Source organism: Microcoleus pseudofavosus SVA1_A4, from assembly GCF_036700565.1.
Taxonomy (GTDB): domain Bacteria; phylum Cyanobacteriota; class Cyanobacteriia; order Cyanobacteriales; family Microcoleaceae; genus Microcoleus.
This window is the reverse complement of record NZ_JAUBPE010000023.1, coordinates 1-57,671: the sequence shown is the minus strand read 5'-3', so window position 1 is coordinate 57,671 and position 57,671 is coordinate 1. Positions and strand designations below refer to the sequence as shown.

Genomic DNA, 57,671 nt, shown 5'->3' with positions numbered 1-57,671 from the left:
TCGCGATATTTACTATTTGCCACGTCCTTTAAAGTTTCCCGCTAACTACCCTGCTGGTGACGGAGACTTAGAATTTTTCAAGGCTTACAAAAAGATTAATTATTTGCCTTTAGAAGTGTGGCATAAATGGTATCAGGGAGAAGGATTTACCAGTGAGGACAGACAAGAACTAATTAAGGAGACTAACAAGAAAAAATCTGATGGCTTTTTGCACGAACAGGGAACTTTTAGCTATAAAGAAGCCTTTAAAATTGGTCAAGAACCAAAAATAGCAGTAGACCGCGTTACCAGAGCAACCAACTTTTATCATACAGGTTTTGTGCAATTCCAATGGGAGCAAAACGGTAACAATATCAAAAGTATATCGGGTTTGTACTTCCTGCTCAACTTTTCTCAGAAAGACGAAACCTTAGAAAAGCAACTCCAGGCTGCTTTACAACTGCTTGGTGAAGAAGGAATAGGGGGCGAACGCAGCAGCGGTGCGGGACACTTTGAAGTTGAATGGTTGCCATTACCTGAAATGTGGCAAAAAGTAGTGAATTTCAAGGCAAGTCATTACAGTCTAATGAGTTTATTCTGGGATGATGATTTGTCAGCGCTAAAGCATTTGATAACCGAAGATAAAGATGCTTGCTATGAAATTATAGAGCGAGGAGGTTGGATTTCAGGGCAACAGTTGCGCCGCCAAATGCTGCGAATGTTTGTGGAAGGTTCGGTTTTTTCGTCGCCGCCATTAGGAAAAATTGCTGACGTTACACCTCATCAATTAATAGATAAACAAACTAAGAAACCTAAAAATCATCCGATCTACCGCAGCGGCATTAGTTTAAGTCTTCCTATCAAAGTCAATAGTGAATAAATATCATGACTGCTACTTCTCACCTTGCCATCAAAAAACCTGAAGCTTCCGAATCAAAGCGGATTCAGCTAACAAGTCCTATTTTACATATCGGCTCAGAAGTCTCGCGCTTGAATCCTTTTGAATATGTCCAAACATCTAAAAGGGTTTATCTCCCCGATCGAGAATCTTTAGCAAAAGTGCTGTATCAGCGGGGTCGATTGAACGATTATATTCGTGCCATTGAAGAGCAGAAAAGTATTACTAAATTGCTTGAAGATGTCTTGGGCGAACAATGGTGGAATGCTACAGGCGAAAATGGCGATCGCATTTTTCCTGAAATTGCCGTCAGTCATAAATGGACTGAAAATTCGGTGACAGATTTGCGTCCGATGATTCGCAACGGCATGGGACAATTGTACATTCCCGGTTCGTCGATTAAAGGGGCAATTAGAACTGCGATCGCCTACCACCTCCTCAAAAATGAAAACAAATATCAACTACCAAAATCTGCCAGCCTTAGTGTCATAGAAATCCAATTACGAGAAAAACTTGGTAGAGGGGAAGTCGCAAATAAACACAAACAAAAATTTTTAGATGATGAACTATTCATGGATAGTTTATTCACTGATTTTGCTCTATCATATCAAGGGCGATCGGTCAAAAGCAAAATTGGGCCTAACACGGACTTCATGCGAGCCATTAAAGTCACCGATTCTCAGCCTTTGCTAGAATTCAAAAAAGTCAGTAAGCAAGGAACAAATGTATTTTTTAACTTACCTATAGTTGCTGAAGTCATTGTCTCCAGCCGCTTCCCAGATTATAAAGCTAAATATCGCGCTTCCATTTATGCGGAAATGGTTCGCAACGTGCAGACTGAATTCACCCTGAGTCTGGATACGGAAATGCTGCAATGGTTCACTCATAGCGAAGGGATGAAAATACCGTTTAAAAATCTGGATGAGTTGCTGAAAATTTGTCGAGATTTCGCTCAAGAGCAATGGGATGCTGAACACGATTATTGGGAGGATATCAAAAATAATCTCTCTCAAGGTAAAGACTTAAATTTCAGCTATATTCAGGAACTATACGAACCGACTGAGTGCCCTTATAGCTTAAGGGTTGGTTGGGCAAGCGGAATGTTGGGAACTACGGTTAGTTTATGTCTTGATGAGAAATTGGTAGCCGAAATCCGCGATACTTGCGGAATCAAAGCACCGGGTTTTGAAGCACCCAAATCGCGGCGGACTGTTGTAGATCATAAGGGCGATATCAAATATGTACCTGGATGGGTAAAGTTTAAGCCATGCTAATTCGTTCTACCTGGACATTAACTGTATCCGAACCCGCTGTTTTACCGCGCGCTTACCATTTAGAATTGGTGAAGGAGTTGCATCGCCGATTAGGATTAGAAGTCGGGAGTGAGGCTGTACCTTCTGTAAGTTTTTCAGGAATTCAGGGTTTCTACCAAGTTTCAAAAGATTTTCAGACGTTTACACCAGATGAGCTTTATACCTTTTCTTTGTCTGGCTTGCAGGAAAATGCTGCAAAAGCGATCGCCTCCCTGAATCTCTCACCATCTCTCGAATTTCTCGGTGCTAAATTTGAGATAATTAATCGAGAAGATGAAATCACCAGCTACGAACAACTTTACACGGAAATTGTAGCCAATGAACCAGAACCCGTCCGCCGCTTTGACCTTAAATTTACAACTCCGACTGCTTTCGCCCAAGGTTCCACACACTTAGCTTTACCCGTTCCCAATCAGATGTTTCGCAGTTGGTTAGAAAGGTGGAATCACTTTGCTCCTGTTTATTTGGGGAGTGATGAATTAATCGCTTATTTGAGTCAGGCTGTTTTATTAAAACACCACAAGATTCAAACGCGATCGCACCAGTTGCCGAGAGCCTATGTCAACGGGTTTGTTGGCCAAGTAACGCTGCAAATTCCTTACCGTACTGATGCTTTGCTGGCTAATGTTGCTAATTTGCTGGTTCAATACAGCCATTATGCAGGTACGGGAATTAAAACCCGTTTAGGAATGGGCCAAACAATTGTAAAACTAGATTAAGGAGATTACCAATGATTCAAACAAAGATTATTACATTTTTAGGTAAATCTCCACGAGAAACTATTTACAGCCATAGCGATCGCACCTATAAGGGTCAAGTATTTGCTGAAGCACTGCACCAGTTTTGTGAATATGACACTATGTTAGTGTGCGTCACAGAAGAAGCAAAAGCAACTACTTGGCCTCTATTAGAAGCACTAGGAGATGCGCGTATCAAGCCGATTGATATCCCAACTTGTAGAACTACGGAGGAAATGTGGGAAACTTTTAAAATCATCACTCAATATGTTGATGAAGACGATCGCGTAATTTTTGATATTACTCACGGACTCCGATCGCTTCCTTTTCTAGTCTTCTTATTCGCTGCTTACCTCAAAGCGGCGAAAAACGTAACAATTGCAGCTATTTACTATGGTGCTCCTGAGTTAAGCGACAGCAAAAATAACGTACCAGCGCCTGTCATTGACCTATCTGAATTTGTGTCAATGATTGATTGGATTACAGCCACTAATCAATTTGTCAAAATAGGAGACGGACGAGAACTCGCTAATTTACTTGAAAGTGCTATACCATCAAAATTAGAACTAAGCGAAATTCCATCTAGCAGACAAATTAGAGACAATCTTAAGAATTCGGTTGAAGCAATTGAGAATATCTCTCTAGCTTTAAGTGTAACTAGACCTATTGAGACGATGGAATCGGCTACTAAGTTAGAAGAAATTCTCCAAAAAGCTGCACAAAATTTTGCCGATCGAGCTAAACCATTTTCACTTTTATCAGACAAGGTGGTTCAACAGTACGGACAATTTGCTCTCGAAAATCCTAAAGATGAAGCAGCATTGAGCCAGAATCTGCGGCTACAATTGCAGATGATTAAATGGTACATTGACCGAGATCAATTAGTACAAGCAGTCACTTTAGCGCGTGAGTGGTTGGTTTCTATCTTAGCGCTGCGATTTGGTGAACCCATGTTCGATAATTCAAAAGGTCGCAAGTATGTAGAAGCTGCTCTAAATAATGCAGTTGAAAAGAATAAACGTAATCCTCGCCCTCCTCTTGATAGCCGTTGCAATGAAAAGTTTGCAGCTTTGCCACAAGCAGATGAACTTGCTAGTGTCTGGAGTCAAATGGCAGAGTTGCGTAATGATATTGCTCATTGTGGCATGAATAATCAACCTCAAACTGCTGGTAGTATTAAGAAAAAAGTTCTATCACTATCTCTTAAATTCGAGACAATTAGCGAGGAACTATTGCCAGATAAATAGACTGAAGAATAAATTTTTGTCAAGGCGATCGCCCTTCCCGCCAAAAGCGATCGCCCTTTCCCATACTAAAATCAGTTCAATAAAATACCTAACTTAAATTTGGTAAATGATTATGCCATTCAGCGCTTACAAAACCATCGATTCTGTTGTCAAAAAATTTCAGATTACCTACACCAAGTCTAACTTTATTATTGAAACTGAATTCAACATCCCCGACTACTTTCGAGAAGACTTGGAAATAGTCATGCAAGATGGTGCAACCGACTGTTCGGAATATGCCATTTGCGAAAACCTGATTTATCCAGTTTTAAAGGAAGTTTGGAAGCAATATCGCCAAAAATTTATACTGTGGAGTCACAAATCCTTAACCTATGACGAAAATCTCTCAGGATTTCCCGAGTATATATTAGCGAAAAAATCTCCGTTGGGAAATGTTGTATTTGACAAGCCTTACTTTTTGTTAGTTGAAGCAAAACAGGATAATTTTGAGGCAGGATGGGCGCAGTGTATGGTGGAGATGATTGCCGCACAGCGACTGAATGAAAACTCAGAGCAAGAAGTATTTGGGATTGTCTCAAATGGCGATCGCTGGCAGTTAGGCAAACTTAAATCTAATGTTTTTACTCGCAATCAAATGTTTTATACAATTCAAGAATTAGACAAACTTTTCGCTGCTATCAATTACGTGTTTCAACAGTGCGAATTGCTACTAGATGCTGAAGCCACAAGCCAGAATTGAAAGCCTGAAGCGGAAACCGATCGCCCTTTCCCCATGCTAAAATCAGCTCAATAAAATACGCAACCTAAATATGGTAAGTGATTATGCCCTTTAGCGCTTACAAAACAGTCAGTTCAGTCCTCAAAGAATTTCAGATTACCTACACCGAATCCAATTTTATAGTAGAAACCGAGTTTCATGTCTCTGACTATTTTCGAGAAGATTTGGAATTTACAATGCGAGAGGGAGTGGTTGACAATTCAGAATTTGCAATTTGCGAAAATTTGATTTATCCAGTGCTCAAAGAAGTTTGGAAGCGCTATTACAGCGGGTTTGTTTTGTGGAGCCATCAATCTCTCACCTACGATCAATATCTTTCAGGGTTTCCTGAATATATTTTGGCTAAACGTTCTTCATTAGGAAAAGTCGTCTTTGAACAACCTTACTTTTTGTTAGTTGAAGCGAAACAAGATAACTTTGAAAATGGATGGGCGCAGTGTTTGGTTGAACTGATTGCCGCACAGCGACTGAATGAAAACCCAGAGCAAAATGTTTTTGGAATTGTATCAAATGGGGGAGTCTGGCAGTTAGGCAAACTCAAATCTAAGGTTTTTACTCGCAATCAAATGTTTTATACAATTCAAGAATTAGACAAACTTTTCGCTGCTATCAATTACGTGTTTCAACAGTGCGAATTGCTACTAGATGCTGAAATTGCCGATCGCAATTAAACACGACCTCCCAAAGGACACAGCAGTGCTGTGTCCCTACAGATATCGGTAAGGACACAGCAGTGCTGTGTCCCTACAAATATAATGTGCATTCAAATAGATTAACCCTACAATCCCTCACTCCGTGCAGGCGGACGAAAGTACGCGCGAGGGAGAGGTTTCAACCTATCAACACCGGCACATCGCCGAACCAAAAATCACTCCCACTCGATCGTTCCCGGCGGCTTAGAAGTAATATCGTAAACCACCCGGTTCACCCCCTTAACCTCATTCACAATCCGGTTCGAGATCAGTTCTAACAAATCGTAAGGAACCCGCGCCCAATCAGCCGTCATCCCGTCTTCACTCTTAATAAACCGCAGAACGATCGGGTAAGCATAAGTGCGCTGATCGCCCATCACCCCTACACTGCGAATCGGCAGCAAAACTGCAAAAGCTTGCCAAAGTTCGCCGTACAATCCGTGGCGGTTAATTTCTTGGCGAACTATGAAGTCAGCATCTCGCAAAATATTTAGTCTCTCTGCGGTAACTTCTCCTATAATCCGAATCGCCAATCCCGGGCCCGGGAAAGGTTGTCGGTTCACGATTTCTTCCGGTAGCCCGATCGACCGGCCGACTTTTCGCACTTCATCCTTAAACAGTTTTCGCAGCGGTTCAATCAGCTTAAATCGCAAATCTTTCGGCAAACCGCCGACGTTATGGTGGCTTTTAATTTTAACAGCAACTCGCTCGCCGCTTTTCGGGTCTGCATTAGTGTCAGCCGACTCAATCACATCAGGATAAAGAGTACCTTGGGCGAGATAGTCGAAAGGGCCGAGACGCTTCGATTCTTCTTCAAATACGTTGATAAATTCGTGACCGATCCGCTTGCGTTTTACTTCCGGATCGGTAATCCCTTCAAGTTGAGCTAAAAAGCGTTCGCGAGCATTAACATACTCAACGTCAATGTGAAATTGCTCTTTAAATAATTTCACCAACCGTTCAGGTTCTTGCTTCCGCATAAACCCTTGGTCGATAAACATACAGGTAAGTTGGTCGCCGATCGCCTTGTGCAGCAAGAAAGCCAAAGTAGAAGAATCTACGCCGCCGGAGAGAGCCAGCAAAACTCGTTTATCCCCCACTTGCGCGCGAATGTCGCGAATCGATTCCTCCACAAAAGTAGCTGTCGTCCAAGTCGGTTCGCACTCGCAAATATGGTAAACAAAATTGCGAATTAAAGCTATTCCCCCGATCGAGTGAACTACTTCTGGATGGAACTGAACGCCGTACAAATTTTTCTCGTGGTGAGCAACAGCAGCAGACGGAGTATTGTCCGTGTGAGCGAGGATCTCAAAACCAGGCGGCAACTCGCTACAGGAATCTCCGTGGCTCATCCACATCGTGCTGCCTTCTTCGACATTTGTCAGCAAATCCGTAGGATCGTCAATAAATAGCGATGCCTTGCCGTATTCGGCTAACTTAGCCCGCTCAACTTTCCCGCCGAGCTGCTTTACCATCAACTGCATCCCGTAACACACTCCCAACACGGGTATTCCCAAATTCCAAATTTCTGGGTCGCATTGGGGAGCTCTTTCATCGTATACAGAGCTCGGGCCTCCTGAAAGAATAATTCCTTTAGGATTGATAGCTGTTAACTGTTCTGCCGTAGTGCGGTAAGAAATAACTTCTGAATATACTTGAGTTTCGCGAATGCGGCGAGCAATCAGTTCGGAATATTGCGAACCGAAGTCGAGAATCACGATCGTCTGGCGATCTATCTGCTCCAGAAAAGAGTTTGTGAGGACTGATTCAGTTTCTATTTGAGTAATCACGGTTATTGCGTAGTTGCTAATTGCTAATTTGGCCGAACGTAGCGGTGGTATCTGTCGCGGTCTCAGTACAATACTAAGGAAGGCGAGCAACCATTTGTCGCTAGGAATAAATCTTATTTATACTAGATTGCAGTCAGCGATGTTAGTCAATTAATAGGACCTGCGACAAGCATACATTTACTTCTAGCCTTACCCTAATTAATTGAACTATTGCGTCAGAAACTGCGTCCAGAAGCAACCTAGTATAATTAAGGTCTAGGGACTGAGAATTATTACTTGTTAAATACTATCCCTGACCGATATTTAAACAGAATTCAGGGATATTTACACTACATTAACAAATTTGAGTCAGAAATGTATCTCCTATGTCACTTTTAACAATAATTTTGCGATCGCGCCCGAACATCACCGAGCCCACGGGGATTCTCCGGTTGGTGTGAGTAAAAATGCAATCCGATGACCGCAAGTCTATTTGTCGCGCGATGTCGCCGTAAATTCGATCGACCCAATTGCTGCCAGTTTCCGCGTCCAAAGCCCGCAGTTGCCCGAGAGCGTCTTCGGCTGTAGCTGCAGCAAAAATTGCGGAACACGCATCGGCGGGCATTGCAGCCTTAGCGCAGTAAGCTGTGAGAATTTCCCTGCGCCCGTCGGCGAGGTGGTGGTGAGTGTGAAAAATCCCCGCCGCCAATTTCATCAGTTTACCGTGATAGCCAAACAGCAAAATCGATCGCACGCCCTGACACCCTGCTTCTACCAGCAGCGGGCCCAGCCAGTTAGCGGTTTTCACCAGCGCTTTGGGATTGATACCGAGTTGTCGCGCCAAATCCAAACCGTTTTCGCCGATGCAGAAAACCAAACAGTCAAACAGTTCGGCTTTTTGTTGCAGTTGTTCGCGGTAAACTTCCAACTGTCCGGGGGCGCTCAGGGGTTGAGAAATGCCAGTGGTACCCAGCAGCGAAAGTCCTTCTACAACGCCGAAAGCTTCGTTAGAAGTGCGGGCGGCTAGTTGGCGCCCTAGCGGCAGAATCAGGGTGACAGTAATTTTTTCTCCCCGTTCGAGTTCTCGCCCGAGATTCGATCGCAGCAGCCGCATCGCGTAATCATAGATTGCCGCTCCTCCACCTGCTTTATGATGTCCAATTCCCTCGCCGCCAACAATCTGTATTTGTTCCCCCTCGAACCCTCTCCCCAATTCCACCATTGCCCAAACGGGGGTATTGCGAGTCAGATCGAGATTTTCCCCCGGATCTGAGCGAGTGATGGCTAAAGCCGTACCAGTTTTGAGTACAGAGACTTGCTCGATCGCAATTTCTACCGTTATTTGCGGTTCCAGTAGATTTACTGATACGCTATCTAGAGACTGAATACCTGCACGTAAGCACCGCAAAGCTGCAAGTGCGGCAGCACAGGCAAATACTGGCAGTGTATACCCGGATAAAGGTTGAGTTTTTGTCACGGTCGAATGCAGAAATCAGTAAATTTGCCGGCGATCGACATCACGCACTAGCAGTGATACCCCTCAAACATTTAAGCTTAATTCTAGGGTTTGCTATTATCAGCAGTTAGCGTGAATTTTGTCAAGTGATAATTTTGTCCTACCAGTTTCCTTGAAGCAAGCCACACTTTTTTTGAGGTGCGTTAGCGAAGCCCTTGTAGAGAATCGCCAACAACCGACTCCGAAGTCTTACGGGCACCTGCGGGAGATTTTCACAAAAAACCCGGGATCGCGATCGCTTGGAGTGACAAATTGATTCCCACAATTAAGTACAAATACTGTAAACAGGTTCAAAAAAAAGATGGTTACAGCTATCTTCCACATACCTTGCACCCTTTTTCCTCCCATCTACCCCGTGCTGAGTACAGCTATGGTGAGGGTCTCTCAGGGGGAAGAAAGATGAAGACCGCCACTACCCTTATGTCGTCAGTTGTTTCGGATTCAACCGCTCAACTCGCTCCAGAAACCACCGCATCCAACACCATTGTTTTGCAGCCCAAGGGCTGTCTCGGCGGCATCGCTGTCTTAGATTTCCAAATTAATTTGGAGCAAGCTTTAGAAAGGGCGGCCCTTGGAGTTGTCGTGGATATGCAGCAAGTGGAGGCTGTCGCCCCAGACGGAATTGCCGCGCTGGCCCGAGGGCTGGAGTTAGCAGCTATACTCGGCAAGTCGATCGTCCTTCATTCTATAGATTTAGCTAGCCGTAAACGTTTGAGAGCGGAGTGGAGGATCTCGCGCGAAATTTGTTTTGGCCCTTGGGGCGACTTATTTGACGGGGAATGCGAGCAATTTTTGGCAGGCGAAATGCTGCGATCGCTTCCTTGTTAAGCCCTAAAACCTACTTTTTTACAATTAGCCAATTTATATCTCCCAAGCGGTTGATGTCTCAGCGATCGCTTGCCATTTATATTAATAACAATTACCCGGAAGTGCCAGTCTAGCTTTCAAGCTAACATCTTGAAGGCGCGACTGGCTTTATCTTAAGAGGCTAGCTCAGCAATTTATAGCATAAAGATTAAAATTTATTTACACCTTCGCGTGAAAAATAATTTAATAGCAAGCAAGCCCCAAACCCTTACAAAACCAGGATTTGGCAATTCTTTTATCTCCGATCTAAAATATAAAATCCTATGACTATGGTTGAACCAGTTGCACAGTTAAATGAACCTCTATCTCTTCAGACTCCTGAAATACTAGACAAGCAAATATCTCAGCTCGTTCTATCTCCAACAACAGCTCTCAAAATTTCTAAACAAGAAGTTCGATCGACCCTGAAAGCCTCTACTCTAGACGGCGTTTTTGCCACTGTCTTCGAGTCGGCGACCGGCGGCGTGCTGTTGAGCAACTTCTTGCTGCAACTCGGCGCGAGCAGCGTGGAAATAGGTATATTCTCTGCTATTCCGATGGTGGTAAATCTCCTGCAACCATTAGGAGCCTACATCGCAGACCGCACAACCAGCCGCCACTGGTACAACCTAGGCATATTCGGCGTGTCCCGGCTGCTGTGGCTGGTGTTCGCGGTGGCAATTGTTTGGGGTTCCCAGCACGCAGACCCCCACCAACTGCTGCAATGGACGCTGGTAACAGTCGTAGCAGCTAGCGTGCTGGCAGCTTTTGCCAATTCTAACTGGTTCAGTTGGATGGCTGCTGTGGTTCCTCACCGTTTGCGGGGACGCTATTTTGGCTTTCGCAACAGTGCTGTCAGCCTCATCACTTTGCTGGGAGTGCCGTTGATGGGATTGGGAGTGTCAAGTTGGGGCGCCGATCCAATTTTGGGCTACGGTATTGTTTTATTGGTGGGTGTTTTGGCGGGAATGATTAGTTTGGGGTGTCAATTCTTCATGGTTGATGTGAATCCCCAGGTATATAAAAAAGATGCAGAGAGCAATCGACTTACAGATAAAAAAGAAAAAAAAATAACAGATTTTGTGCCTTCTGTGCTGAAAGATTCTAATTTCTTAATGTTTATTCTTTACTTCAGCGTGTGGACATTTGCAGTTAATCTCAGCGCGCCTTTTTTTAATATCTACCTGCTGAAAGATTTAAGCTTGGATGTGAGTTTGGTAACGATTTACAGCAGCTTGAGTTCCGGGGCAAATTTACTGCTGCTGCTGTTTTGGGGCAAGTTGGCCGATCGCTGGGGAAATCGCCCTTTGCTAATTGCTGTTGGGCTGGTGGTGGCCCTAACGCCTTTGCTGTGGTTGGGTACGGGCAATTACCCGTTTGCCCTGTGGGTGTGGCTGCCGCTGCTGCACTTGCTGGGGGGAACGACTTTAGGGGCGATCGGGCTGTGTAGTAACAATATTCAAATGGAGATAGCGCCGATCGAGCAACCTTCGACTTATTTTGCGATCGCCGCAGCAGTTTCGGGAGTAGCTGGGGCTTTGGGAACTACCGCCGGCGGCTTTCTTGCCGAACTTCCCGGCATGACTTTGGGGGCACTGTTTGCCCTCTCGGCTGCTGTGCGGTTGGTGGGCTTGCTGCCTTTGATTTTGGTGCGAGAACCCCGCAGCTTGTCGCTGCGGTCGATCGTCCCCACTTTTGAACGTTTCAAATTTAACCGGGGCTAGGAAATTTTCGCACAAATTTACCGATCGAGAACTCAGAAACACCCACAGTACGTTGAGAGAGCAACTCAGGAGTATCGCGTAATTAAACTTTGGGAAGTAGAAGCGCCAACATTTTTTTAACAAAAGTTAAGATATTTGCTTCCTTCGTACCAGTGCTCAAAGGCGGTGGTGAGGAAGTAGTAGTGCAGCAAGGAGTTCAACTTTTGCGTGCTGATGAACAATTAAATGAGTTGGAAAACCTGTTAGCTTTTTTTGCTACCTTTGTATTGGAAACTCGGTTAGTTCAGCAAATTATGAGGTGGGATATGGCTGTTTTACGATAATCGCCTTGGTATCAAGAAATTTTGAGGGAAGGAGAGCAACGAGGATTCCAGCAAGGAATCTTGTCAGCTATTGAATTTTGGTGGGAACTAAAATTCGGTACGGAGGGATTACAGCTATTGCCGGAAATATCTCAGATTTCGGATATGAATGTATTGAGGGCGATTCAGGAAAGACTCAAGACGGCGAATAGTTTGGACGAGGTGCGCCAAATTTATCGAGTAAGTGAAATGTAACCATCATCGGTGCTTCCCAAAACAGAAACTCGTTCGATACGATCGCTGACAAAACTGGTGCGTCAATTTCAATTCGATCGGCTTTTAAAACTAGCCGAACCCCTGATAACCAATGATTAGCCATCGCCCCCACAAATCCCAAAAAACTCGACAAATACCCCTAAGATTACTGCTAATTATCCCCTTTGTCCTGCAAATTGTCGGCGCGGTGGGGCTGGTAGGCTATCTTTCCTATCGTAGCGGGCAAAAAGCGGTAGAAGATATCGCAAATCAGTTGATGGATCGGGCAACAAATCGGGTTCGAGATCGCCTCTATATTTCCATAGAAATCCAACAACAAGCTGTAGCATTGAATCATCGCGCCGTTCAACAGGGTTCTCTAAACCTCAAAGATTTCGAGCAATTACGGAATCACTTTTGGCAGCAGATCCTGTATGCGTCCCTGTCAGTCAACAATTACTTCTTCGCTAATGAAAAGGGAGAGGGGATTGGCTATCACAGGATTTTCAGTCAAGAGACGATCGAACAAACCAAAAAGCTGACTGGGGAGAACCTAGAGATTGGTACTATTCTTTTCAGCGAAGTCAGACCTGAAAAGCTAACCCAGCGAAACTATTATTTGGTTGACAACCAAGGTATAGCCAAGAAACTCATTTATCCATTGGCTGTAGATATCCGCCGCACAGACTGGTATCGGGCTGCAAAAGCTGCCAAAAAACAAACGTGTCGCCGATTTATGTTTATCGGATTATACCAACATTGGGCATGAATGCTGTAGTTCCTGTCTATGATGCTACGGGAAAGTTTCAAGGCATTTTTAGTAATAATGTTATTCTGTCTGATATCAGCACTTTTTTAAGTAAACTAAATTTTTCGCAATCTGGACAAACTTTTATCGTAGAGCGTTCCGGCGATCTCGTTGCTACATCCACCCTAGAGCTTCCTTATGTAAATCATGAGAAGAAACCGCCAACTCGTTTGTCCGCTACTGCAAGTCAGGATGGATGGACAAGGGAGATCGCCACTCACCTCAAGCAGCAATATAGCGATCTAAACCAAATTCAAACCGCTATACACTTCAAAGTAGCAGTTAAGGGAAACACGCTATTCGCTCAGGTTATACCTTATCGAGATAATTACGGTCTGGACTGGTTGCTGGTGACGGCGATCCCCGCATCTGACTTTATGGGACAAATCAATGCCAACACCAAAACCACAATTTTACTTTGCCTATTGACTTTAGTAATAGCGACGGGATTGGGAATTATTACCTCAAACTCGATCGCTGCACCGATTCAGCGGTTAAGTCAAGCAACTGAAGCGATCGCTAGCGGTGAACTCAGTCAGGTTGTGGAGATAAAAGGAGTTTCTGAACTAGAAACCCTAGCAGATTCCTTTAATCAGATGGCAGGACAGTTACAAACCTCTTTTGAAACCTTAGAAAATCGGGTACAGGAACGAACGTCAGAATTAGCCCTTGCTAAACAAAAGGCGGAAGTAGCTAATCAAGCCAAAAGTACCTTTATTGCTAATATGAGCCATGAATTGCGATCGCCTCTCAATGCTATTCTCGGCTTTTCTCAATTGATGGTACGTGCCAAAAATATCCCTGTAGACCTATATGAAAATGCCAGTATCATTTATCGCAGTGGTGATTACCTATTGACGCTAATTAATAATGTTCTCGATCTCTCGAAAATTGAAGCAGGTAAAACTACGTAACCGCCTTTGAGTCAGGGGGTATAGATTACATTACCAAACCCTTTCAAATCGAAGAAGTAGTGGCGCGTCTGGAAAATCAGTTAACCATTCAACGCCAGCAATGCCTTCTGGAACAAGAAAATCTTAAGCGCAGAGAAGCAGAAGAGGTACTTGATCGATCGAGGGCTTTAGTTGCTAGTGTTTTGAATAGTTCACTGGATGGTATTGCCGCGATGCAAGCTGTTCGCAACCCTGAAACAGGGGATATCGAAGATTTTCGTTGTTTAGTCGTCAACCCCGTGATTGCTAGAGCTTTTAACAGTAACGGTGAAGAGATGATTGGTAAATTGGTTCTCAAAAAATTCTTGAATCGTATTGAGCCAGAACTATTAAATTGCTTCGTTAATATTGTCGAGACAGGGGAATCTTTAAAGCGGGATTTTTACTATGAATCAGGAGAGTCTTCCTGGTTTCATTTTGTAGCAGTAAAGTTAGGAGATGGTTTTTCCATTACTATCCGCGATATTACAGCACGCAAACAAATGGAGTTGGCTCTCCAAGATGCCAATCAGAAACTAGAGCTATTGGCGAATTTAGATGGTTTAACTCAGGTGGCTAACCGTCGCTGTTTTAACAATCGCCTTCAAAGTGAATGGCAACGCTTAGCGCGAGAACAGCAGCCACTTTCCCTAATTTTATTGGATATTGATGTTTTTAAACGCTACAACGACTGCTACGGTCATTTGGCTGGCGATGATTGCTTAATTAGAATAGGTCAAACATTACAAACAGTAGTCCGTCGTCCCCCCGATTTAGCAGCGCGTTACGGTGGTGAAGAATTTGTGGTACTTCTTCCGAATACAAATTTAGAAGGAGGAATTAAGGTAGCAGAAAACATTCAGCAAGAAATTCACGATCTGGCGATTCCCCATGCACAATCTGACGTGAAGGAAATCGTCACAGTTAGTTTGGGTATTTCCTCACTCATACCCACGTTGGAAGTTCAACGAGATACACTGGTAGCCGATGCAGACAAAGCATTGTACGATGCTAAACAACATGGGCGCGATCGCTGCGCTATTTATCAGCGATCGTAACTTATACCATTTCTCCAAAATATTGCTAAAATGTTCATCTAGCAGCCAATGGAATTAAATTCGATCGGCACATTCTACTGTTGCACGATTGGGGATAAGTGGTATTACTTAATATTTCATAATTTTATTTATAAAACAATTGACGCATTTTTATCGTGAATCATTTGACATGGCGAGCGCTTTTTTAACCTCATCAGATAGTCTCGGACACGCAGAGCCTCATTTTGTATGACTGGAGTTGACAATTGATATCGTGTCCGCTCTCAAAAGAGCGATCGGTAAGGTTTGTAGAGAGGACGGAAGTCCTCGCTCAGAAGCGGACTTCCGTCCTCTCTACAAACTGTTTTTATTGCGGGCACTCGCGTTGCTTTGAGAATCGATCGGACGCGATCTGACAATTGTCAACTGTTAATTGTCAACTGTCATGGAAGATGCTTGCTTTTTTTTAATCAGCCATCCGATTCCCAACATCAAACCAGGAATAACTGTCGGTTCCGGTACGGGAACGGATGTCGGATCGTCGGCGATTTGTCTGACCGATCGGTATCCCGTGCGAAAAGAGGTGTAAAGCCCACAAAACGAATTGGGCGGAGCAAAAGGCGGACAATCTTTGGGAATGGTGGCAGTAGTATATCCGGCACTTACTGTCTGCATCCACAACTCTTCCCCACTTTCGTTAGTCGCCCTAAAGGCTAAGGGAGCTACGCCAGGGTCTGAAGGGTTAGCTTGAGGGTGTTGATAGATAGACTGAGGACTGTAATTGAAAAAAAAGCTGGAAATGTCTTCCTTACCCCATGTTGCCTCTTCTTCCGATGTCCCTCCGAAAAAGTATCGATATGTAGCTTGGAACGTATCGAGTCCGTCGAGTCCCATTGTCCCTTGATTTTCAAAGGTAAAATTTATAGTACCTGAAAATCTGATATACAGTGAACTTTCTGGTGTTCCCATCTCGAACGTAGCTGCTGAAGCCGGGGGTGTCGAGCAAGCTGCAAAACCGATCGCGGCAGTTGCAGCAGCAGTCGCTGCAAGTTTGTGGCAAATTTTATTCATTGTTGGTGAATCATTATGGATGAAGTTGATGCGCGTGAAATCGATCGAACATTGACAACTCCCCGACCTAAAAGCCATGCAATGAGGCTGCAAGGTGAATATCTTTTAAGCTAAACTCCCCCACTTAGTGGCGGTATCGCTCCTTAACCTATGAACAGGCTCAGCGAATAGGCTAAGCCCCGACATTCGCTGTCAGAGTTTTGTACTAGCAATTTTTTTTGCTTTACCCTGTCTTTATCCTGTCTTTACCCTATCTTTAAATAGGCGCTCTATCAAATTTTTGAAGCGCCAATACTCTGGATTTATACTTTAGCACGCTCTATTTACAATGAAACCATCTGGATATTAATAATTGTTAAGTAATTGAAAAATAGTCGCTCGATCGGCTTGCAGTAACAAGCACTTTCAACAGTAAAAATTACGCTTCATATAAACATATATTAAATCGTAACTTACTTAATATTTTTTTGTAATTTTATTTATAGAAATTTAAATAAAAAAATTAGATTGACATATTCAAGGCAGTAAAATAAATTAGATGTCGGTCGGGGACTACTTGGCAGCCAAACAATAGCTCAAGATTGTCCGGCGAGCGAAATTGACTGGATTAGACAGTTTTTCATGATGAAATTAAGAGGGAGCGCCTGACGAGAAAAAGGGAAATTGGCGATGTGAAGTAACTGATTGCCAACGCTCGATCGAGCGATCGCGATCGAAATCTCAGATTCAAGGAGAAAATGTAAAAATGAAACGTCTGATCGTTTGCTGTGATGGAACTTGGCAACAACTAAATAGTAGTTACCCAAGTAATGTAATTAAGCTTGCCCAGGCAGTGAAATCGAGCGCCAGTGACGGGGTTCCGCAGATCGTGTTTTATGACGAGGGAGTTGGATCGGATAGTAACAAGATTTTGGGCGGAGCCACTGGACTGGGAATCGATCGAAATATACAAGATGCCTATCGTTTTCTTAGTCTCAACTACGAGCAGGGTGACGAAATCTATCTATTCGGGTTCAGTCGCGGTGCTTACACAGTCAGGAGTCTAGCGGGGATGATCCATTGCTCCGGTCTCCTAGACCGCCCTCATATTACCAGGGCATCAGAAGCTTACGAGCTTTACCGCAACCGAGGCATTAAACCAAAGGATAAGATAGCAGCCGATTACCGCGAAGATTACGGCGATCGCGTCCCGATTACCTTGCTCGGCTGTTTCGACACCGTTGGAGCCCTTGGTATTCCTACTCTACCCGCCTTCAAGAAGTATGACGAACAGCTCAAGAAAAGGTACAGATTCCACGACACCACTTTAAATCAGTCGATTCAGAATGCGTTGCACGCCGTGGCGATCGACGAAGTTCGCCAAATCTTTGATGTTACCCTGATGAAGAAAAATCCTGATGTCGATCACCAGCGGGTTATTCAAGTTTGGTTTCCCGGCTCGCATATCTGCATCGGCGGTGGATCGGAAGAATACAGCGGTTTATCAGATACCGCCTTGCAGTGGATGTTGGATTCAACGCGTAACCTTGGATTGGGGCTTGAATTCGATCCAAGTGCCATTCCCACAGGTATCAATCCCAATTATGAGATTGATTTTAAAAACGCTCCTGGGTTTTTCAAATTAGCAGGAGTCAAGTTCCGCGAGGTGGGCGATGCCATTGAGGATCTTCATGAAAGCACGCTCAAGCGTTTGGAAAGCCGAAAGGACTACCGCCCCAAAAATCTAGAAAGCTTTTATCTAAACTTAAATCCAATTGAAGAGGATAGAAAAGACTCGATCGAGAACCCGGAATTGAGGCTTGGCAATCAATCGAATCTACAAGAACCAAAAGGAAAAACCATATCCAATCTACAAGAACCAAAAGGAAAAACCATTATGTCTTCAAAAAGAGACACATCAAGAGACGGGCTGAAAAACAAAATCGAGACTTTGCTTTTAACTAACTTCAAGCCGGTTTGGAACTTCATTCAAAGCAACGAGGGGCTTAGCAAAAAAGTCAACAAAACTCTGATTAACAATGCCGTCTTAAAAATTCCCACTCGCCCCTATCCGTTTAGTACCATGTCTCCCTACCCCTCTTGGGAGTCATTAAACGATCGCACTTATTCGGGACTCCAACTACCGCCTACCGATTGGAAGCCCTTAACCGATAAAAACTACATAGGGGTTAACTTAACACCCACAGAAAATTTTGAAAATAATTTACCGGATCTTAAGGATTTAGAGGTTTTGTACCGCAAAAAAGGGAAGACGAAATATTCGCCCAAATCCTCTCTTTTGTTCCCCTATTTCGTGCAATGGTTTACCGACAGTTTCCTGCGAACCGATCGACTGGATCACCGCAAAAATAGCTCCAACCACCAAATCGATCTGTGTAACGTCTATGGTTTGAACGCAAGTATTACTCACCTGCTGAGGTCTCATCAAGGAGGCAAGCTAAAAAGCCAAATTATTAATGGCGAAGAATATCCTCCTTTTTACTATGATGAGAACGGACAGCCCAAGGAAGAATTCACAGGAATTCCCCATCAAATAGTAGGTGAATTTGACGAGAAAAAATCGGATAAACTACCCTATGAAAAAAGACAAAAATTATTTGCAATGGGGATAGAGTTAGAGCGAGTCAACGTGCAAGTTGGCTATGTAATGCTGAACGTTCTTAGCTTAAGAGAACACAATCGCGTGTGCGACCTATTGGCAAAAAATTATCCAAGTTGGGATGATGAACGCCTTTTCCAAACCGCCAGAAATATCGTGATGGCAGAGTTTCTGAAAATTGTGCTAGAGGATTATATCAACCACATTACTCCCTATCACTTCCAATTCTTCACCGATCCCCCAGCATTTAATAATGAAAAATGGTATCGCACCAATTGGATGTCGGTAGAATTTACTTTAGTTTATCGCTGGCATAGTATGCTGCCAGATAAGATAATCCATGACGGGAAAGAAATGTCTGTGCCAGAGTCGATGTGGAACAATGATATGATTATCAACAAAGGTTTGGGAGCTATATTTGAAGAAACTTGTTCCCAACCAGCAGCGCAATTGAGTTTATTCAATACGCCGGATTTCCTGATTCCAACCGAGACAGCCAGCATTCGTGTAGGTCGTGCGGCAAAATTAAGAACCTACAACGATTACCGCGAACTGTGCAAGTATCCGCGGGTGACGGATTTCCATCAAATTAGCGGCGATGAAGAGGTCCAAAAAGAATTGAAACGATTGTACGGTAACGTAGACAACATTGAGTTGTATGTGGGACTCTACGCAGAAGATTTGCGGCCAAATTCCGCCTTACCTCCTTTAGTCGGACGACTGATAGGAATTGATGCCTTTTCTCAAGCTTTCACCAATCCTCTGCTAGCCGAAAATGTCTTCAATCCCGAAACTTTTTCACCTGTAGGTTGGGAAGAGATTATGAATACCAAGACGCTCTCCCAGGTGCTGAATCGCAATGTTCCTCCCGGTAAAGAGTACAGAGTTTCTTTTTATAATCAGGGTTGGCAACCAGCTTAGAGCCTTGCATGGTTCATGGTATTGTATAAAATTAGGCAATTAACCATGAACCATCAACAATCAACAAACCAAGCTTGATATCAATTCCGATTGCACGAGCGACATGATAGTTCGGAAACGGCAGTGCCGTTTCCCTACCCCGATTAATTGTAGGGAAACGGCACTGCCGTTTCCTGATAGTTCGACACCGATCGCCCTAATCAGCTTTGCAAAGGTTATTTATGAACAAGAAGTTATTTACCGAATATCCCGAACAGGACGAACGCAAATACTACGATCTTTTGGTTGAGCAGGCCAAGCTTCGGATGGATAATCTTTACGGGGATAAGGAGCGGGCGCTGCGAGATACTCACGCCAAAACTCATGCGTGCGTTAAAGGAACTCTGGAAATTTTTGACTTTGATGAGGAAGAGATTAAACGGGAATTGGGCAAACGCGCTTCGTTAAGTTCTTCGCGACTCAATGCTATTTCCCTTAAGCAAGGTTTGCTAGCAAAACCCAAAGAATATCCTGTTTGGTTGCGATTTGCTAACGGGGCTACCAAAGTATACCCTGATTACGCCAAAGATTCGCGCTCAATTTCAGTGAAAGTGATGGGGGTGGAAGGAGAACGACTGGCGCAAAGCCACGAGTCAAAAACCCAGGATATCATTGTTCACAATTCAGAGATATTTGTGAGCCAAACCATCAAAGACTACTACGGCTTTTTTTCTGCTCTGGTTGAATCACCAGAGACATTGAAAAAGTGGCTAATCCGACATCCCAGACACTTTTTAGCTGTCTCGACGCTTACGGGTAGCCGGACTCCGAAAAGTTTGCTAACAGCCAAATATTGGAGCGGTTCACCCTCTGCTTTGGGTCTCTATCCCGATTTCGATCCCTCCCAGCCTGGTCTAGTTCCTGTCGAATATCCTGCTGTAATTAAGTATGGGTTTACTCCGGTTTCATGCAAACCACCGCACGAGATAATTCCAGAACAATCTCGACCGGGAATTCCTAAAATTCCTTTTGTCGATCGCGCTAAAGCCTTGGGTTTAGATCCCAATCAACCAGACAATTATTACCGGAACGATCTAATTCAAGCCCTGGCGAAACCTGACGCCAAATATTGGTGGGATTTTGGCATTCAGTTCCAAACCAGCCTAAAAATGCCGATCGACGATGGCATCAATGTCTGGAAGGAACAGGAATCACCCTTCTTGAGAGTAGGTCGTCTCACCGTCAAGCATCAGATTATTGATTATGAAAAACAATCTGATTTCAACGAAAACCTGCGATTCTCTCCTTGGAACGGTTTGGCAGTTCATCGTCCAGTAGGCGCCATCAACCGGATACGCGGTGTTGTTTACCCCGTTGTAGCGAATTATCGCCTTCAAAAGCGAGGTCTCGTCCACCAAGAACCAACAGGAGAAGAAACATTTTAAGGGAAGAATTTGGGGTCGGACATCAATTAATCCCATCAGCCAGGTGTCGTCCGAGCAAATGGCAACTCAAGGAAGTTAACCAGCGAAACCTTCAAAAAATCCCATCCCTTTTTAGGGGGTGGGAGTGTTGAAAATTATTAATTCTTAGTCCTCAGTCCTCAGTCCTCAGTTTTGTGTCAGTAGAAATTGATTAATCCCCGTAGGGACACGGCATTGCCGTGTCCCTACTTTATAAACCTCGAATACACGGCAATGCCGTGTCCCTACTTTATAAACCTGGAATACGCTGTAATAATTTCACCTTCAACCAACTGATGACTAATGACCAACAACTGATGACTAATAAATTAAGCTTGCCGCGAGTAGTATTCCACCACTAGCAGTTCGTTAATCTGAAGAGCAATCCATTCGCGTTCGACAATGCCGTTAACTTTGCCAACCAGTTTTTGCTTGTCAAATTCCAAGTGACTGGGCAAGTGAGCCAAGCCTGGGTCTTTGAGATTAGCTTCAACCATTGTGCGCGAGCGCTCTCTATTTTTCACTGCAATCACTTCACCAGGCTTGCACTGATAGCTGGCGATATTGACTTCGCGGTCGTTGACAGTTATGTGACCGTGATTTACCAATTGTCTAGCGGACGGAATGGTTGGAGCCATTCCCATCCGAAACACAGTATTGTCCAAGCGCATTTCCAAGAATTGCAGTAACACTTGACCTGTGGAGCCGGTGACACGGCGGGCTTTGCGGACGTAACGGAGCAGTTGGCGTTCCGTCACACCGTAATTGAAACGGAGTTTTTGCTTTTCTTGCAAGCGAACCGCGTACTCAGAGAGCTTTTTGCGGTTTTGACCGTGCTGTCCGGGCGGATAGTCTCGTCTGGGGGTTTTGCGGGTTAGACCGGGCAACTCTTTCAGGCGACGGACGATTCTCAATCGGGGGCCTCGATATCGAGACATTTATTTTCCTCTCTAATCTCTGTATGCAATTTTATGCAGACTCTATATTATATGTTTGTAACGGTCAAAATTCCAACAAAGATCGATAAAAAAACGATCGACCGCAGCGCGATCCATAATGTGCGGTAAATTCTGAAGTAAAAGCCGATCGGTCGATCGCCCCAACCAGCCAAAAAACTCACAACTTTCATCAGCCATGCACAACCGCAATTTTCCCCGCACTTCTTCCCCAAAGCCAGCACCGACAGGCTCAAGCGCTACGGCGCGCTGGCTCTTGGCTCTCGGCACGCAGCTAGCAGCACTCGGTTTGCTAGCGAGTGCTGTGCCAATCTCGCCAGCATCAGCCATCACTATTAGAATCCCTCGCAATAGGAATCCCTATCGCGTCTGCGCCCTGGAACTAATCGAAGCCGGAGTGGGGGCCGAGGCCGCCGCCGCCGCTTGTGCCGACGCGCTCCACCCCCGCGACATATCGAAATGCGCCCTCCAAATCAACCGCAAAACAAATATTTCTGGTATCGAAGCGCTCTCTAGCTGTCAGCGGGTGAGGCGTCCCAAGGAATTGGCGAATTGCGTAGTGAATATCAACAGCAAAACTCGAACTCAACCTGCGGCTCCGCTGTTAGTGCTCGATGGGTGCCGCCGCAGTTTATTGCCAGAACAGTTTGCTGAATGCGTAGTCGGGCTCAGCGGCAGGCTCGACTTTCCCACTGACAGGTTAATCTCCACTTGTCTCGACCCGACGAGGGACACAGTGAGCTTGGACGGGCGTCCTGCACCTACTCCTCCTGCAGAGCTAATTTCACCGCCTTCTCGGCTCAATTAATTTGTCAGTTGTTAGTTGTCAGTTGTCAGTTGTTAGTTGTTAGTTGTTAGTTGTTATTTGTTAGTTGTTATTTGTTATTCCACAGCTATTAGCTACTGCCAACTGCCAACCGCCAACTACCAACCGCCAACCGCCAACTGCCAACTGCCAACTGCCAACTGCCAACTGCCAACTGACTTCTTCCTTCTAATCAAATGTCAGAAATTTTTGCTCAAATTACAGTCGAAGAATTAGGTCGCCAATTAGCAGAAACCAATGCTGAGAAATTGCAGCTTGTAGACGTGCGGGAACCTTACGAAATTGAACTCGCGGCGCTGCCGGGATTTGTAGCTTTTCCGCTGAGCGAGTTTGCCGAATGGTCTGGTGAAATTGACACTAGACTCGATCGCGACACAGAAACCCTAGTTCTGTGCCACCACGGAGTGCGATCGGCTCAAATGTGCCACTGGCTAGCCGAGCGAGGATTTACCAACGTTAAAAATATCGTTGGCGGTATCGATGCTTACTCAATGGTGGTCGATCGAACCGTCCCCCGCTATTAACCTCAAATCCTGTTCTTAACTTTCGTTTTCTTCAGAGTCCGCGCGGGCGGACTTTGTATGTGTAGAAACGAATTATATTCCCCCGGAATTAGCTAATTAACAGCAGCAAATCGAAAATTTAAAAGCTTACTCATAGTGAGCCGATCGCGCCCCTGCCTTTTCGAGTGATAAAGAGCCTCATCAGCCGCCAGTACCAGCGTTGCTGCATCCTTTTCCGGCCCCGGAACAACGCTGGCAATTCCCAAACTAATCGTTACCACAGAATTAGGCAGACCGTCAAATTTCTCCGGGTTAAAAAAAATATTCAAATCTTTAACTTTCACTCTAATGTGTTCGGCAACAAGCAGAGCGCTTGCCGCATCAGTTTGAGGTAAAATCACAGCAAATTCCTCGCCTCCGTAGCGAGCCGCTACATCAGCAGGACGCTGGAGCGATCGGCGAATTGTCTGGGCTACCTCTCGCAAACAATCATCTCCAGCTTGATGTCCGTAGGTATCATTATATATTTTGAAAAAATCGAGGTCGCACAAAATCAAAGATATCGGAGACCCCTCGCGAGCCATGTTTTTCCATTCCGTTCGCAAGCAACTATCAAAATGCCGTCTGTTGCCAATTTGAGTAAGTTCGTCCACATTCACCAAAGCTTGCAGCCTTTGATTTTCTTGCTGCAACTCCTCAAAACGAACCACCGACAACTTGTCCTCGCACAAATTTTGCCCTTGAAAATACAGGCGGTATAATTCGCAAGACAAACTACAGTTATTTCCCTCTAATTTGACAAGTCCCATGCTGTCTAACTGATAAGCCATCAAAGGTTCGAGGTGAACGCTATTTTTAGCATCGACAACTTGTTGGAATGCGGAAGCGAGTTCGGGCTGCTGTTGAATGGCGATCGACTGATTTTGCAAGTAGTCGCTATAAATTCCCCTGTGAGTAGGAGCTGCTGTTAACAGTTCTTCCAACTCGGCTCGCCCCAGTTCCTTCCCGGGTTCATCCCGATCGACCGACAAACGATTTTGTTGCAAAATTGCCAGGTGATACAGCGCTAAATGCACTAAATAAGGATGCCCGCCTACCATGTTCATTAATTGCTCGATCGGAGCGCTATCGCTCCAGTTCAGTCCGTGTCTGCACGCCAAATCTTGGACTTGTTCAGCAGTAAATTCTGAGAGTTTAATCGGCATTCCTACATTAAATGGAGATTGATTAAGACTCAAAGCAATATAAATTTCTGTCGAGTGAATGACGACGATGCGGAGTTTTTTCCAACTTGAAAATTGTCGAGATTTTTCGTACCAAGAACGAAGCAGTGGGAGGAATTCTTGAGCAATATTGGCGCGTTCAAATACTCTATTGACTTCATTGAGTACCAAGAGAATAGGACTGTCAATTTGTTCGAGCAAATAGTTTTCAAAATAAATAGTGCAGCTTACCTTGCTGCCCATATCTTCATCCCAGAATTCAGCGAGATTTGGTTCGAGTTTGAGTTGCCGAGCGACATTGACACAAAGCCAGCGCAAAAATTTATCTAAACTAGCAAAAACCGCTTCGTCGGCTTGCTGAAAGTCTACAGTTACTGTGCGGTATCCGCGATCGACCGCAGCGTGAATTATCCGCAGCATCAGAGAACTTTTCCCCATTTTTCTGGGAGCTTTAATGCGAATCAGGCTCCCAGGCTTGCTAATTTCTGCGCAAGCTCGGGCTTCGGCTCCTGAGCGATCGATATAAAATGGAGAGTCAATCGGTATTGGGCCGCCGGGAAATTCTAGGTCTGCAACCGTTTGGATTAAGTTCGGTGATTTTTGGATTCCTGCCATAGTCCTTCCGCGAGGCGATACCCTGACTGTATCTTACCTTTGTCAGCTTAGGGGGGTAGACTAGCGGTGCGTCCAAGCTCGATCGAGAATCCTACAAAATCTAAGTTTTTAACGACTTCCCACGACTGACTTTGCTATAGTAGTGTGACTTTACCCAATCTCAAACCCTGCTTCAACACTTCTGCAGACCGACAAAAATTCGACGGCGGCCCAGACGCCATGATTCTTGGCCATTACCTGAAAAATAATTCGTCTGTCGCCGATGTCACGCAGGATTCGCCCCCATCAAAGGAGAAATAATCATTGTCACGCCGCTACCTGTTCACATCTGAATCTGTTACTGAAGGCCATCCCGATAAAATCTGCGATCAAATTTCAGATACCATCTTAGATGCCTTACTGACTGAAGACCCTAAAAGTCGCGTCGCAGCCGAAGTTGTCGTCAACACGGGCTTGATGCTGCTGACGGGAGAAATTACCACTAAAGCTCAGGTAAATTACATAGAATTAGCGCGGAAAAAAATAGCCGATATTGGTTACATCCACGCTGACAACGGCTTTTCTGCCAATAGCTGCTCGGTGCTGGTCGCTCTTGACTCTCAGTCTCCCGATATTGCCCAAGGGGTGAATACAGCCCACGAAAGCCGGGAACAATCGAGTGAAGAGGAGTTGGATTCGATCGGCGCTGGCGACCAAGGCTTGATGTTTGGTTTTGCTTGCAACGAAACGCCGGAAATGATGCCTTTGCCGATCAGTCTGGCGCACCGGATTTGCCGTCAACTAGCCGCAGTCCGCAAAACAGGTCAGTTATCTTACCTGCGTCCCGACGGCAAAAGCCAAGTTACGGTAATGTACGAGGACGGCAAACCTGTTGGCATCGATACGATTTTAATTTCTACGCAGCATACTGAGACGATCGGCGAGATCGCAGAAACGGCCGCAGTTCAAGCCAAGATTAAAGCAGACCTTTGGACTGCTGTCGTCCAACCCGTGTTTGCCGATATTAGCGTGAAGCCGGATGCACAAACTCGCTTCCTTGTCAACCCAACCGGCAAATTTGTGGTCGGCGGGCCTCAAGGAGATTCGGGTTTGACAGGGCGCAAAATTATTGTGGATACCTACGGCGGCTATTCCCGGCACGGCGGCGGCGCTTTTTCTGGGAAAGACCCTACCAAGGTAGACCGCAGCGCGGCTTATGCTTGTCGCTACGTTGCTAAAAACATCGTGGCGGCCGGTTTGGCCGAAAAGTGCGAAGTGCAGTTGAGTTATGCGATCGGCGTGGCGCGGCCTGTCAGCATGATGATCGAAACTTTTGGCACTGGGAAAGTTGATGACGATCGCCTCTTGGAAGTTGTGAAGCAGCATTTTGAACTGCGTCCTGCGGGCATCATTCAGGCATTTAACTTGCAGAATTTGCCTGCTGAAAGAGGCGGCCGTTTCTATCAAGATGTGGCGGCTTACGGTCACTTCGGACGCACTGATTTAGACTTGCCTTGGGAGCAAACTGATAAGGCCGAACTTTTGAAAGAAGCTCTGAGCCAGCAGTTGTCTGGAGTAGCTGGATAGTATATTTTTGGGGCGCGCACTGCGTGCCTCATATTATGTTCGGTTGCACGAGAGTAGGGAAACGGCAATGCCGTGTCCCTACTGAATATCGGACGTGGCAATGCCGTTTCTTGCGCCCCAAAATAATCATGAGTAGGGACACGGCACTGCCGTCTCCTCCTGATTATTTCGGTGCAACCGGAATTAATATAACGTGGCGTGCGCAGTGCGCACATTACAAAAAATAGAATAAATAAATGCCATTTTTTACACCTTTCCAGTCAGCAATTCGCAGTGTTTCTTCGGAAATCAAACAGCGGTTAGCGGCTGGATTTTTTGCAGCAAATCCATCAGGGCTGCCAAGTTCGTTTGCGGCTGACAATGCTGGTCGAATTCGCGGCGTTTGGATACCCAGCACCGACTGCAAAGTTCTCACCTCAAAACAGCGGATTGCTGAGGCAATGGACTTTCTCGCCGATACGGGATTTAATACAGTTTTTCCTGTAGTTTGGAACCGGGGTTTTACTGCTTATCCTTCTCAAATTATGCGCGAACAATTTGGGGTGGAAATTGACTCCAGGTATCAAGGTCGCGACCCTTTAGCCGAATTAATTGTTGAGGCTAATAGAGTTGGTTTAAAAGTGATTCCTTGGTTTGAATACGGATTTGTGAGTTCTTACAATCTCAACGGCGGTCATTTGCTTGCGAAAAAACCTGAGTGGGCGGCGCGCGATTGCAGCGGCAATTTACTTAAGAAAAATAACTTTGAATGGATGAACTCTCTTGACCCGGAAGTGCAAGAATTTTTGCTGGGGTTGATGGTGGAAGTTGCTAAGAATTATCCGGTAAACGGCGTTCAAGGAGACGATCGCATTGCGCTTCCGGTAGAAGGCGGTTATGACGAAAAAACGGTTAAACGCTACCGAGAAGAGTGCGGTAGAGAACCGCCGTCGCATTGTAGAGAGCGACATTGGCTGCACTGGCGCGCTGATATTATTACTGAGTTTGTGGCTCGTTTGCACCGAGAATTGAAAGCGATTAATCCTGATTTGTTGCTGTCGATGTCGCCGAGTCCTTATGAATGGGGACTTGTGGAATATTTGCAAGATTCTCAAGCTTGGGTTGACAAAAAGTTGGTCGATATGCTTCACCCGCAGTTTTACCGCCGGGATTTTAAGGGTTACAAACAATTGGTCGATCGACTAATTGGAGAACAGCTTAGCGGCGAGCAACAGCGGTTCGTGTCGCCCGGTATCCTGTTGGCGAATCGAGGCAGCAATTATAGCATGACTCCCGAGCTGTTGTTACAAGTAATTGCTTACAACCGCTGTCGCGGCATTCAAGGAGAAGTGCTGTTTTTTTACGAAGGTTTGCGAGATAACGGTAACGCTTTGGCTGAGGTTTTGAAAAATGGGCCCTACGCTCGTTGACACTTTCCCGGAATCAAGCTGTTTTCGGTTCGCTCAGTTCAACAGAGCCGATCGATATTTCCAGCCAACTTGGTATAAAATGAGATGTTGCACCATTCTCAATAAGCTTTATGAACAGGCAAGATGCCTGTTCCACAAATAGTCAATTTTCTCGCTTCACAGGCATCTTGCCTGTTGCTGACAAGGGTGCAAGATGTGAGTATAAAATGATATAGCAGAGTTAGGCTATATAAAAACCCAGCGATGCCAAGCAGCAAGCGCTACTAATTGTCAAGCCGATCGCCCAAAAAAAACAGATAATTAATCATTGGGGAGTTGAAAAAATAGTGGAATCGGACATATTTTATAAGTGGTGCAACTTTTTTTGAGCAGTTGAGTGTTGTAGGCGCCGCCGTATTTTTTTAAGACAGCGAGTTTTAAAGAGCAATCTCCAGCGATCGCCAAAATATTAGGATAAATCAATGGACTCAGCAGCAACCCTCATCCAACAGCTACCAGAGCTCAGCGATGCTCAATTCAACCAAAAATATTTGAAACAAAAACAAGGGATGCACACCTTGGCCGAACTTTTGCCGCAAGTAGAACAGCAAAGTCTGGCTTTGCGCGCAGTAAAATTAGCCCTAAAAGTAAATTTAAAACTCGGCTCGAAGCTAGCAGGAACGGTAAAGCCAGAATTTCAAAAAGCAACACTAAGATTAATCGGAAAAATCAAAACTTCGCCGCTGCTCAAAATTCAACTGCTGGCACTAACAAGTTCCGATATGGCAATTCCGATGCTAGTCAAAGCATTGAACCACAAACAAAGTTCAGTGCGCCTCCATTGCATTCGGGCGATCGGGAAAATAGGCTCTCCTGCTGCGGTAATTGAATTAGCCCGATCGCTAGAATCGGAAGATTCCCAAGTGCAAGCTTGGGCGGCTTGGGCCCTAGGAGAAATTGACTCGAAACCAGCAGCCTCCGCACTGCTCAAAGCCCTCAACCACAAAACCTCCGGGGTGCGCGCCTGGGCTGTTTGGGCCTTGGGCAAAATTAACCCGAAAACAGCAGTCCCCGCACTGATCGAAGCCCTCCAACACCAAGACTCCGAGGTGCGCTGGCGGGCGGCGGTCAACTGCGGAAAAATCGGCATCTCTGATGTGGTTCCCGGGCTGCTGAACGCCCTCAGAGACGAAAATCAGATCGTGCGCGCTAGGGCTGCGGCGGCTTTGGGGAAAATCGGCGATCGATCGGCAGTACCCCGCTTAGTAGAATTGCTGCACGATCCTGACTCCCATGCAGTTTCTTTGAGGGCCGCCGAGGCCTTGGGACAAATCGGCACGGAAAAGGCTGTGGCGGGTTTGCTGCAAGCCCTCAACCATGACGACTCAGACGTGCGCGGCAGTGCAGTTTCTGCCTTGGGGGAAATCAGCAGCGAGGTGGCTGCGGTGGCGGTAATGCGATCGCTCTCGGATCGAGACATTTTCGTCCGCGGCAGGGCGGCGGTTGCCCTCGGGAACATCAATACAGCCGGAGATGCTAACTTGCAAAAAATGGCGACAGCGGGACTGGCGATCGCAATCGGCGACAGCGAATCTTATGTCCGGTGGAGAGTTGCTGCTGCTTTGGGGCAAATTGGGACAGAGGAATCTGTAGCAGGTTTGGTGCGGCTGCTGGGGGACGAAACCTCTGGAGTGCGCCAAAAGGCTGTTAAATCCCTCGCTCAAATTGCCTCTCCTGCTGCTCTTTTGGCTTTAGAAGCAGCTTTAAACCGCGAATTTGCTGACGTTCGCGCCCTGGCTGCCCAATACTTGCCGGATGCCAGCACTGAGGCAGAAACCGTTGATTTAGATCCCTCAGCTTCCGCAGATTTATCGGTTGAAAAACTGCCGAAAATCCTCATTGCTTCGGAAGCAGAAGCCAGCGAATACATTGTCGCTCGCGCTGCGGGGCGCGAGCTCAAATACCTGATCTCGATCGGCAGTCCCGGCGTACCCGAACCCAAAATCTTTCACAAAGTCCCGAACCGACTGCTGTTGGAGTTTAACGACCTCGACACCCCCGTTGACGACCCCGATCGGGTTTTGCCTGCACTTGATGATGTACTCCAAATTATTGATTTCGCCCTCAAAATGTCGGCGCGCCCGGGCAAGCTTCTCGTTCTCGGCCAAAGCGGCATCAGCCGTTCAACGGCCGCAGCTTTGACTGTTTGTGCTGCGGTTTTGGGTCGGGGAAAAGAACGGGAAGCTTGGGCCTTGGTGCTCGCCGCCAGACCCCAAGCCCGGCCGAATCGCTGGATTGTCGAATTGGCTGATGAAGCTTTGGGTAGAAATGGCAAGTTAGCAGCAGCGATCGAATTGACCGCCGCCACGGACAGAGATCGCAATTGCCAACAGTTGACTCGCAGGAACTCGGTTTCTTTTCGTAAGTCCTAAAGTTATACTCAGCTTACACGACTTCGCTTCAGACTTGTCTTTGCGGGGCAGCGATGCCAAAAGTCGATCGCCGGGGTGCAAAAGTTCGATCGGCTCCTGCATTGGTGACATTCTGTGCTATAAAGTCGTCGGATGCTCAACAAAAACCGTCAAGCAATCGTCGCATTGCTGGCAGCAAAACCCCAAAGCTGAGGAATCGGGTGCATTGTCAACAGACAATATCAGCTTTGGGGAGTTCACAGGCAAAACACATCAGACAGAATTTTCTGCCTGTAACATTCCATGCGGGAATAATTCACTGCTGGGATGAATTTTTATTTTTTGCCTGCTACAGACTTTTACGAGTCGAAAAAGTAATTTGGCAACAGCCATCAAGAGGCTAATTATCTATTAGACATCAACCGAATTTAAGTTTCTCCTGTGACTCGACAAGAGTGAAAGATGCTTTTTCGCAGATGTCTGCTAGAGAATAGACAAGCTTTTCCGTTTGGAGAACATAAGAGCGTGGTAGATTCTAACAGAATACAGCGGTTGCATATGTCAAAAATTAACTTGCTCAAAAAAACAGGTAAGGAAGCAAGTTTATCGGTTGCGGTTTGGGAAGGCAATGGCGAGTTTAATCCAGAGTTAGAAGCATTTAACCAGCAGGAAAAAACTGTAGAAACGCGAAAACTTAACCCAAAAAATAGCAATGTAGGTAAACTGATGCGGATTTTTATTTCCGAAAAAGTGGATTCTGTAGAAACCGCTCGCCAAAAATCATCAATCCATGATTTTGTAGAAAAATCATCCTTGAAACTCAGCAAAATGTTGCCATCTAAAATTGGCGGTTGGCCCATCCATCAAAAAATTGGTGGCGGATATTTTCTGGCAATTGGAATCGGCTTTGTTGGCTCCCTGAGTGGACTGCTAATCGCCGATTACTACCAAGGACAAGGAGTAAACCAACTCCAGGATGCTCACCTGCAAGCCCAATTGCTGGGCAATTTTAAAGATGCAGCGCTGGCGGCGCAATTGCAGGGAGCACAGCTAGATTCTTTTGTAGACAATTCCGCCCAACTACAATTGCAGAAAGAGCAGTTGGTCGCGAGTATTACTAAGGCGAAAAACCTGCGCTTGCAAATAGAAAACTTTGCCGACAGCCAACCTGCATGGCTGGCCGCAGAACCTGCGACTCTCAAAGCTTTACTGCAAGATTGCACAAAAAATTTAGAATCCTACGCCGATACTCTCCAGTCAAGTTTGCAGCAAATCCAGCGATCGCAATTATCACCATCGGAGATAGAGTCGGCCCGAAAATTGTTGGCGACACAAAGCGGAGAAGGTGCAAAAGTTCTCGACAGCCGCCTTCAGGAATTGAACACAATCCTTAACATGGCCCAGCAGCAAGAAGGGCAAGGCGGTCAAGTGATGGAAGACGCCCAAGGAATCGAAAAGGGCATAATTATTATTAGTATGCTGCTGTCGGTAGCAGTGGCTGGAGTTGTGGCTGACCGCACCAGTCGGGCGATCGCCAAACCGGTTGTCAGCGTGACTCAGGTGGCCGAACAAGTAGCCGCCGAGTCTAATTTTGACTTGCGAGCCCCCGTCACCGCACAAGGCGAAATAGGCTCTCTGGCTGTCTCTCTCAATCACCTAATCGAGCGGGTTTCGGAACATACAAAAGAATTGAAACAAGCTAAGGAAGTCGCCGTCGCCGCTAACACTGCTAAAAGCCAGTTCTTAGCAAATATGAGCCACGAATTGCGGACGCCTTTAAATGCGATTATCGGCTACAGTCAACTACTTTTAGAAGATGCGCGGGATGCGGGGTGCAAGGAATTTGTACCCGACTTGGACAAGATTGAGAAAGCGGGCACGCACCTGCTATCTTTAATTAACGATATCCTCGATTTGTCAAAAATTGAAGCGGGGGGGATGAAACTCGAAATCCAGGAGTTTGACATTGAATCGCTGGTTGACAATGTTGCGAGTGCCGCGAAACCGTTGGTAGAAAAAAATGGTAATGTTTTGGAGATTGAGTGCGATCGAACTGCGGGTATCATTCACGCAGATTTCAAAAAAGTGCGGCAGGTTTTGATGCACCTGCTGAGTAATGCTGCCAAGTTTACGAAAAACGGCAGGGTGAAAGTCAGTGTCAGCCGCATTGCAGGAAGCGGCAAATTGAATCCAGCAGAATCGGGTGTTGACAATTCAATTGCTGCGGGTGAAACTCATTCTGGGGCGATCGCTTGTCCCCTGCTGAATGTTGAAGAGTCGGATTGGATTTGCTTATCTGTTAAGGATACCGGAATTGGAATGTCCCAAGAACAAAAGCACAAATTGTTTGAAGCTTTTGTGCAAGCTGACTGTTCAACAACGCGACAGTACGACGGCGCGGGATTGGGGCTGACACTTAGCCGCCACTACTGTCAGATGATGGGCGGGGAGATTTTAGTAGAAAGCGAGGAGGGGAAAGGGTCTATTTTCACTGTGCGGATACCGGCGGGAAATGGGTGATGTGATGTTTGGCCGCAGTATTTGGGCGACAATTCGGTTTGTTGCAAAGCTGTTGTTTTGCGTCCAAATGCTTTACTCTTGTCAGTGGGGGCGATGGAACCGGGGCGCGATATTTTATTTTTCCCAGATGTCTATTTAATTAAGTTGGTATAATGCGGCTTATTACAAAGTTTTCAGTATTCTTGCACTATTTGCAGGCTTCGTCTATAATAATTATGTGTTGACATTTTGCAAATTTGTTAAAATAAAAAACGTTTATTTAAGGATGTGGATTGAGCCATGATTGACTGTCTCAATGCTGCTCGCTACTTCATTATGAAAGCTTATGAGGATGGTCTAGAAGCTGAAATGACCAATATGAAGGTTCAAAAGCTTCTATATTATGCTCAGAGCTTGCATTTGGCGCTATACAATGAAGCATTATTTGAAGAAGAAATCCAAGCATGGCGCTACGGCCCAGTTTGTCCTCCTGCTTATAAGTTCTACAGTGAGTTTGAGGCTAAACAACTACCAATTCCTCAGCAAGAATCCTTGTTAGAGCTTCCGCCTGAGAAGAAAGAACTTTTAGAAGAAATTTGGGAATACTTCGCTGGCTACCATGCTTATCGACTGAGTGAGATGACTCACGGAGAATTTCCTTGGAAGAAAGCTCGTAAAGGTCTACCACCTCAAGCAAGTTCAACTGAGCCAATTCTGCTGAATGACATGAAGGAATTAGGTTATCAAAAGCTCGATCGCATTGAACGCGATCGACCTGCATACGAACTAGCAATGTCTGAAACTGTGAACAATGCGTTTGCTTCGGAATCCTTAAATCGTATTGGCAAAGGAGAAGTGCATGACTGGCTCAACTCCCTTCTCGATTGAAGCATCCGATAATTTCAAGCGTTCTTTCAAAAAACTTGCAAAAGTTCACAGAGATAGCTTTGTTGCGCTAATTGGAAAAACTTTGGAAGATTTGATAGACGATCAATATCCCCACAACTCTCGTAATGAACCTCTACCCGGAAAAACTCAGTTACCGGAAGACTGGACATTTCATAAATTGGAAATCAGGTTTGCAAAAGGGGCTTCGGGGCAAATTAGACTGATGTACTTGGTTAACGCTACTACTTGCACAATTAGACTGGTTTGGATTTACAATCATGAGCAGTTTGCGAAACGCCCTGCTAATGATGATCTAAAGAGTGTGCTCAGAGAAATTCTAGATTTTTAAGTCTAAATCCTAACCTAAAATTTGCGGTTACTTAGGCAGCGTATCACTACCGCTCCGATCGCCCTTATCGATTTCTCGTGTCGCGATCGCAACCAGCTTTTGTATAATAACAGAATCTTACCTCTAATCAAACAGCTTGAGGCACAAGGAATAACTTGTTAACTCGTATTACCCAAACACCCTGCCAGTGCGGTGGTCGCCCTTGCATTCAAGGCATGAGAATTCAGGTCAATGATATTTTAGAAATGTTGGCAGAAAATGTCAGTGTAACTGAAATTTTGGAAGACTTCCCCGATTTGGAACCTGAAGACATCCAAGCCTGTCTGCTGTTTGCTGCACGACGCACTGATTTTACTCGATTGACAGCATGAATATTTGGATTGATGCTAAGTTACCCCCCCACCTTGGTGCTTAAATCATACTCATCTTGAATATTTTTGACTCGGAAATTAGCATTAAACTTTTTCTTAAACTGACTTTGTAGCTGCTGTATACTTGTTGTTTGTCTAGGCACACGAGTAGACACGACAAAACATAGCTTCTTGATTTTTTGGGGATTGTCCGAAAGTAATCGGATAGTTGATTCTATTTGTGCAACTGCATGGACAATATCGCTTCCCTTCAACTCCACATATATTTCTACTTCATCCGAAGGCATAAGTGCGTAGTCACAACGCAAAGTCTCGTTATCACTGATCGCGCAGCCATCAACCTTAATTGTTAATATTTTGTCTTGATTTGGGTTGAGGAAAGTTATTTTACTTTTGTTTTCCTGCAATACAATTTTTGTGTCACATCTATATTCCTCACACTCTGGAATACTTTTCATATACAAATTCAAACTAAGTTCAGAAGTTGCTCGAATTCAATAGCTAGGTCATCAGAAACAGCATCAATCACTTTTGCATCTATCAACCCAGTCTCAGGACACACAATACTACTGCATTTTCCATCCATTAAAACATAGGCTGAAAGATCGGAAACATCTACTGATTTGTATCTAGACACAATTTTTTCTAATTGACGCTGCACATCTCCGCTGGATTCCTGATAAAGGAGACCAGCCTGGAGTAAATTATTAAATGCTGTTAGGATATAGGGACTATGGGTCGTTATGAAGAATTGAAGTTGCTCCTTGCGACAATTAAATACAGTAGCAATCAGTTCGACAACATTACGCTGTGCGCTGGGAAATAAATGCGCTTCTGGCTCCTCAATATACACTGTCTGCCCGATACCCGATGAAGTTAGAAAAGGTAGTGCAGCTAGCATGATTGTCAGAGGCAATGTTTCCTGTTGACCTGAAGATGAGTTTGCAATACTAATCCGTCTTCCATCTGCCACCTCCAGAAAGTCTTTCCCTTTTTCGTGTACGTGCTTCCCACATAGAGAATTTTCTATTAGCCTGTCTATTTCCTCTTGTATATCTTTGGCATTTGTTTCTGCAAGCCTACTTCTAGATACTATAGCGGAACGTTTTATATTTTCATATGTTGAACCAAACTCTCTTAGAAATGGATCTAGCGCGTTATTACTCGACAAAAAAGAAAAGATGTTATTCTGAAGATTAGCAAAAAAAGAGCGGCCGGCAGGAATAAACAACTGACTAAACGCTGCCTCTCGACTGATAGATTTTACTAAAGATTCTACAAAGAAATCTCTCAAAACCTGGTTGATTACATATAGCCGATCGAAACTCTCATACTTAGGATATTCTTCAGAATATTGAGCTATTATTTTTTTTAATAAATTGCGTAGCTCTGTAAATTCCTTCTTGAATAATTCTGAATAGCTGAGCACAATCTTGCCTTTAGACTCCTTTTTTTTACTAACTTCTATAAAAATGTTTGCAATCTCATACCTGATAAAAAAATCTTGTTTTCCCCAAGAAGCAGGAGGAAAATATTCCTCAAATTTTTTGGAATAGTTGGAATCTAGATTGCGTTTTGTCTGCTCGTTCTCTACAACAGATAAAATTTCCCATACGAAGTTCTTAAAATAGAAAAGAAGTTTGGCGCAAACACTTTTACCACTGGCTTGGGGGCCAATCAGTATATTTATGCGCTTGATCTCAATCTCCAAATCTGTGATACCAGCAAAGTTTTTAACTGTTAATTTTTCAGCCATAACTGGAATTCAAGCACGGGAAAGGGTTCTACTATATTTTAACATTCAACTTTGACTTTCTCGGTTTGTAGTAAAGACTTTATTCCTTATTAGATCAAAGATTTAAGAAAGGAATGAAGTCCTTACTACAAACTGTATCAAATCGGATTATTTTCCCACACCAGCCGGTTGCTGACGGTTTCGCACTTCCAGAAAAATCAACAAAGCATTAACATCAGCCGGATTCACCCCACCAATCCTCGATGCTTGGCCAATAGTCAATGGCCTCACCTTTGTCAACTTTTCCCGCGACTCCTTCGAGAGAGTTGTAATTGCCATGTAATCCAAATCCGCAGGCAATTGCCGGCGTTCGTGTTTGGCAATGTCATCGATTTGATTTTGCTGTCTTTGCAGATAGCCAGAATATTTGATGTCAATTTCTGCACCATCTTTCTCAGCCAACTTCAGACTAGAATTGCCTAAATTGTAGCGTTCCAAATCCACATAATGAAAACCCGGACGGCGCAGCAAATCAGCGAGAGTAATTGAACCTTTAATCGCTTGTTGGGTGTCAGCAAAAATTGCCTTACCAACTTCCTCGTGTTCTTTCACCCGGGTCGAGTACAAGCGTTCTTTCTCTGCCACAATATTAGCTTGTTTCCGCTCGAACAACTCCCAGCGCCGATCGCCAATCAAACCAATTTCCCGTCCCAGGGTCGTCAAGCGTTGATCCGCATTGTCCGATCGCAACAACAACCGATATTCCGATCGCGAAGTCAGCATCCGGTAAGGTTCCCGCAAATCCTTCGTACACAAATCATCGATCAGAGTACCGATATAACTTTGCTCGCGAGGAAACACAATCATCTCCTGATTTTTCGCGAATCTAGCCGCATTAATCCCCGCCACAATCCCCTGTGCAGCCGCCTCCTCATATCCAGTCGTACCGTTCACCTGACCCGCGCAAAATAGCCCTTCAATCTTCTTAGTCATCAGCGTTGGAAAGCACTGAGTTGCCGGCAAATAATCGTACTCCACAGCATAAGCAGGGCGCATCATCTCGCACTTTTCCAAACCAGGAAGAGTCCGCAACATTTGCAATTGCAAAGTTTCCGGTAAACCAGTAGAAAAACCTTGGATATAAAGTTCAGGAATATCTCTCCCTTCCGGTTCAATAAAAATCTGGTGACTTTCCTTATCCGCAAACCGCACAATCTTATCTTCAATACTCGGACAATAGCGCGGACCCTTCGCATCAACCCAGCCGCCGTAGACTGGAGAAAGGTGCAAGTTATCTCTAATTAACTGGTGAGTTGCTGGCGTAGTTCGAGTCAAATAACAAGGCATTTGTTCCCGTTCGATCCAAACTTCTGGATCGAAACTAAACCAGCGAATATCTGTATCTCCCGGCTGCGGTTCCAGGTTTGTGTAATCGAGGGTGCGTTTGTCAACTCTTGCCGGAGTTCCTGTTTTTAACCTGCCAGTTTCAAAGCCCAAACGGTTGAGAGTTTCCGTCAAACCAACGGCGGCAAATTCTCCAGCGCGTCCAGCCGGCATCGACTTATTGCCCACCCAAATTGTGCCGCCTAAAAAAGTGCCTGTTGTCAGAATTACGGCTTTGCATTCAAAGGCGACACCGAAGTATGTTTCAACTCCGATTACTTCTTCGTTTTTGCCCAAAACTAAGTCTGTCACCATCGCTTCCCGGATGGTCAAATTCTCTTGATTTTCAACAATATTGTTCATGACAGCGGCGTATTCCCGCTTGTCTGTTTGTGCTCTCAGCGCCCACACTGCGGGGCCTCTCGAAGAGTTGAGGATGCGTTTTTGTAAGTAAGTGCGATCGGCCATTTTGCCAATTTCGCCACCTAACGCATCCACTTCGTTAGTGAGTTGAGTTTTAGCCGGGCCGCCGACAGCGGGATTGCAAGGTTGCCACGCAATTTTGTCGAGGTTGAGGGTAAGGAGAAGGGTGCGACAGCCGAGGCGAGAAGTGGCGAGGGCGGCTTCGCAGCCGGAGTGTCCGGCACCAACTACGATGATATCGAAACTGTCTTGGAATTGTACTGGTGTTTGTGCGGTCATGGTCTGCGTTTGAGCGGCAAGGACTCGTACTTTATTTTAGCAGTAATGTCGAGGGTTTTGGGATTGATTTTTTGGCAAAAATATTGATTGGTGATTTTTAACCGCAGATGAACGCACATGAAGGCGGATGGATGTCTGGTTTAATCTGAAGTTGGCTGGTCGATTAGGATAAAATTAGGGCATATTAATTGAGTGAAGATTATGCGATCGACTGCCAGCGACCAAAAGGGCAAAATTACCACAACCTTGTGAGGGCGACAAGGCACATCTGAATGTTTAAAACTTCCAGGCCCAAGCGAGCCCCTGTGAGGAGTATTCCCCCTCGAAAAGCTGGGAATTGCACTCGACATAAAAAATCAAAGATTGGATCTTTTGCCGATTAGCCAGACCGAAACTTATCTGACAATTTTGTAGATTGCTCCCCAACAGCTAGAAAATTACCTACTTCTTCTCTACTCTTCCTTCGCGTCATAAGCCTCTTCGCAGTTAAATAATTCCGTACAATTGCAGTTTTACGCTATGTTAGACAAAAAAATCTCAACAAGCGTACACAACAAATGAAATATTTCTTCTTATCCGACGGCTGGAAAATTGGGCGCGTCTGGGGGGTTGGCGGCGAGTGGACAGCAGCCGGCTGGAGACGCCAGCCAGACATCCAACAGCTCAACCTCTGCCTTTGGGATCGCAAAGAAAAAATGTGGCTCTACCGCGTAGAAGACGCCGTACTCATGGTAGAAGTCCAACCCGGAGCCACCCTCGATCCCGCCGATCCCGCAAAAAATATCGGCAACGTCACGCTTACCAGACTGATCGATGCCGAGCAAGTCCTCGAACGCCTCGGGACGATCGCCGCCCGCTGCGAAATGGGCAACCCGCAACTAATGTAATGCCCAACATATTGCAATCGGTTCTAACACTCGATACACTTCTTTAAATAACTTTCATTTTTATGCTTCCACCTTTGAAGGTAGATGGCATTCGGCAAAAGGCAGAGTTTAAACCCAGCAGGTAACTGCTGGGGATTCAGAATCTGAATTTTCCGTAAAAATAGACATCATCACTTACACCTTGGAGAACCGCAGTCAATGGGACTACCCTGGTATCGCGTACACACAGTCGTCTTAAATGACCCAGGCCGATTGATTTCTGTACACTTAATGCACACTGCCCTCGTGGCAGGTTGGGCCGGCTCGATGGCCCTTTACGAACTAGCAGTTTTTGACCCCACAGACCCAGTTCTGAACCCGATGTGGCGTCAAGGGATGTTCGTGTTGCCGTTCATGACTCGCTTGGGAGTCACGGGTTCTTGGGGCGGTTGGAGCATCACGGGCGAAGGTAATGTCGATCCTGGCTTCTGGTCTTTTGAAGGCGTCGCCGTCGCTCACATCATCCTCTCGGGCCTGCTGTTCTTAGCCGCAGTTTGGCATTGGGTATTTTGGGACTTAGAACTTTTCAGAGACCCTCGCACCGGCGAACCCGCCCTCGACTTGCCAAAAATGTTTGGCATTCACCTGTTCCTCTCCGGCTTGCTCTGCTTCGGCTTCGGCGCATTTCACCTTTCGGGACTTTTCGGTCCGGGAATGTGGGTGTCCGACCCCTACGGCCTGACCGGTCACGTCCAGCCAGTGGCACCTTCTTGGGGCCCTGAAGGCTTTGACCCGTATAATCCGGGCGGCATAGTGGCTCACCACATTGCAGCGGGCGTAGTCGGCGTAATTGCCGGTTTGTTCCACTTGACAGTGCGGCCGCCGGAACGTCTTTACAAAGCCCTGCGGATGGGGAATATCGAAACTGTACTTTCTAGCAGTATCGCTGCCGTGTTCTTTGCAGCTTTTGTGGTTGCGGGTACGATGTGGTACGGTTCTGCTGCTACTCCGATCGAGCTTTTTGGCCCGACTCGCTATCAGTGGGACGGAAACTATTTCCAACAAGAAATCGATCGCAGAGCTCAAGCTAGCTTAGCCGGAGGCCAAAGCTTCCAAGAAGCTTACGAACAAATTCCCGAAAAATTGGCTTTCTACGACTACGTGGGCAACTCTCCAGCTAAAGGCGGTTTGTTCCGCGCCGGCGCGATGGTCAACGGCGACGGTATTGCTAAATCTTGGCTGGGTCATCCAGTATTTACTGACAGCGAAGGTCGGGTATTGTCGGTTCGCCGCCTCCCCAACTTCTTTGAAACTTTCCCAGTAATTTTGACGGACAAAGATGGAGTCGTTCGCGCTGACATCCCCTTCCGCCGCGCTGAATCAAAATACAGCTTTGAACAAAGCGGAGTTACTGTCAGCTTCTACGGCGGCGAACTTAACGGTCAAACCTTTAATAATCCTCTAGATGTTAAGAAGTTTGCTCGCGCCGCCCAAAAGGGTGAAGTATTTGATTTCGATCGCGAAACCTTGAATTCTGACGGGGTTTTCCGCACTTCCACTCGCGGTTGGTTCACTTTCGGACACGTTTGCTTTGCTTTGCTGTTCTTCTTCGGCCATCTCTGGCACGGTTCTCGGACTATTTTCCGCGACGTGTTTGCTGGAGTTGAGTCCGACATGGAAGAACAAGTCGAGTGGGGCTTGTTCCAAAAGGTGGGCGACTTGACCACAAGAAAAGAAGAATCTCTCTAGATTTCGGCCGCCTCTGGGTAGCCGGGAAACTTCCCCAGTGCACAAAAACCCGGTTTCTTGAAGAAACCGGGTTTTTTTAGTTAATAATAAAACCAGCAATTAAGATAAAATAATACGGCAAGGGAAGATAGGGAAAATTTAACATGGAAAGCGTTGCTTACATTTTGATTCTGGCTTTAGCCTTAGGCGTACTATTTTTTGCGATCGCCTTTCGGGAACCTCCCCGGATTGGCAAATAATTAGCTATACGCCTCCAGCAAGTCCAAAAAATCCTGAACCGGACTGCCGTGTGCCCGCATCATAGCGATCTAATTTGGTGCGGGACTATTTCACGGGTGTGTGCTAAGTCATTTTTCTAGTCCAGCCATTCATCACACCCCGCGCGGTTAGATGAATGGTAATTTGCTGGCAATGCCTGTTACAATCAGCAATCATGCGCTGTTCCTCCTGCCAACACACAAATAGCCGCGTTCTCGAATCGCGCTCAGCCGAATCAGGTCAAAGCATCCGTCGGCGGCGCGAGTGTTTGAGCTGCCAGCACCGCTTCACAACTTACGAACGCATAGAATTTGTGCCGATTACGGTGATCAAGCGGGACGGCAAGCGCGAATCTTTTGACAGGTCAAAATTAGTCAGGGGACTGATTCGGGCTTGCGAAAAAACCGGTTTGTCTTCCGGGCATCTCGAAACCCTGGCAGAAGAAATCGAGGCCGGGCTCCAAGGTCGATCGCTCCGAGAAATCGCCAGTTCAGAAATAGGGGAACTGGTGCTGTTGCACCTGCGACCGCTCAGCGAAGTCGCTTATGTCCGTTTTGCCTCAGTATATCGGCAATTTCGAGGCATCCGAGATTTTGTAGATACCCTAAATCACCTTCAGAATCCCCTCAACGAAGCTGAAGTTACAGAAACAGGGACAAATTTTGACGCAGATTTGCCGGATTCGGAAGCAGTCGATCGAGAAAGCCCAGCATCCTGCGCTACTCCCAGCTAAGCTCGCTTAAATTAATTTTAAACCAGTATGCGGGTAAGTTATAATAGTCTACTTGACTCGGAATGTTAAGATTAAACGTTTTAACACAGAGTATGGAGTAACAGTAATGGCAAGCGCTGGTGTGCAGTTGCACCCGGCAAAAGTTAGCAAAAACTGACTTTAGTAAAAGATTTTGAAAAAAGTTAACCGCTTTTTCACCAAAATCTCGAATATCTGCCGGCACAAACGAAAAACATGAAGGAGAGAAATCCTAGGAAACTATTCGCATGGTCAATCTCAAAACCACAGTCAAAGACATCGGCTTTACTCACGAAGATTTTGCAGCCCTACTTGATAAATATGACTATCACTTTAGCCCGGGCGATGTAGTAGCCGGTACAGTTTTTAGTATAGAACCGAGGGGCGCTCTGATTGATATCGGTGCTAAAACAGCAGCGTACATTCCCATTCAGGAAATGTCCATCAATCGAGTGGAAAGCCCTGAAGAGGTATTGCAATCAAACGAAACCAGAGAATTTTTCATTCTAACCGATGAAAATGAAGACGGACAATTAACCCTGTCCATCCGGCGCATCGAGTATATGCGGGCGTGGGAAAGAGTGCGACAACTGCAAGCAGAAGATGCCACAGTACGATCGCAAGTATTTGCCACCAACCGCGGCGGCGCACTCGTGAGAATAGAAGGCTTGCGAGGCTTTATTCCCGGTTCTCACATCAGCACCCGCAAACCGAAGGAAGAATTGGTCGCCGAAGAATTACCATTAAAATTCTTAGAGGTAGACGAAGACCGCAACCGCCTAGTGTTGAGTCACCGCCGCGCCTTAGTCGAGCGCAAGATGAACCGCCTCGAAGTCGGGGAAGTTGTCATCGGTACAGTGCGCGGTATCAAGCCCTACGGTGCCTTTATCGACATCGGCGGAGTCAGCGGCTTGCTGCACATCTCCGAAATTTCGCACGATCACATCGATACGCCTCATAGCGTCTTCAATGTCAACGACGAAGTGAAAGTGATGATCATTGACTTGGATGCCGAGAGAGGGCGGATTTCTCTCTCCACCAAGCAGTTGGAACCGGAACCGGGCGCGATGGTCAAAAATCGCGAATTGGTGTACGAAAAAGCTGAGGAAATGGCAGCTAAGTTCCGCGAGAAAATGCTCGCTCAAAAGCAAGCTAAAGCAGGCATAGACGTTCCTGCCGACTCAACTGATGATGATGATATCTCCGACGAAATACTCGAAGATGTGCCCTCAGCAATGGAAGAGGATGTGCCGGAAGCAGCACCTGAAGCAGCAGCACCTGAAGCAGCAGCACCTGAAGCAGCAGCACCTGAAGCAGCAGCACCCGAAGCAGTATTAGATGTAGAGGAAGAAATTTCTCCTGCGATGGTGGAATAACATCGCAGTCACTGTGATTTAAAGAGGGGATTTCCCCTCTTTTTTTTGCCTTAAACGTCCCAATTACAATCATCAATTATAGCAACCGCTTTCGTCGGTTATGGCGTAAACTGGAAATAGTCCCTTTTGCTCGCCTTGCGATCCTCTTCTGCAAGCTTCGCTAACGCACGACTCACGGCCAAACCCTACAGCTACGACCTACGTCATGCGGTTATTCAAGCTATCAAGCTAGATGGCTTAAAGATTACGCTCAGCAAGTATAGTGTTCAACAGAGCGTCGCAACACGATCGGCTTGTGGTTGAAGCGACAAACCCAAACAGGTGACTTTCTAGCATTGCCAAACGGGCCTCCGGGTAACGGTCATAAAATTACTGACGCTTGAAAAATTCCGTGAGTTTGCCAAAACTAATGGGGATAAAACCCAGGTGGAGATGGCTAAACTTTGGGAGGGTGAGATTAGCAATTCACGATCGGGATAGCTTCGCTTCACGCACGATCTCACGAGCCTTGAAAAAAATAGGGTTTACTCGAAAAAAAAGACCTACCGCTATTGCGATCGGGATGAAGTCAAGTGGCAGGCTTTTTTAATTTAGTTGTCAAGCATCCCTCCGGATCGGATTGTGTATGTTGATGAATCAGGCCTGGATAGCCGATAAGCTGTCGCGCATTTAAATTGCATATTCGGGGCGGGCTAGAAGCCCACCCCACAAGAGTTTGATTGTTTTTTGACAGACAATTTAAATGCAGAACAGCTTATCAATATGATTATGCTTGGAATGAACGAGGTCAACGCTTCCATGCACTGCAATCGGGGCGACGCGAGGCTAGGGTAAATACGATAGCGAATGCTTTTTGTAACCAAAAATTTATCGCCCCTTTTACAGTCCTTGGAGCGTGTAATCGAACAGTTTTGAAATTTGGCTAGAAACAAGTTTACTTCCAACACTTGTGACAGGACAGGTGGTGGTGATGGATCATGCCACGTTTCATAAAGGTGGTCGGATTCAGGAATAGACTCAAAGTGTAAGATGTAGACTGTTATATTTACCGCCGTACTCTCCAGATTTCAACTTGCATTGAACAATGCTGGTCTTGGCTAAAAATTCGAATTCGTAAACTTCTCGCTCAGTTTGATTGTTTACGTTTTGGCGATCGAGGCGGTCTTACGCATTGCGTCCGGCGCCGACGAAAACGGTTGCTATAATACAGCCTATTCCAGGTTTATGAAGTGTAGGGACAAAGGCTTTCGCCGTGTCCCTACGGGTGTACTTTATAAGCGTGGAATCTCCTGTATTTCCTATATATGTAAGATTTACTACTTGTCGAGCGATTTTTTTCAGGTTATAATTATTTCCAACTATCAAATTATTGACCTTAATTAAATTCATGCAGAAAATTCCCGGCTATCGGATCGTCGAACAACTATACTCCGGCACTCGCACCGCTGTCTATCGCGCCCTCCCCATTGATAGTCAAGCTCCCGTCGTGCTAAAGTTGTTACAAAAAGACTATCCTACTTTTAGCGAGCTAATCCAATTTAGGAATCAATATGCCCTCGGTCAAAACTTAAATATAGCTGGAATAGTTAAAATATACAACTTAGAATTCGCTCAAAACCGTTACATCTTGAGCATGGAAGATTTTGGAGGAATATCTTTAGAAGAATATCTCAGAAAACAAAGCGAACAGTTGGCAATTCACCAATTCTTAAAGATTGCTGTCAAATTAGCTAATATTTTACAAAGTCTGCACCAAGAACGCATTATCCATAAAGACATCAAACCGGGAAATATTCTGATTAACCCCAATACTCAAGAAATAAAAATTACAGATTTCAGCATTTCTTCATTACTGCCACGAGAAACTCAAGAAATTCAAAACCCAAATGTTTTAGAAGGAACTCTAGCTTACATTTCCCCAGAACAAACTGGGCGGATGAATAGAGGAATTGACTATCGCAGTGACTTTTATGGGTTGGGTGTGACGTTTTACGAAATGCTAACGGGACAATTGCCGTTTGAAAGCGACGATCCATTAGAATTAATCCACTGTCATTTAGCCGTGCAACCTCCTAATATAAAGGAATTACAGCCAGAAATTCCGACAATTATAGCGCAAATAGTCAATAAATTAATAGCTAAAAATGCCGAAAATCGCTATCAGAGTGCAGCAGGATTGAAATACGATTTAGAGAGATGTTGGCAGCAATGGCAGGAAACGGGGGAAATTCGAGATTTTGTTTTGGGAGAGAGGGATTTGAGCGATCGCTTCCTGATTCCCGAAAAACTTTACGGCAGAGAAATAGAAGTTAAGACATTACTAGAAGCCTTCGATCGCGTTGCTAATGGCACATCCGAGTTAATGTTAGTAGCCGGGTTTTCTGGAATAGGAAAAACCGTAGTCGTCAACGAAGTGCATAAGCCCATTGTTAGGCAACGGGGTTATTTCATCAAAGGTAAGTTTGACCAATTCAATCGCAATATTCCTTTCAGTGCTTTTGTGCAAGCATTCCGCGATTTGATGGGACAACTACTCTCGGAATCGGATAGCCAATTAGAAAAATGGAAGACAAAACTTCTGTCAGCTTTAGGGGATAATGGGCAAGTAATTATTGAAGTTATCCCCGAACTAGAACAAATTATTGGCAAACAACCTGCTGCACTCGAACTATCCGGTGCAGCGGCACAGAATCGATTTAATTTGCTGTTCCCAAAATTCATTCAAGTATTTACTAATCCAGAACATCCTTTAGTGATGTTTTTAGATGACTTGCAATGGGCAGATTCGGCATCATTGAATTTAATGAAGTTGCTGATAGCTGAATCACAAGCTGGTTATTTACTGGCGATTGGCGCTTATCGAGATAACGAAGTATCTCCCGTGCATCCGTTGATGTTGACGTTGGATGAAGTGAAAAAAGCCGGGGCGACGGTGAATACGATGACCCTGGCGCCATTGAGTCAGGAAAGTTTGAATCAATTGGTGGCAGATACACTCAATTGTTCGGCAGAACTAGCACAACCGCTGACGGAATTGGTCTATCAAAAAACCAAAGGAAATCCTTTTTTTGCGACCCAGTTTCTCAAGGCATTACATCAGGATGGGTTGATTAGTTTCGAGACAGAGGTAAGATATTGGCAATGTGACATCGCTAAGGTGCGTCAAGCGGCGCAGACGGATGATGTGGTGAAGTTTATGGCGCAGCAATTGCAGAAACTTTCCATAGAAACGCAGGATGTGTTGAAGTTGGCGGCTTGTATTGGGAATCAGTTTGATTTGAATACGTTGGCGATCGTTTATGAAAAGTCTCAGTCAGAAACAGCAGCCAACTTGTGGAAAGCACTACAGGAAGGATTTATTATACCTCAAAGTCAAGTTTACAAGTTTTATCTAGGGCAGAAGCAAGAAAATATTAATCAAAAGGTAGAGCAAACAGTTAATTATAAATTTCTCCACGATCGCGTTCAACAAGCGGCTTATTCCCTGATTCCTGACACTCGAAAACAGCCGACTCACTTAAAAATTGGACAGCAATTATTGAAGGCAACTCCCCTAGCAGAAAGAGAGGAAAAACTCTTAGAGATTGTCAATCAATTAAACCAGGGTGCAGAGGCGATCGCATCACTAGGCGATCGCCTCGAACTGGCAACACTCAACCTAGCTGCGGCACAAAAGGTAAAATCGTCAACCGCTTATCGGGCAGCAATGGAGTATTTAACCACAGGCATTCAATTGTTACCTAGTGATGGTTGGCAACAAAGCTACAAACTGACTTTAGGACTGTACGAATTAGCCGCAGAAGTTTCTTGTCTAAGTGGTGATTTCCAACAAATGGAACATTTTGTGGATGCAGTGTTCCAGCAGGCACGGAAATTGTTAGACAAGGTGAAAGTTTACGAAGTCAAAATTTTGGCGGATGTGGCTCAGAGTCACCAGTTAGAAGCCATTAAAACCGCCCTCTCCGTGCTGGAGTTATTGGGCGTGGCGTTTCCAAAGGAACCCACACAAATAGATATTGCTCAAAGTTTGCAAGAAACCCAGACGATGCTAGCAGGAAAACAACTGCAAACATTATTGGAACTGCCAGAAATGGTAGACCAGGAAGCAATGGCAGCAATCCGAATTTTGGCATCGATGACAGCGGGTGTCTATGTAGCAGTTCCCGCCCTTTTGCCGTTGGTTGTATTTAAACAAGTGCAACTATCAGTGCAATATGGAAATGCAGCAGTGTCGGCATCGGCTTATGCCTGGTACGGGGTGAGTTTGTGTGGTGTGATGGGCGCGATTGATGAGGGTAATCAAGCCGGGGAACTGGCGTTAGCACTCTTGTTGCGGTTCAAAAGTAATGAATTCAAGGCCAGCACTTACAACTTAGTATATCCATTTGTAAAACCCTGGAAATATCACATTCAGGCTTCTCTGAAGCCTCTAGTTGAAGGATACCATAGCGGTTTAGAAAACGGAGCGCTGGAATATGCTGGCTACTGTGCTTGGAATTACTGCTATTTGTCCTTTTTCTCCGGTAAAGAACTCTCGGTTTTGCAACAGGAGATGATGGCGTACAATCAAGCGTTGCGACAGCTTAAACAAGTAGCGCACAATTATGTCAAAATTTTTCACCAATCAGTTTTAAATTTACTGGGTCAGTGCGAATACCCTTGGCAGATTCAGGGGACAGTGTATGACGAAGAAATGATACTGTCACAGCAAAAAGTAGATGATTTGTACGAGCTTGCTGTGCTTTATATCAGCAAGCTGATTCTTTGTTACCTTTTTCAAAAATGGGAATATGCTAAAGACGTAGCAGACTCCACCAAACAATACCTGGCGGCTGCACCTGGGTCTTTCAAAATTACGGTATTCCATTTTTATGATTCACTGACTCAGCTTGCAGAGTTGTCAGATATACAGGGGTTAGAACGAGAGCAACTACTGCAACGAGTGCAAGAAAATCAAGCTAAATTGCAAAATTGGGCAGAACACGCCCCCATGAATTTTTTGCATAAATGGCAGTTGGTAGAAGCAGAAAAATTCCGAGTTTTGGGACAGAAGATAGAAGCCATTGAGCTATATGACAAAGCGATCGCCCTAGCCAAAGAAAACGGCTACATCCAAGAGGAAGCACTCGCCAACGAACTCGCTGCCAAATTCTACCTCAATTGGGGTAAAGAAAAAGTTGCCGCTGGCTATATGCAGGAAGCGTATTACTGCTACACCCGTTGGGGTGCGAAAGCCAAAATTGAGGATTTGGAACAGCGCTATCCTCAACTACTTCAGCCCATCCTATATCAACAAACACTCAGCCTCAATCCTTTAGAAAGTTTTGCCACAGCAAGTAGCATTTCTGTTCGTACATCCACTCACTCTTCTGGGGGTACTACCGCTGTTTCTGATGCGATCGACTTTTCTTCAGTTCTCAAAGCCGCTCAAGCCATTTCAAGCACAATTCAACTAGATGAGTTACTCCCACAACTGACTCACATTATTCTCCAAAACTCTGGTGCTAACCGATGTGTCTTGCTTTTTGCCGAGCGAAACCAATGGCAAGTGAGAGCGATCGCAACACCCGCAATGACTGAGTTACGATCGGACTCTTTAGATAATAATCCTAATATTCCCATTAAACTGATTCAGTACGTTAAGAACGCGCGAGAAGTGGTAGCGATCGATAACTTGAAAACCGATTTACCTGTAATTGGTGATTATTTACTTCAATGTCAGCCAAAAAGTGTTTTGTGCCTGCCGATTATCGATAGAGGAGATTTAGTAGGTATTCTGTACTTGCACAATGAAGCGACGGCGGGGGTGTTTACAAGCGATCGCATTCTTGTTATCAATTTTCTCTGCACTCAAGCTGCCATTTCCTTAGTTAACGCTCGACTTTATCAACAGGCGCAAAACTATGCTCAAGAACTAGAACAAACTCAATTACAAATTGTGCAAAGCGAGAAAATGTCAGCTTTAGGTAATCTAGTCGCTGGAGTAGCGCACGAAATTAACAATCCACTTGGTTTTATTGCTGGCAATTTAACGGAAGCGGAAAAGAATTTAAGCGACTTGATAGAACACCTAAATTTACACTATTCAAAAGCCTCTGTTACTGATATTGAAAACCATGCAGAAGAGATAGATTTAGAGTATCTTCTAGAAGATTTTCCGAAAATAATTGCTTCCATGCAAGTGGGATGCGATCGCATCAAAAACATCAGCACCAGCCTTCGGACATTCTCCCGCGCCGACAAGGATTACAAAGTACCTTTCAATATTCACGATGGTATCGATAGCACGCTCATGATTCTCAAACATCGCCTCAAAGCGTCGGAGGAACGGCCGGAAATTCAGATCCTTAAAGAATATAATAACATCCCCTCAATTGAGTGTTTTCCCGGTCAGTTAAATCAGGTGTTTATGAATATTCTGGCGAATGCGATCGATATGTTTGATGAAATGGCACAAACTCGTTCTTTTGCAGAACTGAAAGCAAATCCGCAAGAAATAACTATCAAGACTGAATTGTTGACTAATTCAAACCAGCTTGCTATCTACATTCGAGACAATGGTTTAGGGATGCCCGAAGCAGTAAAACGCCGTATTTTCGATCATCTATTTACTACAAAAACTGTCGGAAAAGGGACGGGATTGGGATTGGCGATCGCACGGCAGATTGTAATTGAGAAACACTCTGGTATGCTAGAAGTGAGTTCAACTTTAGGTCGAGGTACAGAATTTACGATTTCAATTCCCTGCGGATCGTTAGCTCGGTAATTTATATAGCACTTCTAAATGATTCACAAAAATTCATAGGTTATAATGGTTATGGAGTATAATAATACTTTTATACTGGAGAAAGGATATGGCTTTTCTAACTTTAATAACTTTCGAGATCGCGTATTAGCTTGCTTCTCTAATTAGGTAAAAATATTACCGTAAGTTCCAGAGAGCCTTCGCAATCATGGAAAATCTTCCGGTAGACAGATGCAGCGATCGCCCTTTTAACTCACACAAGCGATCGCTCTGCCTAAAGAAACATCGCCTTTAGCCTGCTAATTTGTTAAGATTTATAAACATCAGGGACATCCGCACAGGGGCAAACTCATCATAATTCTCAGGCAAGAACAAACCAGACGAGCAAAATATACAACATAATGCTTAGAAATTTCTTGCCCTGACGCTCAAAGGCAAGCTGATAATGAACATCGAACTTTTGAAAGAAAAATTAGAAGAACTCAAAAAACGTCCCAATTCTAGCAAAGGAACGATCGACCAAATCGAAAAATGGTTAATCGGTTCCCACATTTTGCAGAGATTGCGGATTAACCCTTACTACGTCGCAGGCGATACAGTCAAGAATGTTAAAAGAATTACTTCGGAATTTCTGCACGGAGTAAAAGCCGGCGCTTTTGATTTGCATTGGGATATTCACTGTCCGCACTGCAACATGATAGCAGACGAATTCCAGGATTTGGCAGACACATCAGAAATGTCTTTTTGCCCGATGTGCGATCGCGAGTTTAAAATTGATTTGCTCGATCGCGTCGAAGTTACTTTCTCCCTGAACAAAGAAATCGAAGACCCGCAACTGCGGCCCGTCTGCGCTCCCCCTCCCGTGCTCCAGAACAAACTGCAACTGGTAACGCCTCTCTTCTGCACCGAATCCGAGACTGTCACCCTAGAAAAAGGTCGATATCGGTACTGCTGTCCCCTGACTTTAGCTAAAGGGATTTTAAAGGTTGAAGGCGAAGAAACAGAAAGCATACAAGAAATTAAACTCAAGCAGTTGGCCGGCAAAGATTTTGACAAAACAGAGCTGACGGTGCGTCCGGGAAAAGTTAAGATAGAATTAACTAATACCGAACACAATTTATCTGGGCTGATTTTGCATTCAGATGAATTGCCCGACGAACTGACATTAGAACAACTCCCCCTGCGGCTGTCAGGAATCCAACTGCTTCATCACCCGGATTACAAGCGTTTGTTCGGCGATCGAGTAATATCGAAAAGAGAGCGAGTCAAGATTCGGGCGATTACTATTATGTTTACTGATATTACCGGTTCTACCAGAATGTACGAAACCCTGGGAGATACCACAGCTTACAATATTGTGCGCGATCATTTTGAAATTTTCTTTGAGTCGATCGAGAAATTTGGCGGTAAAGTAATTAAAACCATCGGCGATGCCGTTATGGCTTCTTTTATCAGCAACGAACAAGCAATTATGGCGGCGGCCGCTGCTGTGGCCTGTTTCAGAGAGTACAACTCAACTCGGAAACAATCAGAGTGGATTCAAGTCAGAATTGGCATTCACCGAGGTACGGCTTTGCTGGTAAATCTTAATAATTCGATCGACTATTTTGGTTCCACAGTCAACAAAGCCGCCCGCATTCAAAATCTTTCTAAAAGTGACGAAGTTTCGTTTTCGGAAGAAGTTTATGATGACCAAGCATTTTTAACAGCATTAAAAACTGCTGGAGTCTCCGAAATTCAAAAACGAGTTGAAGATTTAAAGGGGATACAAGGCGCACAAGTCGCTTATACGGCTAGAATTAATACGGAATCTGTAATCGCGCTGTCTGCGGGCGGGGTCGCTAAAAGAAGCTAATTAGGTAAGCAAATATACCTGGTTATTGCCAGCCTTTGATAGCAATCTCTGCAACAGATAACGGGTAGGGACACGGCATTGTCCAAGGCGTGTCAACTTAACGCTGTTTCGCTCAGTCCCTGAGTCCGGCAGGGGTTGAAACCCCCGCCTCAAAGCGAAAGTCCTCGCTATGAGGACTGAAGAACTCATTATATCAATTCCGGCTGCGCCGGAATGATATAGAGGACACGGCAGTGCCGTGTCCCTACGCCAGATTAATTGTAGGGAAACGGCACTGCCGTGTCCTGATTTTGGGTTATATTAATTCCTATGCAACCGGAATTGATATTAGTCCTCATAGCGAGGACTTTCGCTATTAGACAGGGAATTCATTCCCTGGCGGACTGGAGGGTGAGCGAGAGGATTGGCTGGACTGACAGCTTAAGTTGACACCAAGAAGAGCACGGTGCGGTGTCCCTACTTAAAAGCTACAACTCATCATTAAGCTACTTGCGACCCGAAGGCAAAATAAGCTCTAATCAACATAGTGCGAATTACTTAGCCGCACGCTTACCAGATATGTTTGCTGCTAAATAACTGAAGTCCAGGACTTCACATCATGACTTCTAATCAATTATCTCCAGAAAATACACCCGAATCGATCGCACCAGCCGCCCTCGACAGCCAACAATTACCCGAAACCGAAGCCCCCTTTCCGATTGTCGGGATTGCCGCCTCAGCAGGAGGGTTGGAAGCATTCACCGAGTTACTAAACCATTTACCCACCGATACGGGTATGGCGTTCGTGCTGATTCAGCATTTAGCCCCCGATCACAAAAGTCTGCTGAGCGAGATCCTCGCGAGAACGACGCAAATGCCTGTTAATGAGGTAAAAGACGGCATAGCTGTAGAGCCGAATCAAGTCTACGTGATTCCGCCCAACACCAAGATGGTGCTATGTAAAGGCGTGTTGCAACTATCACCCCGCGAGAAGATTTATGGCAAATATATGCCGGGAGATGCGTTTTTTACCTCATTGGCGATCGATCGCGGGCACAAAGCAATTGCCGTAGTTTTATCCGGGGGAGACGGAGACGGTTCACTGGGGCTCAAGGCAATCAAAGCAGCCGGAGGCATGACTTTTGCTCAATCCCAAGACACGGCAAAATTCGATGGTATGCCGACTACCGCTGTTGCCACAGGGAATGTCGATTTTGTTCTGCCGCCGGAAAAAATTGCCGAGGAACTGGCAAACTACAGTCACAGTCCCCTTCTCACTGACCCGCTTCTCCTGACAAAAATTGAGGAATCGCCCGAACAGGGAGATGCCCTGGCAACTATTTTTGCGCTGCTAAAATCGACCGCAGGCGTTGATTTTAGCCACTACAAACCCACCACGATCGCTCGACGCATCCAGCGACGGATGGTGTTGTACAAGCTGGAGAGCTTGGAGGATTACGCCGAATATCTTCGACAAAATTCGGCTGAAGTCACAGCTTTGTATGAAGAAATCCTGATCCACGTTACCAGTTTCTTCCGCGATCCCGAAGCCTTTCAAAAGTTAAAAGAGCTGGTTTTCCCCGCGATTACCCAAAATAAATCGGCAGAAGTTCCGATTCGGATTTGGGTGGCGGGATGTTCCACAGGTGAAGAAGTTTATTCGATCGCCATTTGTTTGTTAGAGTTTTTGAGCGCTCAAATCATCCCGCCTCCGATCCAGATTTTTGCCACGGATATTAGCGAGCAGGCGATCGGCAAAGCAAGGTCTGGCGTCTACTCGGAAAACCAGATGGTAGACGTTTCACCGCAGCGGCGCACTCGCTTCTTTATTCCCCAAGAAGGAGGTAGCTATACAATCAGCAAGGCAGTCCGCGAAATGTGTGTATTTGCGCGACAAGACTTAGGCAGCGACCCGCCTTTTTCCAATATCGATTTAGTTAGCTGTCGCAATGTGCTGATCTACTTGGGAGACTCATTGCAAAAAAAAGTGATGCCCATTTTTCATTACAGTCTTAACCCAACTGGCTTTCTCCTGTTAGGCACTTCTGAGAGTACCGGAAAATTTTCATACTTGTTTACTTCTGTGGATAAAAAGTCTAAAATTTATGCCAAAAAGTTGACTGAGACTCGTGCCACTTTTTCGTTTACGCCGAGTTCCTATCCCGTCGCTAAAGTACGCCAACGGCAGGAAAGCAATGAAAATTTTACGAATAGCTTTGATTTACAGCGAGAAACAGACAAACTGATTTTGCATCGCTATGCCCCAGCAGGTGTGGTTGTCAACGAGCAGATGAACATCCTGCAAGTGCGGGGAGACATCAATCCTTACTTGAGACTGGCATTCGGAACGCCCGACTTAAATTTGCTGACAATGGCAAGGGAAGGCTTGCTGGGTGAGCTTCGCACCGCGATTTATCAGGTACGGACGCAGAACGTGACCGTTAGGAAAGAAGGGGTATCGGTTGAATCGGGCGGACGATCGAGTATTGTCAATTTTGAGGTGATTCCCTTCGGGCCACAGCTCGTCGAATGCTACTTTTTGGTGCTATTTGAAGAAGCTTCACCCGCGGCGCCGGGCCTCAACACTGTTACTTCTGAAAGCTTGGAGCAAGGTGATTTAGAGCGCGAAATTGAGCTGCTGATGCAGGCACTTGCAACCGCTCACCAAGAAAAAACTGCGGCTCAATCGCAACTGGAAGCGGTGATCCAGGAGCAGGAAAGTCTCAACCAAGACCTCAAAGTTGCCAACGAAGAAATCCTATCGAGCAACGAGGAGTTGCAAAGCACCAACGAGGAGCTAGAAACTGCAAAAGAAGAGATTCAAGCCACTAACGAGGAACTCACCACCACTAACGAGGAACTTCGCAGCCGAAATATTGAACAAAGCCTGGTCAATAACGACTTGACAAATTTGCTTGCGAGTATCAATATCCCGATCTTAATGCTGACAAACGATTTACAGATTCGACGCTTTACGCCAACGGCACAGCAAGTTTTTAGTCTGATTCCCACAGATGTGGGACGACCTTTTAGCGACATCCGATCGACTCTGAACGTTCCCGACTTGGAACAGATGATTTTGGAGGTGATTGATACTCTCCACACGAAAGAACAAGAAGTTCAAACTCAAGCGGGATATTGGTACAACCTCCGCATTCGTCCTTACCGCACAACGGAAAACAAGATTGACGGTGCGGTAATGGTTTTGATTGATATTGACGCGCTAAAACGCAGTGCTGCAACCTTAGAGGAATCCCGAAATTATGCTGAGGCGATCGTGGAAACTGCTCCAACGCCTTTAGTCGTCCTAGATCCTGATTTCCGAGTCAACACTGCAAATCGATCGTTCTATGAAACGTTTCAGGTTTCACAGTCAGAAACAGCAAAATCTTCTCTGTTCGATCTAGGCAACGGGCAGTGGAATATCCCCCAATTGCGATGGATTTTGGAAGATATTCTGGTGAGTGATGTTCAGCTTCAAAACTTTGAGTTGGAGCACCTGTTTGAGCATATCGGGCAGAAAACCATGCTGCTTAATGCTTGTAAACTGGAACGAGAAGATCGAGCTTTAATGATTCTGTTGTCGATCGAAGATATCACGGAGCGCAAGCAGTTTGAGACAGTACGATCGCAGTTATTGGAGCAGGAACAGTTTGCCCGCAAACAAGCAGAAACTGCCAACCGTGGTAAAGATGAATTTCTGGCGAATCTCTCCCACGAGCTCCGCAATCCCCTGACTCCGATCCTGGGATGGACACAATTGCTGCGCTCCGGCCAGCTTAAGGAAGCAGCCGCCGATCGCGCTCTAGAGGTGATCGAGCGGAGCGCGAGGGCGCAATCTCAGTTAATCGAAGATATCCTGGATATTGCCAGGGTTACGAGCGGCAAATTGACTCTCAATACCAGTTCGATCGATCTGGTTGTGGTGGTGCAAAGTGCGATCGACGGGGTTCAATTATCAGCGGATGCCAAAAACATTCAAATTGTTTCGCAGTTGATTTCTGCGCCTGTTTTAGGTGATGCTGCTCGCTTGCAGCAAGTTGTGTGGAATCTGCTGTCTAATGCCATTAAGTTTACTCCAGCGGGGGGACGAGTGGAAATCACGCTGCTTGCGATCGACGATCTCGCTCAACTTCGAGTCAGCGACACGGGAAAAGGCATTCGGCGAGAATTCTTGCCGTATATTTTCGATCGTTTCCATCAAGGCGATTCCAGCACCAGTAAGGCTAATCAAGGGCTGGGATTGGGTTTGTCGATCGTGCGCCATCTGGTAGAATTGCACGGGGGAACGGTGCAAGCCGAAAGTCCGGGTGAGGGACAAGGAACTACAATGACTCTGAGGTTCCCGCTGCGATGGTTGCCTCAAAAGTTGACACCGGCGATCGATTTAGAGCAAACTGCTTTGGTAGCGCCTGTAAACGCCTCAAGCGATATCGTCCCCTCTTTGGAAGGCTTGCACATCTTAGCTGTGGACGATCGGCTCGATACCCGGGAATTCTTAGAATTTGTGCTCGAAAGCTACGGGGCTGAGGTTTTGACAGTTGCATCTGCCAGAAGTGCGATCGCTGCTATGAAGGAAAACCCCGGCAGATACGACGTGCTAATCTCCGATATCGGAATGCCAGAGGAAGATGGGTATTTCTTAATTCTAGAAGTGCGAACCCTTGCTGCGGAAGCCGGAGGAGAAATCCCAGCCGTTGCGCTGACTGCGTATGCGAGCGATAAAGATCGGCAAAGGGCGATCGAAGCTGGTTTTCAAATGCATATTTCCAAACCTGTCCAGCCTGTTCAACTAGCATTAACGGTTGCCCATTTAGCAGGAAGATTTTAAATATTGTGGAGTTTTGATTTATGCTGTTTGAGATTAGATTAGGCAGTTAAACTCTTGTCCCCGGAGATCCCCCTAAATCCCCCTTAAGAAGGGGGACTTTGAGTGCTTCATGTCCCCCCCTTCTTAAGGGGGGCTAGGGGGGATCTCCGGATCGAGATTAGGAGGATGATGACCAAATACGCTTGCGTTAACAATTTTTATCCCCCGGAGATCCCCCTAAATCCCCCTTAAGAAGGGGGACTTTGAGAACTCTCTTGTCCCCCCCTTCTTAAGGGGGGCTAGGGGGGATCTCCGGATCGAGATTAGGAGGATGATGACCAAATACGCTTGCGTTAACAATTTTTATCCCCCGGAGATCCCCCTAAATCCCCCTTAAGAAGGGGGACTTTGAGAACTCTCTTGTCCCCGCTTAAGAAGGGGGACTTTGAGAAGACTCTTGTTACCCCCTTCTTAAGCGGGGCTAGGGGGGATCGATCCGAGATTAGGAGGATGATGACCAAATTAAACGACTCCAATTTCCACCTACCTTACAACCCAAAACTCATCCCTATAGCCAAGGAACTTCGGCAAAATCCAACTCCAGCCGAAAAGAGACTTTGGGAAGATTTTCTGAGAAATTTCCCTTTTCGAGTTTTGAGACAGCGACCGATCGACAATTTTATTGTAGATTTTTATTGTGCTGCTTTAAGATTGGTAATTGAGGTTGATGGCGAGAGTCATTTTACCGAACAGGGGAAACAATATGATGCGGAAAGAACAGGGATTTTCGAGGGGTATGGACTGCAAGTTGTCAGGTTTACGAATGTTGATGTGTTGCAGTGTTTTGAGGGAGTTTGTCAGGAGTTGTTGGGTGCGTGCGATCGTCATTCTTAGGGCCAGATCCCCCCTAACCCCCCTTAATAAGCAGGGTGGATTAATTGTCAACGCAATAATGTATCATAGAAGAGGCAATCAGATATTACCATCGGGTAAGACTATCA

At 45.5% G+C, this 57,671-nt stretch carries 42 protein-coding genes and 1 pseudogene (1 of these 43 running past the window's edge); 34 read left to right on the top strand and 9 right to left on the bottom strand.

Annotated features, from left to right (window positions below):
* The 6 genes from csm4 to QUA02_RS12280 all read left to right on the top strand — a co-directional run.
* A protein-coding gene (gene csm4, locus QUA02_RS12305; protein WP_333028015.1) for a type III-A CRISPR-associated RAMP protein Csm4 crosses the window boundary here: on the top strand, window positions 1-859 show its 3' portion. It extends 242 nt beyond the left edge of the window; the window shows 859 of its 1,101 coding nt (coding positions 243-1,101); its start codon lies beyond the left edge, outside the window; its stop codon occupies window positions 857-859.
* A gap of 5 nt (window positions 860-864) precedes the next feature.
* The gene (gene csm5, locus QUA02_RS12300) at window positions 865-2,151 is read left to right on the top strand and encodes a type III-A CRISPR-associated RAMP protein Csm5 (protein ID WP_333028012.1); all 1,287 of its coding nucleotides are present in this window, start codon (window positions 865-867) and stop codon (window positions 2,149-2,151) included.
* On the top strand, window positions 2,145-2,909 hold the full coding sequence (cas6, locus tag QUA02_RS12295; RefSeq protein WP_333028009.1) for a CRISPR system precrRNA processing endoribonuclease RAMP protein Cas6: 765 nt from the start codon (window positions 2,145-2,147) through the stop codon (window positions 2,907-2,909). Before csm5 ends, cas6 begins: the two co-directional genes overlap by 7 nt.
* 11 nt (window positions 2,910-2,920) lie before the next feature.
* Complete coding sequence (csx2, locus tag QUA02_RS12290; RefSeq protein ID WP_333028008.1) at window positions 2,921-4,174, top strand: TIGR02221 family CRISPR-associated protein; 1,254 nt, start codon at window positions 2,921-2,923, stop codon at window positions 4,172-4,174.
* A gap of 112 nt (window positions 4,175-4,286) precedes the next feature.
* Window positions 4,287-4,913 carry a hypothetical protein gene (locus tag QUA02_RS12285; RefSeq protein ID WP_333028005.1) on the top strand — a complete coding sequence of 209 codons (627 nt, stop codon included), beginning with the start codon at window positions 4,287-4,289 and terminating at the stop codon, window positions 4,911-4,913.
* An 83-nt stretch (window positions 4,914-4,996) separates the two neighbouring features.
* Window positions 4,997-5,623: a hypothetical protein gene (locus QUA02_RS12280; RefSeq protein WP_333028003.1), complete on the top strand. Its 627-nt coding sequence runs from the start codon at window positions 4,997-4,999 to the stop codon at window positions 5,621-5,623.
* A gap of 197 nt (window positions 5,624-5,820) precedes the next feature.
* On the opposite strand, the gene guaA is transcribed toward QUA02_RS12280, so the two are convergent.
* Together guaA and cbiD are read right to left on the bottom strand one after the other, a co-directional pair.
* Window positions 5,821-7,422: a glutamine-hydrolyzing GMP synthase gene (gene guaA, locus QUA02_RS12275; RefSeq protein ID WP_445305165.1), complete on the bottom strand. Its 1,602-nt coding sequence runs from the start codon at window positions 7,420-7,422 to the stop codon at window positions 5,821-5,823.
* A gap of 346 nt (window positions 7,423-7,768) precedes the next feature.
* Window positions 7,769-8,890 carry a cobalt-precorrin-5B (C(1))-methyltransferase CbiD gene (cbiD, locus tag QUA02_RS12270; RefSeq protein ID WP_333027998.1) on the bottom strand — a complete coding sequence of 374 codons (1,122 nt, stop codon included), beginning with the start codon at window positions 8,888-8,890 and terminating at the stop codon, window positions 7,769-7,771.
* 438 nt (window positions 8,891-9,328) lie between these two features.
* Between cbiD and QUA02_RS12265 the strand changes: the two genes are divergently transcribed.
* The 7 genes from QUA02_RS12265 to QUA02_RS12235 all read left to right on the top strand — a co-directional run bounded on the left by QUA02_RS12265 (window position 9,329) and on the right by QUA02_RS12235 (window position 14,854).
* On the top strand, window positions 9,329-9,757 hold the full coding sequence (locus QUA02_RS12265) for an STAS domain-containing protein (RefSeq protein WP_333027996.1): 429 nt from the start codon (window positions 9,329-9,331) through the stop codon (window positions 9,755-9,757).
* Between the two features lie 302 nt (window positions 9,758-10,059).
* Window positions 10,060-11,499 carry an MFS transporter gene (locus QUA02_RS12260; protein WP_333027995.1) on the top strand — a complete coding sequence of 480 codons (1,440 nt, stop codon included), beginning with the start codon at window positions 10,060-10,062 and terminating at the stop codon, window positions 11,497-11,499.
* A gap of 89 nt (window positions 11,500-11,588) precedes the next feature.
* Window positions 11,589-11,822 carry a hypothetical protein gene (locus QUA02_RS12255; RefSeq protein ID WP_333027992.1) on the top strand — a complete coding sequence of 78 codons (234 nt, stop codon included), beginning with the start codon at window positions 11,589-11,591 and terminating at the stop codon, window positions 11,820-11,822.
* A 60-nt stretch (window positions 11,823-11,882) separates the two neighbouring features.
* Window positions 11,883-12,056: a hypothetical protein gene (locus QUA02_RS12250; RefSeq protein WP_333027991.1), complete on the top strand. Its 174-nt coding sequence runs from the start codon at window positions 11,883-11,885 to the stop codon at window positions 12,054-12,056.
* A gap of 112 nt (window positions 12,057-12,168) precedes the next feature.
* Window positions 12,169-12,825: a hypothetical protein gene (locus QUA02_RS12245; protein ID WP_333027990.1), complete on the top strand. Its 657-nt coding sequence runs from the start codon at window positions 12,169-12,171 to the stop codon at window positions 12,823-12,825.
* Entirely contained in the window at window positions 12,822-13,778 is a 957-nt protein-coding gene (locus QUA02_RS12240; RefSeq protein WP_333027987.1) for a histidine kinase dimerization/phospho-acceptor domain-containing protein, read from the top strand. The genes QUA02_RS12245 and QUA02_RS12240 overlap by 4 nt, the downstream gene beginning before the upstream one ends.
* 59 nt (window positions 13,779-13,837) lie before the next feature.
* Window positions 13,838-14,854: a GGDEF domain-containing protein gene (locus QUA02_RS12235; protein WP_333027985.1), complete on the top strand. Its 1,017-nt coding sequence runs from the start codon at window positions 13,838-13,840 to the stop codon at window positions 14,852-14,854.
* A gap of 408 nt (window positions 14,855-15,262) precedes the next feature.
* Here QUA02_RS12235 and QUA02_RS12230 read toward each other — a convergent pair whose 3' ends face one another.
* A complete protein-coding gene (locus QUA02_RS12230) occupies window positions 15,263-15,904 on the bottom strand; it encodes a PEP-CTERM sorting domain-containing protein (RefSeq protein ID WP_333027983.1) in 642 nt (213 codons plus the stop codon).
* 745 nt (window positions 15,905-16,649) lie between these two features.
* On the opposite strand from QUA02_RS12230, the gene QUA02_RS12225 reads away from it, so the two are divergent.
* Both QUA02_RS12225 and QUA02_RS12220 read left to right on the top strand, forming a co-directional pair.
* Window positions 16,650-19,424: a phospholipase effector Tle1 domain-containing protein gene (locus tag QUA02_RS12225; RefSeq protein ID WP_333027980.1), complete on the top strand. Its 2,775-nt coding sequence runs from the start codon at window positions 16,650-16,652 to the stop codon at window positions 19,422-19,424.
* Window positions 19,425-19,645: 221 nt separating this feature from the next.
* Window positions 19,646-20,848: a catalase family protein gene (locus QUA02_RS12220; protein ID WP_333027977.1), complete on the top strand. Its 1,203-nt coding sequence runs from the start codon at window positions 19,646-19,648 to the stop codon at window positions 20,846-20,848.
* A gap of 347 nt (window positions 20,849-21,195) precedes the next feature.
* Here QUA02_RS12220 and rpsD read toward each other — a convergent pair whose 3' ends face one another.
* A complete protein-coding gene (rpsD, locus tag QUA02_RS12215; RefSeq protein ID WP_293143096.1) occupies window positions 21,196-21,804 on the bottom strand; it encodes a 30S ribosomal protein S4 in 609 nt (202 codons plus the stop codon).
* A gap of 42 nt (window positions 21,805-21,846) precedes the next feature.
* Entirely contained in the window at window positions 21,847-22,152 is a 306-nt protein-coding gene (locus tag QUA02_RS12210) for a hypothetical protein (protein ID WP_333027976.1), read from the bottom strand.
* Here QUA02_RS12210 and QUA02_RS12205 point away from each other — a divergent pair.
* A complete protein-coding gene (locus tag QUA02_RS12205; RefSeq protein WP_333027974.1) occupies window positions 22,127-22,630 on the top strand; it encodes a hypothetical protein in 504 nt (167 codons plus the stop codon). The two genes, QUA02_RS12210 and QUA02_RS12205, sit on opposite strands and share 26 nt — an antisense overlap.
* A 194-nt stretch (window positions 22,631-22,824) precedes the next feature.
* Entirely contained in the window at window positions 22,825-23,172 is a 348-nt protein-coding gene (locus tag QUA02_RS12200) for a rhodanese-like domain-containing protein (RefSeq protein ID WP_333027972.1), read from the top strand.
* Window positions 23,173-23,264: 92 nt separating this feature from the next.
* Here QUA02_RS12200 and QUA02_RS12195 read toward each other — a convergent pair whose 3' ends face one another.
* Window positions 23,265-24,989, bottom strand: coding sequence for an AAA-like domain-containing protein (locus tag QUA02_RS12195; RefSeq protein ID WP_333027970.1), 1,725 nt, complete (start codon window positions 24,987-24,989; stop codon window positions 23,265-23,267).
* A 303-nt stretch (window positions 24,990-25,292) separates the two neighbouring features.
* Here QUA02_RS12195 and metK point away from each other — a divergent pair, with 303 nt between their 5' ends.
* From metK to QUA02_RS12160, 7 genes are all read left to right on the top strand, one after another.
* Complete coding sequence (gene metK, locus QUA02_RS12190) at window positions 25,293-26,555, top strand: methionine adenosyltransferase (protein WP_333027968.1); 1,263 nt, start codon at window positions 25,293-25,295, stop codon at window positions 26,553-26,555.
* A gap of 236 nt (window positions 26,556-26,791) precedes the next feature.
* On the top strand, window positions 26,792-27,964 hold the full coding sequence (locus QUA02_RS12185; protein WP_333027967.1) for a glycoside hydrolase family 10-like protein: 1,173 nt from the start codon (window positions 26,792-26,794) through the stop codon (window positions 27,962-27,964).
* Window positions 27,965-28,425: 461 nt separating this feature from the next.
* Window positions 28,426-30,375: a HEAT repeat domain-containing protein gene (locus QUA02_RS12180; protein ID WP_333027966.1), complete on the top strand. Its 1,950-nt coding sequence runs from the start codon at window positions 28,426-28,428 to the stop codon at window positions 30,373-30,375.
* Between the two features lie 53 nt (window positions 30,376-30,428).
* Window positions 30,429-30,758 (top strand): hypothetical protein, encoded by a 330-nt coding sequence (locus tag QUA02_RS12175; protein WP_333027963.1) that lies wholly within the window; start codon window positions 30,429-30,431, stop codon window positions 30,756-30,758.
* A 154-nt stretch (window positions 30,759-30,912) separates the two neighbouring features.
* Window positions 30,913-32,874 (top strand): sensor histidine kinase, encoded by a 1,962-nt coding sequence (locus tag QUA02_RS12170; RefSeq protein WP_333027961.1) that lies wholly within the window; start codon window positions 30,913-30,915, stop codon window positions 32,872-32,874.
* A gap of 279 nt (window positions 32,875-33,153) precedes the next feature.
* Window positions 33,154-33,741, top strand: coding sequence for a Panacea domain-containing protein (locus QUA02_RS12165; protein WP_333027958.1), 588 nt, complete (start codon window positions 33,154-33,156; stop codon window positions 33,739-33,741).
* A 504-nt stretch (window positions 33,742-34,245) separates the two neighbouring features.
* Window positions 34,246-34,461 (top strand): DUF433 domain-containing protein, encoded by a 216-nt coding sequence (locus QUA02_RS12160; RefSeq protein ID WP_333027956.1) that lies wholly within the window; start codon window positions 34,246-34,248, stop codon window positions 34,459-34,461.
* 20 nt (window positions 34,462-34,481) lie between these two features.
* Here QUA02_RS12160 and QUA02_RS12155 read toward each other — a convergent pair whose 3' ends face one another.
* The 3 genes from QUA02_RS12155 to mnmG form a co-directional block, all read right to left on the bottom strand.
* A complete protein-coding gene (locus tag QUA02_RS12155; RefSeq protein ID WP_333027954.1) occupies window positions 34,482-34,919 on the bottom strand; it encodes a hypothetical protein in 438 nt (145 codons plus the stop codon).
* Between the two features lie 8 nt (window positions 34,920-34,927).
* On the bottom strand, window positions 34,928-36,217 hold the full coding sequence (locus tag QUA02_RS12150) for an AAA family ATPase (RefSeq protein ID WP_333027953.1): 1,290 nt from the start codon (window positions 36,215-36,217) through the stop codon (window positions 34,928-34,930).
* A 147-nt stretch (window positions 36,218-36,364) separates the two neighbouring features.
* Window positions 36,365-38,281 (bottom strand): tRNA uridine-5-carboxymethylaminomethyl(34) synthesis enzyme MnmG, encoded by a 1,917-nt coding sequence (mnmG, locus tag QUA02_RS12145; RefSeq protein WP_333027952.1) that lies wholly within the window; start codon window positions 38,279-38,281, stop codon window positions 36,365-36,367.
* A gap of 557 nt (window positions 38,282-38,838) precedes the next feature.
* Between mnmG and QUA02_RS12140 the strand changes: the two genes are divergently transcribed.
* The 10 genes and pseudogenes from QUA02_RS12140 to QUA02_RS12095 all read left to right on the top strand — a co-directional run bounded on the left by QUA02_RS12140 (window position 38,839) and on the right by QUA02_RS12095 (window position 57,564).
* The gene (locus QUA02_RS12140) at window positions 38,839-39,168 is read left to right on the top strand and encodes a hypothetical protein (protein ID WP_332980418.1); all 330 of its coding nucleotides are present in this window, start codon (window positions 38,839-38,841) and stop codon (window positions 39,166-39,168) included.
* A 198-nt stretch (window positions 39,169-39,366) separates the two neighbouring features.
* Window positions 39,367-40,896 carry a photosystem II chlorophyll-binding protein CP47 gene (psbB, locus tag QUA02_RS12135; protein WP_333027951.1) on the top strand — a complete coding sequence of 510 codons (1,530 nt, stop codon included), beginning with the start codon at window positions 39,367-39,369 and terminating at the stop codon, window positions 40,894-40,896.
* Between the two features lie 143 nt (window positions 40,897-41,039).
* Window positions 41,040-41,135: a photosystem II reaction center protein T gene (locus QUA02_RS12130; RefSeq protein ID WP_083622085.1), complete on the top strand. Its 96-nt coding sequence runs from the start codon at window positions 41,040-41,042 to the stop codon at window positions 41,133-41,135.
* A gap of 194 nt (window positions 41,136-41,329) precedes the next feature.
* On the top strand, window positions 41,330-41,887 hold the full coding sequence (gene nrdR, locus QUA02_RS12125) for a transcriptional regulator NrdR (protein ID WP_333027949.1): 558 nt from the start codon (window positions 41,330-41,332) through the stop codon (window positions 41,885-41,887).
* A gap of 266 nt (window positions 41,888-42,153) precedes the next feature.
* Window positions 42,154-43,281 (top strand): 30S ribosomal protein S1, encoded by a 1,128-nt coding sequence (locus tag QUA02_RS12120; protein ID WP_333027947.1) that lies wholly within the window; start codon window positions 42,154-42,156, stop codon window positions 43,279-43,281.
* A 761-nt stretch (window positions 43,282-44,042) separates the two neighbouring features.
* A pseudogene (locus tag QUA02_RS12115) lies at window positions 44,043-44,486 on the top strand (IS630 family transposase); the annotation flags it as partial.
* 182 nt (window positions 44,487-44,668) lie between these two features.
* Complete coding sequence (locus tag QUA02_RS12110) at window positions 44,669-50,047, top strand: trifunctional serine/threonine-protein kinase/ATP-binding protein/sensor histidine kinase (RefSeq protein WP_333027945.1); 5,379 nt, start codon at window positions 44,669-44,671, stop codon at window positions 50,045-50,047.
* Window positions 50,048-50,471: 424 nt separating this feature from the next.
* Window positions 50,472-51,881, top strand: a complete 1,410-nt coding sequence (locus QUA02_RS12105; protein ID WP_333027943.1) for an adenylate/guanylate cyclase domain-containing protein — start codon at window positions 50,472-50,474, stop codon at window positions 51,879-51,881.
* 598 nt (window positions 51,882-52,479) lie between these two features.
* Entirely contained in the window at window positions 52,480-56,691 is a 4,212-nt protein-coding gene (locus QUA02_RS12100) for a chemotaxis protein CheB (RefSeq protein WP_333027941.1), read from the top strand.
* Between the two features lie 489 nt (window positions 56,692-57,180).
* Window positions 57,181-57,564, top strand: coding sequence for an endonuclease domain-containing protein (locus tag QUA02_RS12095; protein ID WP_333027939.1), 384 nt, complete (start codon window positions 57,181-57,183; stop codon window positions 57,562-57,564).
* The last annotated feature ends 107 nt before the right edge of the window (window positions 57,565-57,671 follow it).

Coding starts and splice junctions, on each gene's coding strand:
- csm5 (WP_333028012.1), top strand. CDS start 865: ATGACTGCTACTTCTCACCTTGCCATCAAAAAACCTGAAGCTTCCGAA.
- cas6 (WP_333028009.1), top strand. CDS start 2,145: ATGCTAATTCGTTCTACCTGGACATTAACTGTATCCGAACCCGCTGTT.
- csx2 (WP_333028008.1), top strand. CDS start 2,921: ATGATTCAAACAAAGATTATTACATTTTTAGGTAAATCTCCACGAGAA.
- QUA02_RS12285 (WP_333028005.1), top strand. CDS start 4,287: ATGCCATTCAGCGCTTACAAAACCATCGATTCTGTTGTCAAAAAATTT.
- QUA02_RS12280 (WP_333028003.1), top strand. CDS start 4,997: ATGCCCTTTAGCGCTTACAAAACAGTCAGTTCAGTCCTCAAAGAATTT.
- QUA02_RS12265 (WP_333027996.1), top strand. CDS start 9,329: ATGAAGACCGCCACTACCCTTATGTCGTCAGTTGTTTCGGATTCAACC.
- QUA02_RS12260 (WP_333027995.1), top strand. CDS start 10,060: ATGACTATGGTTGAACCAGTTGCACAGTTAAATGAACCTCTATCTCTT.
- QUA02_RS12245 (WP_333027990.1), top strand. CDS start 12,169: ATGATTAGCCATCGCCCCCACAAATCCCAAAAAACTCGACAAATACCC.
- QUA02_RS12240 (WP_333027987.1), top strand. CDS start 12,822: ATGAATGCTGTAGTTCCTGTCTATGATGCTACGGGAAAGTTTCAAGGC.
- QUA02_RS12230 (WP_333027983.1), bottom strand. CDS start 15,904: ATGAATAAAATTTGCCACAAACTTGCAGCGACTGCTGCTGCAACTGCC.
- QUA02_RS12225 (WP_333027980.1), top strand. CDS start 16,650: ATGAAACGTCTGATCGTTTGCTGTGATGGAACTTGGCAACAACTAAAT.
- QUA02_RS12220 (WP_333027977.1), top strand. CDS start 19,646: ATGAACAAGAAGTTATTTACCGAATATCCCGAACAGGACGAACGCAAA.
- rpsD (WP_293143096.1), bottom strand. CDS start 21,804: ATGTCTCGATATCGAGGCCCCCGATTGAGAATCGTCCGTCGCCTGAAA.
- QUA02_RS12210 (WP_333027976.1), bottom strand. CDS start 22,152: ATGGCTGATGCTGGCGAGATTGGCACAGCACTCGCTAGCAAACCGAGT.
- QUA02_RS12200 (WP_333027972.1), top strand. CDS start 22,825: ATGTCAGAAATTTTTGCTCAAATTACAGTCGAAGAATTAGGTCGCCAA.
- QUA02_RS12195 (WP_333027970.1), bottom strand. CDS start 24,989: ATGGCAGGAATCCAAAAATCACCGAACTTAATCCAAACGGTTGCAGAC.
- QUA02_RS12185 (WP_333027967.1), top strand. CDS start 26,792: ATGCCATTTTTTACACCTTTCCAGTCAGCAATTCGCAGTGTTTCTTCG.
- QUA02_RS12180 (WP_333027966.1), top strand. CDS start 28,426: ATGGACTCAGCAGCAACCCTCATCCAACAGCTACCAGAGCTCAGCGAT.
- QUA02_RS12175 (WP_333027963.1), top strand. CDS start 30,429: ATGCCAAAAGTCGATCGCCGGGGTGCAAAAGTTCGATCGGCTCCTGCA.
- QUA02_RS12170 (WP_333027961.1), top strand. CDS start 30,913: ATGTCAAAAATTAACTTGCTCAAAAAAACAGGTAAGGAAGCAAGTTTA.
- QUA02_RS12165 (WP_333027958.1), top strand. CDS start 33,154: ATGATTGACTGTCTCAATGCTGCTCGCTACTTCATTATGAAAGCTTAT.
- QUA02_RS12155 (WP_333027954.1), bottom strand. CDS start 34,919: ATGAAAAGTATTCCAGAGTGTGAGGAATATAGATGTGACACAAAAATT.
- QUA02_RS12150 (WP_333027953.1), bottom strand. CDS start 36,217: ATGGCTGAAAAATTAACAGTTAAAAACTTTGCTGGTATCACAGATTTG.
- mnmG (WP_333027952.1), bottom strand. CDS start 38,281: ATGACCGCACAAACACCAGTACAATTCCAAGACAGTTTCGATATCATC.
- QUA02_RS12140 (WP_332980418.1), top strand. CDS start 38,839: ATGAAATATTTCTTCTTATCCGACGGCTGGAAAATTGGGCGCGTCTGG.
- psbB (WP_333027951.1), top strand. CDS start 39,367: ATGGGACTACCCTGGTATCGCGTACACACAGTCGTCTTAAATGACCCA.
- QUA02_RS12130 (WP_083622085.1), top strand. CDS start 41,040: ATGGAAAGCGTTGCTTACATTTTGATTCTGGCTTTAGCCTTAGGCGTA.
- nrdR (WP_333027949.1), top strand. CDS start 41,330: ATGCGCTGTTCCTCCTGCCAACACACAAATAGCCGCGTTCTCGAATCG.
- QUA02_RS12120 (WP_333027947.1), top strand. CDS start 42,154: ATGGTCAATCTCAAAACCACAGTCAAAGACATCGGCTTTACTCACGAA.
- QUA02_RS12110 (WP_333027945.1), top strand. CDS start 44,669: ATGCAGAAAATTCCCGGCTATCGGATCGTCGAACAACTATACTCCGGC.
- QUA02_RS12105 (WP_333027943.1), top strand. CDS start 50,472: ATGAACATCGAACTTTTGAAAGAAAAATTAGAAGAACTCAAAAAACGT.
- QUA02_RS12100 (WP_333027941.1), top strand. CDS start 52,480: ATGACTTCTAATCAATTATCTCCAGAAAATACACCCGAATCGATCGCA.
- QUA02_RS12095 (WP_333027939.1), top strand. CDS start 57,181: ATGATGACCAAATTAAACGACTCCAATTTCCACCTACCTTACAACCCA.